This window comes from Sulfitobacter sabulilitoris, assembly GCF_005887615.1.
GTDB lineage: Bacteria > Pseudomonadota > Alphaproteobacteria > Rhodobacterales > Rhodobacteraceae > Sulfitobacter_E > Sulfitobacter_E sabulilitoris.
This window is the reverse complement of record NZ_VANS01000002.1, coordinates 113181-166599: the sequence shown is the minus strand read 5'-3', so window position 1 is coordinate 166599 and position 53419 is coordinate 113181. Positions and strand designations below refer to the sequence as shown.

The following is a 53419-nucleotide window of genomic DNA, read 5'->3' as shown; positions in this document are numbered from 1 at the left end:
CCGGAGAGGTCGAGGCGATGCTTGTGGCGACCGGCGATATCGGGCGCACACCCATCGTCGCGGCGGCGCAGGATTTCTCCTTTATGGCCGGGTCCATGGGCATGTACGTGGGCAATGCGATCGTGGCCGCGGCACAGGAGGCGGTCAAACTCAAGCGCCCGCTGATCCTGTTTTCCGCAGCTGGCGGCGCGCGCATGCAAGAGGGGATCCTGTCGCTGATGCAGATGCCCCGCACCACCGTCGCGGTGCAGATGCTGAAAGAGGCGGGGCTGCCTTACATCGTGGTTCTGACGCATCCCACCACCGGCGGTGTCACGGCCAGCTATGCGATGCTGGGCGACGTGCATATCGCCGAGCCGAACGCGCTGATCTGCTTTGCCGGGCCGCGTGTCATCGAGCAGACCATTCGCGAAAAGCTGCCCGATGGGTTTCAGCGTGCCGAATACCTGCTGGACCACGGGATGCTGGACCGGGTGACGCCCCGGACGGAACTGCGCGCTGAACTGATCACGATCACCCGCATGCTGATGGGCCTGACGCCCGCGGTGAAAGGCGAGTTGCCTGCACCCGAACAGCCGGCGGAACTGCCACATGCGCTGACGCCTGACGACGAAAAGCCGCAGGCGGATTCCGGCAAGAAATGAGCGCGCAGACATCGGACGTCATCCTTGCGAGGATGATGGCGTTGCATCCCAAGGTCATTGATCTGACGCTCGATCGGGTCTGGCGTCTGCTGGACGCGCTGGGCAACCCCCAGAACGATCTGCCGCCGGTGATCCACATCGCGGGCACCAACGGCAAGGGATCGACGCTGGCGATGACCCGCGCGGGGCTGGAGGCCGACGGCAAGGTGGTGCACGCCTATACCTCGCCGCACCTGGCGCGGTTTCACGAGCGGATCCGCGTCGCCGGGCAACTGATATCCGAGCCGGATCTGACGGCGGTGCTGGATGAATGCTATGCGGCCAACGATGGCCACCCGATCACCTATTTCGAGATCACGACCGTCGCCGCGATGCTTGCCTTTGCGCGCACCCGCGCCGATTTCACCCTGCTGGAAGTCGGGCTTGGCGGGCGTCTGGACGCGACGAATGTGATCGCGCGGCCGGCGCTGACGGTGATCACGCCGGTCTCGATCGACCATGAGCAGTTTCTGGGAAACACCCTATCGGCCATCGCGGGCGAAAAGGCCGGAATCATCAAGCGCGGTGTGCCCTGTGTCGTGGGCCCGCAAGAGGGCGACGCGCTCGAGGTCATCGAGGCGGTGGCGGCGCGCCATCATGCGCCCCTGTTGGCCTATGGGCAGCACTGGCACGCCTTTGCCGACCGCGACCGCATGACCTATCAGGACGACACCGGCCTTCTGGACCTGCCGCGCCCGGTCCTGCCCGGTGCGCACCAGATCCAGAACGCCGGCACGGCGCTGGCGGCCTTGCGGCATCTCGGGATCGGCGCAGAGGCCTGCGAGGCAGCAGTGACCAAGGCGCATTGGCCCGCGCGGATGCAGCGGCTGAAATCCGGCCCCCTGGTCGATATCGCGGGCCGGGCAGAACTTTGGCTGGATGGCGGGCACAACCCGGCGGCGGGCAAGGCCCTGGCCGACGTCCTGGCAGGGCTGCGCGACCGGCCCACCCACCTGATCTGCGGGATGCTCAACACCAAGGACGTGCGCGGATACCTTGCGCCGCTGGCCGGGCAGGCGGCCAGCCTCACGGCGGTGTCGATCCCCGGCGAGGCCAACACGCTGCCCGCGCAAACCACGGCAGACGCGGCCCGCGACGTGGGGCTGCCTGCCAGTACCGCGGACACCGTGGCGGTCGCGCTGCAGGCCATCGTCGCAAAGGATCCCGATGCGCGGGTGCTGATCTGCGGATCGCTTTATCTCGCGGGCGGCGTGCTGCGCGAAAACGCCTAGCCGCCCCAGCCCTCGGCCTGCATTTCGCGCAACCGGCTGGCGGTGCGCTCGAACTCGAAACTGCCTTCGCCTTCGAGGTACAGCATTTCGGGCTGCGCCGCGGCAGAGCACACCAGCCGCACCCTGGCCTCGTAAAGCGCATCGATCAGCGTGACGAAGCGCTTTGCCTCGTTGAAATTGCTGCGCCCCAGCGTGGGCACATTGTCAAGCAGCAGCACACGCGCCGCCTTGGCCAGCGCCAGGTAATCCGCCGCACCCAGGGGCCGGCCGCACAGATCGTGAAACCGCGCGCGCGCGACGCCGTTGCGAAACTCCGGGATCTCGACCTCGCGACCGTTGACATGCAGCGTCAGTGGTTCGCCCGGCCCGCCGGCAAGGTCGGTCCAGACCTCGGCCATCGCCGCGCGCGCCTCGGCGTTCGCGGGGCTGAAATAGACCGGTGTTCCGCCCAGCCGGTTTTGCCGGTAATCCGTCGGGCTGGTCAGTTCCCAGACGACCATCCGATCCTTGATCAGCTCGATGAAGGGCAGAAATATGTCCCTGTTCAGCCCGTCTTTGTACAGATCATCGGGGATCCGGTTCGACGTCGTGACCACGACGACCCCGGCGGCAAAAAGGGCCTGGAACAACCGCCCCACGATCATCGCGTCGGTGATGTCGGTGATCTGCATCTCGTCGAAGGCAAGCAGACGCACGTTGGCCACCACATCCGCCGCGACGGGGGCAATGGCGTCATCGACGCCGGTCTTTCGCGCCGCGTGCATGGCTGCGTGGATCTCCTGCATGAAAGCGTGGAAATGCACCCTTCGTGCGGGAATGTCGCCAAGGCTCTGCACGAAAAGATCCATCAGCATCGACTTGCCGCGCCCGACCCCGCCCCAAAGATACAGCCCCTTTGGGGGCTCCGGCGCTCGGCGGAAAAGCCCTTTTCTGACCGGCTGGTCCAATGCCGCGCGGATGCGTTCGAACTCGGGCAGGATGGCTTGCTGCGCGGGGTCGGGGTGCAGATCGCCGTCCGCGATCATCCGGTCGTAAAGCGTGGTCAGACTGGTCATGCCCTGCCATATCCCGCGCCGCGTTCCGTGAAAAGCCCACAGCGGGCCGCGCGATCCATCAAGAATTGTGAACCGAGGACAAAAACTACTGAATTGACCATGACCCCTGCGCCGTTGATGGTGCCGCAACCCTTTGATCGGAGTCCCGATGCAAGCCCGCGCCCCCCTGTTCACCCCCGTCCTGATCGTCAGCTGTGTCATCATCATGGTCAGCTTTGCGGTCCGCGCTTCCTTTGGCGTGTTCCAGATCCCGATCGCGGAGGATTTCGGCTGGCTGAGGAGCGAATTTTCACTGGCCATCGCAATCCAGAACCTCGCGTGGGGTATCGGGCAGCCGATTTTTGGCGCGCTCGCGGAAAAGATCGGCGACCGGCGGGCGATCATCCTGGGCGCGCTTGTCTATGCGCTGGGGCTGGTCCTGTCGGCGGATGCGGTGACGCCGATCGCGCATCAGACCTATGCCTGGCTGGTCGGCTTCGGAATCGCGGGCACCGGGTTCGGCGTCGTTCTGGCCGTCGTCGGGCGCGCCGCCTCGCCCGACAACCGGTCGATGGCGCTGGCGGTGGTCACGGCGGCGGGCAGCGCGGGCCAGGTGTTCGGCGCGCCGGTGGCGGAATGGATGCTGGGATTTTTGACCTGGCAGATGACCTTCGTCGCCTTCGCGGGCCTGATCCTGGCCACGCTGCTCTTGTTGCCGCTGATGCGCGCCCCGGTACAGGCGACCCGCACGGAGCTTGAGGAAACGCTGGGCGAGATTCTCGTCAAGGCGGCGCGCGACCCGTCGTTCACGCTCATTTTTCTGGGATTCTTCTCGTGCGGGTATCAGCTTGGCTTTATCACCGCGCATTTCCCTGCGTTCGTGACCGAACTCTGCGGTCCGATCCTGCCGGGCGGCGTGCTGCACAGCATCGGTATCACCAGCACATCGGCGCTTGGGGCGGTCGCGATTTCGCTGATCGGATTGGCCAATATCGTCGGCACGCTGACGGCGGGCTGGGCGGGCAAGCGGTTTTCCAAGAAATACCTGCTGGCTGGGATCTACACCGCCCGCACGGTGGTGGCGGGGGTGTTCATCCTGCTGCCGATCACGCCGGTGTCGGTGATCCTTTTTTCGGTGGCCATGGGGTCGCTGTGGCTGGCGACCGTGCCGCTGACCTCTGGGCTTGTCGCGCATATCTACGGGCTGCGGTACATGGGCACGCTTTATGGCATCGTGTTCTTCAGCCATCAGTTGGGCAGCTTTCTGGGCGTCTGGCTGGGCGGGCGGCTTTATGATGTCTACGGCGATTACACGCTGGTGTGGTGGATCGGCGTCGGCGTCGGCGCGTTCAGCGCCATCGTCCACCTGCCCATCCGCGAGGAACGGCTGCGCTGCCTTGCCACCGCCTAGTCGCGGTGCCGCAGGAAATCGCGCAGGATTGCCAGCACCTCGGGGCAGTGGGTATAGGTCAGGCCGTGGCCCGCGCCGTCGATCACGTCCTGACGGCTGTCGCGGCTCCACTCCGCCAGCTTGCCGACGGAGGACAGCGGTATCACGCTGTCCTCGCGGCCCCAGATGGCCAGCACCGGAATGCCGGAGCGATGGATCGTCTGGTGTTCGGCCTGCATCGGGTGTGACAGGATCCCCCGAAGGCTGGCCAGAACGGCCGGCACGAACCCTCGGTATTCAAGCTCGTTTTCCTGCAGCCGGGTGATATTTTCGACCGCGCTCGGCAGGTCCCGTTCCGCCCGCAGCCCCTTGCGCAGACGTGACGGGTAGAAGGCCAGCATAACCCAGTCGCCGATCACGGGTGTGTCGATGACGAACCGCATCAGCGGTGTCCTTGCCATACCCATGCCAGCGGGTGCGAGCAGCACAAGCTGGCGCAACCGCCCCGGCGCGTCGGCGGAAAACGCGGTGGCGATCGCCCCGCCCATCGAATAGCCGATCAGGGTGATGTCGTCCTCGACGCGTTCATGATGCAGCAGATCCTTGAGCTGACGCAGGAAAAACGCGGTGTCCTGCGGACCCCTGGGACGGTCGGAATAGCCGCGCCCGTAGAGGTCGTAGATCAGCACCCGGAACCCCAGCAGCGCCAGTCCGCGGGTCAGCCCGCCCCAGACAAAGCTTGGCGTCGTCAGCCCGTGCACGCAGACCACCACGGGTCCGCGCACGGGGCCCAGCCATTGGTAATGCGTGACGCCCTGACTGAGCGTGACAAAGCGGCCCGGCGCGCCGTGTCGCTGCGCTTCGTTCATCGGGGCGCGGTTCGTTTCGATGATGATCGGGATCACGATCAGCGCCCCGAGGATCACGACCCCCCAGATCACGACCGTGATTGCCATGCTGACAGGACATACCGCGCCGTCATCAGGTCCAGATGCGCGCCGCCGCCGTTCTTGAACAGGGTGATCGCGTCGTCCGAGGGGCGCCGGAACCGATCCAGATCGTAGTAATCGGCCACGATGTCGCCGCGGCTGATCGTGCCGGCCTCGATCGGGATCTTGATTTCTCCGATATGGCCGACGGTGGTGTCGAAACTGTCCACGAACAGCGTGGCACGGCGCAGGGCCGCGTCGTCGGCTTCGCGCATGTCAGGACGGTAGGCGCCGATCAGGTCGATATGCTGGCCGGGTTGAAGCCAGTCGCCCTTGATCAACGGGTCGGTGGACATCGTGGCGCTGGTGACGATGTCGGCGGCACGCACGGCCGCCTCGAGGTCATCGGTCGCCGTCAGGTTCGGCAAGGCCTGCGCCATGTCGCGTGCCGCGGAATGGGTGCGGTTCCACACGGTGAACCGCGCGTCCGGGAACGCGGCGGAATAGGCCGCGTGAAGCGATCGGCCCACGGTTCCCGCGCCCACGATCAGGATGCGGCGGCTGTCGGGCCGGGCCAGCCGGCGCGCGGCGAGCAGGCTGTCGCCGGCGGTTTTCCATTTCGTGACGAGGTGGAAATCGACCAGCGCCTCGAGCGTGCCGTCCGTGTCGGAATAGAGCGTCACGCCGCCGTTGACCATCGGCACTTCGCGTGCGGGGTTGGCGGGATAGATCGTGGCGGATTTCACCGCGATGCCCAGGCCGTCGATCCAGGCCGCGCGATTGAGCAAGGTATCGTCGCCGCGATAGAGAAAGGTATCGCCGATTTGGGCGCGCGGCATGTCGTGGCCCCGGGCCAGCGCGTCGGTAAGCGCGATCCAGTCCAGCAACGGCTCGCCCTGCTCGAAGGGAATGAAGGGAACGGTCATTGTGCGTCGTCCTCGCTCAGCAAGCCTTCGGCGACCAGACGACCGGCCCAGCCATCGGGGCCGTCAAAGTGATGGGTCTGCCAGCCGCGTGCGGCGGCGGCGGCGATGTTGTCGGCGCGGTCGTCGGCAAAGAGCAGGTCAGCGCCGCCCAGCCCGGTTTGGTGTTCGACCTGCGCATAGATATTCGGGTCGGGTTTGATCACGCCCATATGCCCGGAGATGAAATCGCGGTCGAATTCGCGCAGAAAGGGATAGTGCGTGGCGGCCAGGTCATAGCTTTGGATGCCGAAGTTGGTCAGGGAAAAGACCGGCGTGCCGCGTTTTTGCAGCGCGCGCATCAGACGTACGGAGCGGTCGATTGCCGGGCTTGCCATTTCGATCCAGCGGTCGTGCCACATGCGGATTTCGTCGCGCCAGTCGGGATAGTCCTCTGCAGTGGCATAGACCGTGTCGGTGAAATGCCCGCCGCTGTCGACGCGGTCGTTCATGCCATGCAGATCGACGGCGTCGAACATCGCGCGGCGGCGGTCGGGGCCGATTTCACGGTCGTAGAACCGTTCGGGCTGCCATTCGATCAGCACGTTCCCTATGTCGAAGATCACCGCCTTGGGTTTCATGTCCCGCCCTTCGTGCCTGTTGCCGGAATCGTCGACAATTCCGGTCTGTTTTCTATTGTGAAAACCGCTACTTCGCTGACCGCGCCGCCCTTAGGACACGTTCCAGTGCCTCCAGGAAACGGGAGCGGTCGGCCTTTGTAAAGCCTTTGCCACCACCTTGGCGAAATGGATCGGCGGCGCGCAGATCCGCCATCAGGTCGCGCGTGGCCAGCACGTTGCCGATATTTGCCGCCGTCAGCGCCTCGCCGTTGTGTTTGAGCACCTGCGCGCCAGCCGCAACGCATTTGGCGGCCAGCGGAATATCTCCGGTCACGACGACATCGCCGGGCCCCGCGCGCTCGGCGATCCAGATGTCCGCCACGTCCGGTCCGTCGGGCACGATCACCGTCTCGACCAGCGGATTGGCCGAGGGGCGCAGCCCGCCGTTGGATACCACGTACATCGTGACCCCGTGCCGGGTGGCGACCCGCTCCGCTTCGGTTTTGACCGGACAGGCGTCAGCGTCGATGTAGAGCGCGGTCATGCGTAAAGCGCGTCGGCGTGAAATGCCACGTGCTCCTCCATGAAGGTCGAGACGAAGAAATAGCTGTGATCGTACCCCGGTTGCAGACGCATCGTGGCAGGCTGGCGACGCTTGGCGATGGCGGCTGCCAGCGCTTCGGGCTGCAGCAGGTCGAGGAACTGGTCGTCCGCGCCCTGATCGATCAGCACCGGCCCATCAAAGCCGCGTGACTGCATCAGCAGCGTGGCGTCGTGCGGCGCCCATGCGGATTCGTCCTTGCCCAGGTAGCCGCCAAGCTGCTTGCGGCCCCAATCGCTCGATGTCGGATGTGCGATGGGCGAGAAGGCCGAAACCGAACGAAACCGTCCCGGCAGCCCCATCGCCATCGTCAGCGCACCATGTCCGCCCATCGAATGCCCGGTGATCGACTGGCGGCTCATGTCGAGCGCGAAATGCGCGCCCAGAAGCTGGGGCAAGTCATCGGTCACGTAGTCCCACATCCGGAAATGCGGTGCCCAGGGGGCTTGAGTGGCATTGACGTAGAACCCTGCGCCCTGTCCCATGTCGAAATCGTCGTGGTCGGCCACCCCGTCTCCGCGCGGAGAGGTGTCGGGGAAGACCAGGGCGATGCCCTGTTCGGCCGCCCAGCCCTGCGCACCCGTCTTGGTCATCGCGTTTTCATGCGTGCAGGTCAGTCCCGACAGATACCACAGCACCGGCACGGGCCCGTCCGCGGCCTCGGACGGCATGAACAACCCGAAGGTCATGTCGCATCCGGTGGCCTTGGACGCGTGGGAATAGACGCCTTGCGTGCCGCCGAAGCAGGCGTTCTCGGAAAGGGTTTTCATCGGACACTCCTGTTGGGTGGGTTGGCTCTTGGCTATCTGCTGGGGGGGGCCGCGGCAAGGTGGGGAGCCTCCGGCGGGGATATTTTTGAACAAAAGAAGCCTAGAGCGCGCTGACCCATGCGATCACCAGGCTGACGGTGACGATGCTGATCGCGGTTGACACGAGGATCGCCGCCGATACCCGTTGCGGCGCCACACCGTAGTGTTGTGCAAGCATGTAGACGTTGCCCGCGACCGGCAGAGCGGCGGCGGCGATGATCACGGCCGCCGAAAAGGGATCGACGTTGAAGAGATAGAGTGCCGCGAAGGCGACGAAGGCGGGGTGCAGCACCAGCTTGCAGAAGGTGAGCCATCCTGCGACTTCGATCCGTTCTGCCGATTTGGTGGCGAGCGAGGCCCCGATCGCGAACAGCGCACCCGGCGTGGCCGCCCCGCCGAGGATGGCCAGGAAATCGTTCATCGGGACGGGGATCGGCACCTGAAGGCCAGACCACAGCAACCCAAGCGACATCGAAACGATCATCGGGTTTTTCACCAGCCCTGCGCCGACCGTGCGCAGCACCGAAAGCCGCATCCGCCCTTCGCGCGAGCCGGTGATCAGGATCACGATCAGGCTGGAGAAAACGATCAGGTCGATGGCGAGGGCCAGCATCACCGGTCCGATCGCCATCGGGCCGAGCAGCAGCGTCAGCATGGGCACGCCCAGGAACCCGGTATTGCCGATGACGGCGCATTGCGCCTCGATCGCGGCGGTGGGCACATCGAGGCGGCGCAGGAACCCAACGAAGGTCGCGATGCCATAGACGAAGGCCGTGCCCCACAGGTAGGCTGATACCAGCCTGATATCCCAGACCTCGGCCAGCGAGAGGTTGGCGGAAAACCGGAACAGCATCGCGGAGAGCGCGAAGTAGAACACGAACTTGGTCAGGTAGGCCGTCGCTTCGGCGCTGAAAAACCGTGTGCGTCCGGCCCAGTACCCCAGCCCGATCAGGGCAAAGAACGGCAGGGTTTTCAGAAAGATATCGATCATGGCACAGGGATAGCCGCAGGGGATGCGTCCCGCAAGCTAGCCCGATCCGATCAGCACCCCCGCCGCGAACACCAGCGCGCCGCCCAGAACGACCTGCAACGCGGCGCGCAGGAACGGCGTATCCATATAGCGGTTCTGAATCCAGGCAATCGCCCAAAGCTCGACGAAGACGACGATGCCCGCGATCACCGTTGCCGTCCAGAAATCGGTGATGAGATATGGCAGCGCATGCCCCAGGCCGCCCAGCGTCGTCATCACGCCGGAGGCAAAGCCGCGTTTCACCGGCGAGCCGCGGCCCGACAATTCGCCATCGTCCGACGCGGCTTCGGTAAAGCCCATCGAAATGCCGGCACCCACCGATGCGGCCAGTCCGACAAGAAAGGTCGTCCAGGTGTCTTGGGTGGCAAAGGCGGTGGCAAAGATCGGCGCCAGCGTCGAGACCGACCCGTCCATCAGGCCGGCAAGCCCCGGCTGAACCCATGTCAGCAGGAACTGGCGATGCGCCGTGTCATCCTCGCGCGTGCGGGCGGCTTCGCCCAGGTGGCGCTGGTTGAGGGCATCGGCGGTGTCCTGATGGCCCGCCTCTGCGGCGGCCAGATCGCCCAGCAGCTTGCGCGTTGCGCTGTCGGTGGTGCGCGCCGCCGCCTTGAGGTAGAAGTGCTCCGCCTCGCGCTCCATCGCTTCGGCTTCGGCGCGGATCTTTTCAAGGCCGAGGTTTTCGACCAGCCAGACCGGGCGGCGGTTGTAGTAGCCGGCCACATGTTCGCGCCGGATCAGTGGAATCACCGGGCCGAAGCGTTGCTCATGGAGGGCGATCAGCCGTTGGCGGTGCTGGTCCTCTTCGGCGGCCATGCCGTCGAACACGCGTGCGCTGTCGGGAAAGTCCTTGCGCAAACGCTCGGCATAGCCCCGGTAAATCCGGGCGTCATCCTCCTCGGAGGAGATCGCCAGCGCCAGTATTTCCTGCTCTGTCAGGTCGTTGAATCGTTTGCGGGAAAAGGAAAAACGCATCTGAAACCCCAAATCAGCTTAGAACAGTTCTAATCTAGGGTGTCGCGCCGGGCAATCCACATTCAGGGGAAATAGATGCGAATTTACGCCTTCGACAGGAAAAGCGCTTGGACCTGAACCGTTCGGTTTATACGTTGACGCGACAGCCGGAGACTTTGATGACCGCAACAGCCGACACCGTCCGCAAGGGCCGCAAGTATGACCAGGTGCTGCAGGGCGCGCGACACGTCTTCATGGCCGATGGGTTCGAGGGGGCCAGCGTCGACGATATTGCCCGGGCCGCCAAGGTGTCAAAGGCGACGCTGTACAGCTATTTCGCCGACAAGCGGCTGCTGTTTCTTGAGGTGGCGAATACCGAATGCCAGCGTCAGGCGCGTCTGGCGCTCGATAACATCGACATGACCGCCCCCCCGCGCGAGGTGCTGGACCAGACGGCGCGGCATTTCCTGAAATTCATCACCTCGACGTTGGGCCAGCAGATTTTTCGCATCTGTGTCGCGGAATCGGATCGGTTTCCGGAATTGGGTCAGCGGTTCTACAACTCTGGGCCGGCCGTGATGCGCGCGGAAATGGCCGCCTATTTCAAGCAGGCCGTGGCGCGCGGCGAATTGCACATGGATGACATGGTGTTCGCCGCCGATCAGTTTGGCGAATTGTGCAAGGCAGATCTGTGGCCGCGACTGATCTTTGGCATGACCAAGACGGTGACCGAGGACGAGATCGACCGCGTCGTCAAAGGTGCGGTCGAGATGTTCATGGCACGCTACGGCACCTGAGGGCGCGCTCGACTCTGGTGGCTGTTATGGGTAATTTGAAAAAGAACAAAGAGTGAACAACCGATTCCCCGATCTCAGGCGATGCTGCCCGCATGACCAACCGTCGTATCCTGTCCTTGTGGTTCCCGCGGCTGGGGGCCGACCGCCTTGTGCGCCGCGAACCGGTGCTGGGCGGGGTGCCGCTGGCCGTGGTGCAGGACCAGCAGAACATGCAGGTGATCACCTCGCTCAATGCGCTGGCGCAGCAGCATGGCCTGCGCGTCGGGCAGCCGGTGCGCGATGCCCATGCGATGTGCGAGGGGCTGATCACCCGCAGCCGCAGCCCGGCGGCAGAGGCGGCGTTTCTCGCCTCGCTGCGGCGCTGGGCGGGCAAGTTCAGCCCCTGGGTCGCGGATGAGGCCGAGGATGGGCTGGTCGTCGATCTGACCGGCTGTGCGCATCTTTTCGGGGGCGAGGAGCCGTTGGTGCAGGTGGTGCAGGAGGATTGCGCCGATCTGGGGCTGATGACGCATATCGGGCTGGCGGATACGCGGGGCGCTGCCTGGGCGCTGGCGCGGTTCGCGGGGCAGGTGGGCGTGTCGGACCGCAACGGCGATGCCATCGACCAGGAGGCGCGCGCGACCCGGTCGCGGGCGGGCAAGCGGCGGCATTGGACCCGCGGTGGGGCGGCGCCCGTCACCACGTTGGGCCGGACAGCGGGGGCGCACCGGATCGCTGCGCCGGGCCAGACTTACGGCGCACTCAGCCCGCTGCCCATCGCGGCGTTGCGGCTCGATGCGGAGACGACAGCGCAATTGGGGCGGCTGGGCCTGCGCAGGGTGGGCGATCTGCTGGGCCAGCCGCGTGCCAGCCTTGCGCGGCGTTTTGGCCGGGGGCTGGTGATGCGGATGGATCAGGCGATGGGCAGCGCGCCCGAACCCGTGTCACCCGCCAAACCGGCCGAGCATTTCGCCGTGCGGCTGACCCTGCCCGAGCCCATCGGGCTGGAGGATGACATTCTGGCGGGCATCGACCGGCTGTTGCCGCGCCTGTGCCAAAGCCTTGAGGCCAAGGGCCGTGGCGCGCGGCGGGTGCGGTTGCAGGCCTTTCGCAGCGACCATGACATTCAAGGGGTCGAGGTCGGTCTGGCGCGTCCCTCGCGCGATCCCGCGCGGATTCGTCCGCTGCTGGAGCTGAAGCTGGGCGAGATCGACGCCGGCTTTGGCATCGACATGCTGCGGCTTGAGGCGGTCCGGACCGAGCCCATTCACGACCGCCACGCGGTGGGCCACCTTGAGGCAGGGCGCGTGGTCAGCGCCCGGCTGGCGGGCAATACCGCGCTGGACGATCTGATCGGGCGCATCGGCGCGCGCGTGGGCCTTGAGGCGATCACGCGGCTGCACCCGGCATCGAGCCATGTCCCCGAGAAAACCAGCACCATCCAGGCCGCGGCATGGACGGCCCCGCACGATGGTGCCTGGCCCGCACCCGCCACGCCCCGTCCGCTGCTGCTATGGCGGCCCGAACCGGTCAGCGCCCCGGATGTGCCGCAGATGCCGCACGCCTTTCGCTGGCGTGGGCAAAACCTTGTGCGCCTGCGCGCCATCGGGCCGGAGCGGATCGCCCCCGAATGGTGGCTCGACGATCCCGACTGGCGCACGGGGGTCCGGGACTACTGGGTGACGCAGACCCAAGACGGACAGCGGTTGTGGTTGTTCTACGGGCATGGCGGCACGATGTCGTCGGGGTGGTTCTGTCAGGGCGCCTTTGCCTGATCTTGGGGTCAGCGCATGTCATCGAGCGGGGCCAGAAGCCCGGCAATCTGGCCCCGCAGCCACTGGTGCGCGGGCCAGCCTGACTGCCTGCGATGCCAGATCATCAAGATCTGCACCGGCACGATTGCCATCGGCGGGGCGTAGATACAGAGCCCGACACCGCCCGCGATATGCCGCGCCAGTTTCGTGGGCAAAAGCGCGATCAGGTCGGACCCGGCCACGGCACGGTAGACGCCCGAAAAGACCGGCATGGTCATCACCACGCGCCGTTCGCGACCGACCTTGGCCAATGCGGCGTCGCCCATCGCGCGCGCATTGCCTTCGGGCGAGAACAGGACATGCCCCAGATCGCAAAACAGATCCATAGGCATCATGTCGCCGGGCGCCAGACCCGCCTGCGCGATGCACGGATGATCCTGCCGCGCGATGACCGAAAAGGACGATCTGAACACCGGCTGCGCCTTGATCCGGTCGGGCAGGGCCAGCGCGGGCACCAACGCCAGATCGACTTCGTAGCGCTCCAGCGTGTCGATGTAATTGTCGGGCACCAGATCGACCAGATGCACCCGCATCCCCGGCGCGTGCCGCAACAACCGTTCGGCCAGTTCGGGCATCAGCAGTTCGGCAAAGAAATCGCTTCCCGATATCTTGAACCGGGCCGTCGATGTCGCAGGATCGAAGGGTCCGCCCCGGCTCAGCAAGATCTGGATGCCGTCCAGCAGATCGCGCAGCGGCGCCTCGAGCGAGAGGGCGAATTGCGTCGGTTCAAGCCCCTTGCCGCGCCGCAGGAACAGCTCGTCGTTCAGCCCGGCGCGCAACCGGCCAAGAGCGGCCGACACGGCAGGCTGCGACAGGCCAAGCCGTTGACCCGCGCGCACGGTCGATCCCTCGCGCAGCAGCGCGTCGAGCACCCGCAACAGGTTGAGGTCGAAGTTCATCAAATTCGCCATGCCTATAGATCATATACAATCTATCGATTTTTTGTATCGCGGAGTTTGCGGTATCCTGCCCCCACCGCCGAGGACGCACCGCGCGTCCATCAGGAGCGTGCAGGGGGGAGCGATGAGAGATCGTGATTTCGGGCCGGATGCGACCGGGCGGATGGGGGTCCGCCAGCGCATCATCGGGATCGGCACCAAAACCGCCGACATGCAGTCGATCACCGGCAGCGTGCCGCCCCCGCGCCTTGGCGGGCGTTTGGATATCACATAAAAAAGGAGAGGTTTTCATGCAATCCATATCGAAATTGTTCTTTGCCACCGCCGCGCTGTTCGCTCTGGCGGGCATGGTCTGGGGGATCCAGATGGCGGCCAGCAACGATCACACGTTGTCGCCCGCGCATGGGCACCTCAACCTGATCGGTTTTGTCGCGATGGCTGTCTTCGGGGCCTATTACGCGCTGACGCCGGGCGCCGCGCAGACGGCGATGGCGCAGGTGCACTACGTTCTCACGGCGGCGGCCGTGGTGGTTCTCGTGCCGGGAATCGTTTTCGCGATCACCGACCGGGGCGAGTCAGTGGCACAGATCGGCTCTGTCCTTGCTGTGCTGTCGATGGCGCTGTTTGGCTTTATGGTGCTGCGCCACGGGGTCGGTGCGGCGCAGCCAACGCTGTCGGGGCGCCAGGCGACGCACCCGGCGGAGTGATCTGCCGGATCGTGCCCCGCCTCAGGTCTTTGGACGCTTGTCCACGATCCTCACCGCCTTGCCCTCGGACCGGGCGACGCCGCCGACGTCAAAGACCTCGACGCTGATCGAAATTCCCACGGTCTGCTTGACCGAGGCGGCCAGTGCGCGGGCGGCGTCGCTGCGGGCTTGCGCGCCGATACCGGCCTCCGCCACCTCGCAGAACACGCGCATCTGGTCCATCCGGTCGGGTTTGCTCAGCTCGATCTGGAAATGCGGGGCAAGGCCGGGAATGGCCATCAGCGCCTCTTCGATCTGGGTGGGAAAGACGTTGACCCCGCGCAGGATGATCATGTCGTCGCTGCGCCCGGTGATCTTTTCCATCCGCCGCATGCTGCGCGCCGTGCCCGCCAGAAGCCGGGTCAGGTCGCGGGTGCGGTAGCGGATGATCGGAAACGCCTCCTTGGTCAGCGAGGTAAAGACCAGCTCGCCCTGTTCGCCGTCTTCGACCAGCGCGCCGGTCTCGGGGTTGATCACCTCGGGATAGAAATGATCCTCCCAGATGTGCAGGCCGTCCTTGGTCTCGACGCACTCGCAGGCGACGCCGGGGCCCATGACCTCGCTCAGGCCGTAGATATCGACCGCGTGCATGTCGAAGGCCTGCTCGATCTCGTGGCGCATGGCGTTGGTCCAGGGCTCGGCGCCGAAAATGCCGACATCCAGCGATGACGCGCGCGGATCGAGCCCCTGTCTGGCATATTCATCCAAGATGGACAGCGCATAGGATGGCGTGACTGTGATGCCATTGGGTCTGAAATCCTCGATCAGGCGAACCTGGCGGGGCGTCATGCCGCCTGAAATCGGCACCGTGGACAGCCCCAGCGCATCGGCACCCAGATGGATTCCCAAACCGCCGGTAAACAGGCCGTAGCCATAGGCGTTGTGCAACATATCCCCGGTTTTCAACCCCGACGCACGCAAGGACCGCGCGACGACGCTGCCCCAATGATCGAGATCGCGCTTGGTATAGCCCACGACGGTGGGCTGGCCCGTCGTGCCCGACGACGCATGGATGCGCGCCACCTGGTTGCGCGGCACGGCAAACATGCCGAACGGATAATTGTCGCGCAGATCGGTTTTGACGGTAAAGGGAAATTTCGCCAGATCCGACAGGCTGCGCAGATCGTCGGGGTGAATGCCGGCCGCGTCGAAACTGGTCTTGTAGAAAGGCACGTTGTCATAGGCGTGGCGCAGGGACCATTTCAGCCGGTCCAGTTGCAATGCCGAAATTTCGTCGCGGCTGGCGGTTTCGACCGCGTCGAGGGTGGATTTCGCGGGGGTGAGATCCTTCATGTGGCGGCTCCGTCTTCTGGGAAATGCTGACCTTTGATCGTGCGTGACAGCCCCCGGAACAACGCCAGCGTGCTGCCGTTGCCGGCGGTGACGGTGACATCGTATGTGCCCGACCGGCCGGTGCGCGCGACCTCGATCGCGGTCGCGGTCAGCGTATCGCCGGGGCGGCCCGGAGCGAGATAGGTGATCTGGTTCTGCTGCGCGACGGTCAGCTGGTTGTAAGTGTTGCACGCAAAGGCGAACGCGCTGTCGGCGAGGGTGAAGATGAAGCCGCCGTGGCAGATGCCGTGACCGTTGAGCATTTCGGGCTTGATCGTCATGCTCAGCGTCGCGGTGCCCGGCGCCACATGATCCAGCACCATGCCGAGGCCGCGGCTGGCGGCGTCCTGCTCCATCATGAGGGTGGCACAGGTCCGGGCGCGGGCGAGGGGGGTCATCTCAGCAGTCATTCATGTTTCCGTTTTCGCGATGTGCGCCCTGATCCGTAACATGTTCCTGGGCGCTTTGTATATCGTCACGTCTGGGGGCTTGATTTGGGCGCAGATCGGCGCAACTCTCAAGGGATGAATGTGCAGCCACCGCCACAAAATCCGTTTCGCGACCGGGGGCCGGAACAGGTGGCGTTTCATCGGACCGAACTGTCGGTGATCCTGTCGCTTTACGGCCGGATGGTGGCCGCGGGGGAATGGCGCGACTACGGGATTTCCTGTCTGCGCGAGGTGGCGGTGTTTTCCGTGTTCCGGCGGACCGCCGAACATCCGCTTTACCGTATCGAAAAGCGTCCGCGGCTGCGCGACAAGCAGGGCATGTACGCGGTCGTTGGCATGGACGGTCAGATCATGCGACGGGGGCACGATTTGAAAACCGTCCTGCGCGTGCTGGAGCGCAAGCTCATTCGCGCGGTGAAGTGATCCGGATCCAAGCAAATCGAGGCCCTGCGGGCCATTCCATTTTGTCATGTGCCTCCGGCGGAAGTATTTTCAGCCCAAAGAAGCCGCCAGGCGCTTGTGCGCCGTGACCGGGCCGCCGCCCTGGGCCATGATCCGTGCGATGGCATCCGCGATGGGCTCGTCGGCGACGGCCATGTGGCCCGCGTTGGCGTGGATGAGCGTCGTTTCATCGACCACGAGGGCGACGTGACCGCGCCAGAAGAGCAGATCGTTGCGGCGGACGGCGGATCCCTTTGGCAGGGGTGTGCCGAGCGCGGCCTGTTGCAGGTCGCTGTCGCCTGGGCAGGGGATTCCGCAGGCCAGCAATGCCGCCTGAACCAGGCCCGAGCAATCAATGCCTGCGCGGCTGTTGCCCCCCCAGAGGTACGGCGTGTGCAGCAAAAGCTGCGCACAGGCGGCGGGATCCGTGCCGGTCCGGTTCAGCGGAGCGACGTGTTGCAGGGGGACGTAGCCGTGCCGCGTGGCCAGAAACCCGCCGGTGGTGTCCGTTGCTGCCAGCAGGCTGCCGAAGCTGAGCGGGCTGCGGTCGGGCGACTTGATGTCGGGTGCGCGGTAGGCATGGCTGCCGGCGGCGAGAACGCGGTGAGTGGGCGTCTCCGCCTCGCCCAGGGTGACGGTGTGGACGAAGCCGCAGTAGTCGTCCTTGCGGGCCTGGACATAGCTCCATCCCTTTTCGGTCGCAAAGACGGTGACGGCATCGCCGAGAATGAGTTGCCTGTAGCGGGGGCCGTCGGGCGTGCGGCACAGATCGGTATGGCCGACCATGATTTGTGCATCGACGCGACCGGTGATGCGCGCGGGATCGGGCGTGAGGCGTGGATCGGTCATGCGTCCAGGATGTCGGGGAGGGCGGCAAGCAGGGCGCGTGTCGCTTGGCCCACGCCGCCCTTGGCGCGCGCCGGGGCGTCCAAAGGTTGCCATCCATAGATGTCGAAATGGGCATAGCGCGGCGTTTCGGTCACGAACCGGCGCAGGAACAGCGCCGCGGTGATCGCGCCGGCGAACCCGCCCTTGGGCGCATTGTCGAGATCGGCGATGCCCGGTTCGATCATCGCCTCGTAGGGGGTGTGGAAGGGCAACCGCCAGACCGGATCGTGTTCGGTCGCGGCCGCGTGTTCCAGCGCCGTGACGAACAGGCCATCATCGCAAAAGAAAGGCGCAAGGTCGGGGCCGACGGCAACGCGCGCCGCGCCGGTGAGGGTGGCCATCGAGACGATGAGGTCTGGCGCGCCTTCATCCGCCAGCGCGAGGGCATCGGCCAGAACCAGCCGCCCTTCGGCATCGGTATTGTTGATCTCGACGGTGAGACCCTTGCGCGAGGTCAGGATATCCTGTGGCCGGAAGGCATTGGACGACACCGCGTTTTCCACCGCCGGGATCAGCACCCGCAGTTGCAGCCTGGCGCCAGTCGCCATGATCATATGCGCAAGCCCCAGAACGGCGGCCGCCCCGCCCATGTCTTTCTTCATCAGCCCCATGGAGGACCCGGGCTTGAGGTTCAGACCGCCGGTGTCGAAGCACACACCCTTGCCGACCAGCGTCAGTTTTGGCCCCTCGTCGCCCCAGGTCATGTCGATCAGGCGCGGCGCGCGGTCGGCGGCGCGGCCTACGGCGTGGATCATCGGGAAATTCCGCTCCAGCAGGTCGTCACCGACGACAACGTCGATCGACGCGTCGAATCGCCCCGCCAGATCGCGGGCGGCCTGCTCCAGCTCCGGAGGGCCCATGTCCGACGCGGGTGTATTGATCAGATCGCGGGTCAGCATTTCGCCGGTCGCGATTGCGGTCACACGATCCGTGTCGATGTCCTCTGGCGCCACCAGCCGCGCGGCCATGGGTGTGGCGTCGTGATAGCGGTCAAAGCGGTAGCTCGCGAGCAGCCAGCCCAACGCCTCTACCGCCGCGTCCTCTGTCGGCAGCCCGCTGGCGATGCGGTAGTCGCCCTTGGGCAGCTTTGCCGCTGCCGCGGCAAGGTGAAACCGCGCCCGTGCCCGCGTCGCGGCTGTGCCATAGCCGGCAAGCGCCAGTTCGGGCGCGCCGCCCGGGCCCGGCACGACAAGCGCCTGACCCAGTGCGCCGGTAAAGCCGTTGGCGCCAACCCATGTCTTCACGCTGTCCGGTTGATCGGCGATCCAGCCATCGAAATCGGCTTCGGCGACGAGGTGAAGGGGCAGCGCGGCGTCGGATGGGGTAGCGAAGAGGTCGGACATGGAAAACGGGCCTTTCTGGGCGGGCAATTTCGCGCCAGCCTAGCCTGAAATCGGGGCGCCGCAAGCGATCAGATCGTGATGTCCTGAAGTTCCCACAGGTTGGTGAGGGAGTATTCGCCGATGCGCAGCAGCCGGGCCAGAGTGGCGCCAGTGGCGACAGGGTCACCACCCTCGGTGGACGTGGTGACGTCGGTCGCCACCCGCGCCAGGGCGGTCATGCCGATCTGGTCGGCGATCGCGATCAGCGACCGTGCGGTCTTGGCCAGAGCGTCCCAGTCGCGCTGCTGATAGAGCTGATTGCAAAGCGACATGCGCAGGGCCAGTTCCTCCATCGCGCGGCAAACGACATCTTCCGCCGCGGCATCGCCAAGTTCCGCGGCCAGCGCGCCAAGCCGATCCCGGTCCAAGCGCACGGTTTCGCTCAGCCTGATTGTCAGGACATCTTTCATTCTGCTCACCCTATTATGCCATACCCCCACGGTACGGCGCCATTCCTACGGCCCAAGCCGTTCCCAAAGCGTTGAGGCGTTTGTGTCTTTTCACTCGAATTCGCCAAGAATTCGGGGTAACTGACCATCAGTCAAATCACGGACGGGACCAAAAATGGATCAGGCCAAGCCGCTACCGAGTTATCTGTCGCAGCGTTATCACGGCTGGAAAGCGACGACATACGCCGAAAATCAGGCGTGGTACAAACGTCTGGCCAGCGATGGCCAGCATCCCCGTGCGATGGTGATTTCATGCTGTGACAGCCGGGTGCATGTCACGTCGATCTTCGGGGCGGATCAGGGCGAGTTCTTCATCCACCGCAACATTGCCAACCTTGTGCCGCCCTACGAGCCGGATGGCGACCACCACGGGACTTCCGCGGCGGTGGAATACGCGGTGAGCGTGCTGCATGTGGCGCATCTGATCGTGCTGGGCCATTCCAGTTGTGGCGGCGTTCAGGGGTGCATCGACATGTGCAACGGCCACGCGCCCGAGCTTGAGGAGAAAAGCAGTTTCGTGGGCCGCTGGATGGATATCCTCAAGCCCAAGTTCGAGTTGGTCGCGCAAGAGCAGGACCCGAAGGTTCAGGCGCAACAGCTTGAAAAGCACGCGGTGGTGGCCAGCCTCGAGAACCTGATGACCTTTCCGTTCGTCAAGTCGCGCGTCGATGACGGACTGTTGTCGCTGCACGGTTTGTGGACCGAAATCGGCGAAGGCGGGCTGGAGGCGTATCAGCCGCAGACGCACACGTTCGTGCCCGTATGACGCACCTGCCCACCGCGGCCAGCCAGCTTTGATCGGACCCCTTGGATGACCGAAATATTCGCTCTGGCCGGACAGAACCTGCTGTCGCCGATCATCCTGTCCTTCGCATTGGGTCTTGCGGCGGCGCTGGCCCGATCCGATCTGTCGGTGCCCGAAGCCGCGGCCAAGGCGCTGTCGATTTACCTGCTGTTTGCAATCGGGTTCAAGGGCGGTGTCGCCGTCGCGGCGCATGGCGTGGACCTGACGCTTGCGCTGTCGCTGCTGGCGGGCTTTGTCCTGTCGGCGTTGCTGCCGCTTGTGGCATTCGGGCTGCTGCGGGCCATGACCGGGCTGAGCGCGCTCGACGCGGCGGCGATCGCGGCGCACTACGGGTCGATTTCGATCGTGACATTCGTGGCGGCCTCCTCGGTGCTCGACAGCGGCGGGATCGGCTACGAGGGGTATATGGTCGCGGTCGCCGCCGCGATGGAGGCGCCCGCGATCCTTTCAGCGCTCTGGCTGATTTCACGCAGTGGCGGCAGCGACGGCGCGCGGCGCATGGACCGCGATCTGTGGCGCGAAATCCTGCTCAACGGCTCCATCGTGCTGCTGGTCGGCGCCTTTGCGATCGGATGGGCCACGGGAGAGGACGGGCTGGCCGAAATCTCGAGCTTCATCGTGTCGCCTTTCAAGGGGGTCTTGTGCCTCTTTCTGCTGGATATGGGGTTGGTCGCTGGGCGCGGTCTGCGCCAAAGCGCGGGGCTATTGCAGATGCGGGTGCTGGCCTTTGGCATCTTGATGCCGCTCGTGGGCTGTGTCTTCGGCCTTGCCGCGGGGATGCTCTTGGGGCTGAGTACGGGGGGCGTGGCGCTGCTGATGGTGTTGTCGGCGTCGGCGTCCTATATCGCGGTGCCCGCCGCCATGCGTGTGGCCCTGCCCGAGGCGAACCCGGCGCTGTCCCTGACATTGTCGCTGGGTGTGACCTTCCCTTTCAACCTGACGCTGGGCATCCCGCTTTACGTGGCCATGGCCCGCGCCGCGACCGGAGGATGACAGATGCAGACCCATAGTGCCAAACGTGTGGAAATCACCATCGAAGCGGTGATGCAATCGCGTCTGACCGACGCGCTCAAGCAGGCGGGCGTCAGCGGATACACCGTTCTGCCCGTGCTGGGCGGATCGGGGCGGTCCGGAGACTGGACCCGTGCGGGCGAGATCGGGCGGGCAAGCGGCATGGTCCAGGTGGTCTGCATCCTGCGCCCCGAACGATTGTCGGTCGTGCTGGAGCGTGCGTTCGCGGTGGTTGAAAAGCATATCGGCCTTGTCACGGTGAGCGATTGCGACGTGATCCGGGCCGAGCGGTTTTAACGCGGAATTAACCACGACGCGCGACAGTTCGCGGATGGTCATGCAAACCGTAGTCTTGAAATTGCCACCGGCGCTGTTGCGCGCGGCGCAAGTGCGCGCGGCGGAACGGGATCAGACCGTCGGACAGATCGTGCGCGATCTGCTGACCCGCGAAGTGCTGCAATCGGCGGCGGCGGCTCCGCGCCGGGCATCCCCGACCGACGATCGCCTGATCAATGCCTTGCAGGCGTATTTGGCGCTCGATCTCGCCGAAGCGACCGGATGGGGAGATCTGATGCGGCGTTTGTCGGTGCAGGGATATGCCCTGCGGTCCGCCGACGAGGGTCTGACGCTGCTGGATGCATCCACCGGGGAACGGCTGTGCAAAGCCTCCGAACTTGGCTTTGCCTATGGTGTGTTCGTGCGTCGCTTCGGCTGCGCGATGCCAGGCCATCCCGAACCGGACCCGATGCCGCACCCAAAGCGCGCCACATCCGGTCGATCGGTGATCGAGCCCGCATAGCCAGACCCGGCGGTGGGGTCAGGCGGCTTTCTTGTAGCTCAGTTCGACAGCGAAAAGGGCCTGCAATTCCTGTTTGCTGATGGGCTGTCGCCGGCTGGTCCGCTCTGCCGTTTCGGGCTGACGCGGTGCCTGCGGTGCGATCCGTGCTGCGGCCGTGCGGACGATGTGAAGTGCGGCTTTCATGGTCTGGTCTCCGTCTGGTACGCCCCCACGTACATCCACAGCCACGCAAGACAGCGCGACGAAGTTTCAAACCCGCGGACATTTTCGAGACGTTTCGCCTGCAGGGTCACCGCTTGGGATCACTTTTGCCGGGGTCACGACATGCGGGCGCCAGACCGGACAAAAAAATGGCCCGCGCCGGGGCGCAGGCCATTCACGTGCAAATTCTTCTGTCGATCCCGAAGATCAGCCCTTTTTCAGGACCCGGTTGCCGAGCAATTCCGCGATCTGAACCGCGTTCAATGCAGCGCCCTTGCGGAGGTTGTCGCTGACGCACCAGATGTTCAGGCCGTTGTCGATCGTGCTGTCCTGACGGATGCGACTGATGAAGGTCGCGAAATCGCCGACGCATTCGACCGGGGTGACATAGCCGCCGTCCTCACGCTTGTCGATCACCATCACGCCGGGCGCTTCGCGCAGGATCTCGCGCGCCTCATCCTCGTCCAGATGCTCTTCGAACTCAATGTTGATCGCCTCGGAGTGGCCGACGAACACTGGCACGCGCACGCAGGTCGCCGTGACCTTGATCGCCTTGTCCACGATCTTCTTGGTCTCCGCGACCATCTTCCATTCTTCCTTGGTCGATCCGTCTTCCATGAAGACATCGATATGCGGAATGACGTTGAACGCGATCTGCTTGGTGAATTTCCGGGCCGGCTTGTCATCGACGGGGTTGTAGATCGACTTGGTCTGATCCCACAACTCGTCGATGCCTTCCTTGCCCGCGCCCGACACCGATTGGTAGGTGCTGACCACGACGCGCTTGATCCGGGCGCGGTCGTGCAGCGGCTTCAGCGCCACGACCATCTGCGCGGTCGAACAGTTGGGATTGGCGATGATGTTCTTTTTCGCGTACCCCATGATCGCGTCGGCGTTCACTTCCGGCACGATCAGCGGCACATCCGAATCGTAGCGATAGAGCGACGAGTTGTCGATCACCACGCAGCCCGCCTTGGCGGCCTTGGGCGCGTAGATCTTCGTGGCCTCGGACCCCACGGCGAACAGCGCCATGTCCCAGCCCGTGAAATCGAACGTATCGAGGTCTTTGGTCTTGAGCGTCCTGTCGCCAAAGCTGACCTCGGATCCCATGGATTTGCGCGAGGCAAGCGCCACGATCTCATCCACCGGGAAGTGGCGTTCAGCCAGAATGTTCAGCATTTCGCGGCCCACATTGCCTGTGGCACCGGCTACGACGACGCGGTAACCCATCTGATCTCTCCAATACATATGCGTGTGATGGTGCGCGCGTCTTATACCGCTCCGCGGGCGGGGGAAAGGGGGGCTGTCAGGCCGTGCTGTCGCGGCTGAACAGATAGAACACCAGCCCGATCAGCAACGCGCCGCCAAAGAGCGCGAAGAGCACGGGGTAGGGCGCACCGCCACCGGCCACCACATCGGCATGCACCCGGCCCGACACGAACTGCATAACGCCGACGCCACCGATGCTGAACAGGTTAAGCAGCGTCACCCCCCGCCCGACAAGATGCGGCGGCAGAAAGCCGCGCCCGTGTGCGACCATCATCGGATAGGCCGCACCGAAAAACCCGACCCCCGCCAGCAGCCCGGTCGACAGGACCGGACCCAGTGCGGGCAGAAGGGTCAGCACGCCAAGGCAGGCGATGGTCATCACGCTGCCGCCGACGACGACCCATTTGCGCGAACCGAACACCCGGTCCAGCGGACCATAGGCCAGCGTGCCGAGGATCATCGCCAACCCCATCGCCAGGGTCGCCTGCCCGATCTGCTGTGTGGACAAGTCAAACGTATCTGCAAGGTAGGGCCCGATCCAAAGACCGCGCAGGGCCCCCGCCGGGGCGTAGTTGACGAACATCAGCGGCAGGATCAGCCAGAGCGCAGGCAGGCGCAGCAATTCGCGCAGCGACCCCTGCGCCTCGCCTTCGGGTTTGGGCGGATCGCGCACCAGCACCAGAATTCCCAGGGCGGTCAGTGCCGACAGTCCGGCCAGCCCAAACAGCGATGCGCGCCAGCCCAGCAGATCGGCGGACAGGGCCATCGGATAGGAGGCGATCAGATTGCCGACCGAACCCAGCCCCACCATCAGCGCGGCCAGGGTCGCAAATTGGCGGGCCGGAAACTGCCGCGCAAAGATGTAGTAGGACGCCATCAGCACCGGCGAACATCCAACGCCGATCAGCGCCATCGCAATCGCGATATGGCCAGGCATCGTGGCCAGCGCGAAGACCGACGCGCCGCCCGCGCCCCCCACCAGCAGCAATGCCGCCGCCGTGCGCCGCGGCCCCAGCGTATCCAGCGCCCAGCCCACGGGGATCTGCATGGCCGCAAAGCTCAGGAACCACATGCCGGACGCAAGGGCCAGCGCATCGGGGTCGGCCCCCAGATCGGTCTTGAGCACCGGGGCCAGCACGGCCAGGAACGCGCGAAAGAACTGGCTGAGCACATAGGCCAGCCCAAGGACGAACAAACCGGATGTCATTTCAGGCCATCGCGCCATTTTGACGCCGTGGTGCGCGCCGCCTGCGCCAGCATCACAACATCCAGCCCGACGGCGACGAACCGTGCGCCCGCGTCCAGCGACGCCCGCGTCATCGCGTCATCAGTGGACAGGATCCCCGCCGCCTTGCCGCTGGCGCTGATCCGTTGCAGCGCGTCCATGATGGTGGATTGCACCGTGTCGTGCATCATGTCGCCCAAGTGCCCAAGGCTGGCGGCCAGGTCGGCGGGGCCGATGAACACGCCATCCACGCCCTCGACCTGCAAGATTTCGTCCAGCGCGGCCAGCCCGGCGCGGTTTTCCACCTGGACCAGCAGGCAGATCTGCGCGTCGGCGGTCGGGCCATAGTTCGTCGTCTGCCCAAAGTTGGAGGCCCGCGCCATCGCGTAGCCGACGCCGCGGTCGCCCACCGGCGGAAACCGGCAGGCGCGGACCAGTTCGCGCGCCTGATCCGCGCTTTCGACCATCGGCACGAGCACGGTCTGCGCGCCCGCATCCAGCACCTGCTTGATGATCCACGTCTCGCCGATCGGCACGCGCACGATCGGGTGACTGTCGCTCGCGCTTACCACCTGCAACTGGTCGCGGATCGTCGGCAGATCGTTTGGCGAATGCTCTCCGTCGATCAGCAGCCAGTCGAACCCGGCGGTGCCCATGATCTCGGCGGTGTAGCCATTGGCAAGACCAAGCCAGCAGCCGAACAGGGTCTCGCCCTCGGACAGGGCCTTCTTGAAGGGATTGAGCGGCGCGGGCATGGTCGGATTTCCTTTTTGGGCCGGAGCATTGCCACGGACCCTAGACCCGCCGCGCCATCCATGACCAGAGCATAAAGCGCGCCCGTGGTCCTGCTTGGTCTGAATAGCGGCGGCGACCCGTCGCGCGACACAAGGCGTGTCCAGCACCCGCAGCGGGGCGCGCGGGCGTCACAGCACCTTGATCACATCCTTGTCGATGGCCAGCATATACCCGCGGCGCGCGATGTTCTTGACCAGCAATTCGGACACGATCTGGTTGCCTAAGGTATCGCGCAGACGCTTGATCCGGGTCGCGCCGGCGGCCTCGTCGCAATCGGCCGCACTGCGCCCGGAAATCATGCCTTCGATCTGGCTGCCCGACAGAACGTCGTCATCCATCCGCGCCTCGGCCAGGACGGCCATCGTCTCCATCGCCGCTTCGGTCAGTTTGAACCCGAGATTGTTGAGGTAGACGGTGTTTTCCTCGCGGCTGATCAGCAGGGAGTTGACCTGAATGCCGGCGCGTTCGATCTGGGCCACGCGGCGGTTGAAGCTGACGAGCATGACAAGGAACACCACCGCCGCGATCAGCAGGGCGGCGGCAAAGACAAGCAGCACGAAGATGATGAAACGGTAGCTGGCCAGCGTGTCGGAAAAGGCCGTGCCCGACTGCGCGAGAATTTCCAGAAGCTTGATTTCGGCCTGCGTCGTCAGATCGTCGTTTTCGATGAAAAGCTGTTCGACACGCGCGTTGAAGGCGTTGGCGTCGGGCAGCGCCCAGAACAGCACGACCGCCGCCGCCACCAACGTCAACCCGACCGCCGCCAGCCCGTAGGTGACGAATCGTCCGCCGGTGCGGCGCATATCAGAAGCGGAGGTAGTAGGGCCCTGCACTGTCTTTCCTTTCTGCCAAACCGGACGCGTCGAAGACGGACACGACATTCAACAGCGTCCAGCCCTGCGCCGCAAGGCGTTGCGAGAGGGCGCGGCGTGCCGCCGGTTTGGAGCATTCGCCCGTGATCTGGGCCACACCGTAATGCAGCCGCAGAGGGTTGTCCTGCTTGGCCTTGTAATCGGCATAGCAGTCGGCGGCTTGCGCAGGACCGGCAAGGGCCAGCGCCACCGCGAGGGAGAGCATGAGTGCGATATGTTTCATGCCACCACTGCTGCACCCGTGGGCCGGGATATTCAATATCAAAGCGGGATCATGCCGGTGGTTATCGGATAACAGCGCGGCGTTATTGCTTGGCCCGGCGGGGCGGGGCGATGGTGGCAGGGCAAGGTCGCCCCCCCAAGACACACCCAAACGCATATCGGGCCGGCCATTCCGACAACAGACGAGGACCAGACCCATGCACCGTAGTTTCATCGCTGCCATCGCGGCGCTTTCGATCATCATCACCGGGCTGAGTGCCGCACCGGCCCGGGCCGACAGCAACGACGACCTGTTGCGTGCCCTGGCCGCGATAGCAGGCATCGCGGTCATCGGCACGGCCATCAAGAAGCGCAACGACCGGCGCGAAGAGGCACGCCGCCGCGATCACGTCGGGCGCGGCTATCAATACCAGGACACCTACCGCGCGCCGCCGCCGAAGCTGGAGCCGCGCCCCTTGCCGCGGCGGGCGCAGCGCGATCTTTTGCCTGGCAATTGCCTGCGCAGTTTCGACACCCGCGACGGCCGGATCCGGATGTTTGGCGCGCGGTGCCTGCAACGCAATTATTCCTATACCGACCGTCTGCCGCAGCGGTGCTTTCGCGAGGTCCGAACCCGCGACGGCCGCCGCCGCGGATACGAGGCGCGGTGTCTGCGTGACCGCGGTTACCAATTGGCCCGCCGCTAAGGCGCGGTCAGAACCGGCGCGGCGGGTCCCTGCCGCGCCCAGACTTGGAGGAGGCGTTCGGGCGTCTCCTCCCTTTTTTGTGATTGCAGGAGGCGCTGACGCGCCACGACATGTCCAAAGGCTCCTGAAGGAGGAGCCTTTGTCGGCCTCCGGCGGGGATATTTTTCAAACAAGAGAAGCGAAAAGGGTTGATCCGGGATGTCATGCCGGGGAATGACGGGCGCATGGGACCGGATTATTCGTTTGAGCAGCAGGCGCACCTGCGGGGTTTTGCCCGCGTGGCCGGCGTCGATGAGGTCGGGCGCGGACCGCTGGCCGGGCCGGTGACGGCGGCGGCGGTGGTGCTGAACCCGGCACACATCCCGCCGGGATTGAACGATTCAAAGAAGCTGACGCACCGGATGCGCGCGCGCCTGGCCCAGGAATTGCACGCCTGCGCCGAGGTGTCGATCGGCCATGCCACCGTCGAAGAGATCGAGCAGATCAACATATTGCGCGCCAGTCACCTCGCCATGCGGCGGGCGGTTGCGGGCCTGCGCGTGCCGCCCGATCACCTGTTGATCGACGGGACGATGCTGCCGCGCGATCTGGACCTGTCGGCGCAGCCGGTGGTCGGCGGGGACGGGCGATCCGTATCGATCGCGGCGGCGTCAATCGTGGCCAAAATATGTCGCGATGCCATCATGGTGGATTTGGCGCAACAGCATCCCGGCTATGGCTGGGAAACCAACATGGGTTATGGATCGAAAAGCCACATGGCTGCGCTTCGAAATCTTGGTGTGACCCCACACCATAGACGAACCTTCAAACCTATCCACAATATGTTGTATCAAGAAAAAAACATAAGACCTTGATTCAAAAAAGAAATTGACCGCGAATCGTCTTTGACTCATCTTTGTCCACAACCAACGAGCACAAAAAGTGCCGGGGACAGAGGCAGTTATATGAAGACCAAGACCAAGAGCGCCGCGGCGCTTCCGCTCAACACGATTCTGGCTGGCGATTGCATCGAGGCAATGAACGCCCTCCCCGAGGCGTCGATCGATCTGATCTTTGCCGATCCGCCGTATAACTTGCAGTTGAAGGGCGAGTTGCACCGCCCCGACAACAGCCGCGTGGACGCGGTGGATGACGCCTGGGATCAGTTCGCAAGCTTCAAGGCCTACGACGATTTCACCCGCGCCTGGCTCAAGGCGGCGCGCCGTCTGCTCAAGCCCAATGGGGCGATCTGGGTCATCGGCAGTTATCACAACATTTTCCGCGTCGGCGCGGCGTTGCAGGATCAGGGGTTCTGGATCCTGAACGACGTGGTCTGGCGCAAATCGAACCCGATGCCGAATTTCCGCGGCAAGCGATTCACCAATGCCCACGAGACGATGATCTGGGCGGGCAAGGACGAGACCAGCAAGTACACCTTCAACTACGAAGCGCTGAAGGCGCTGAACGAGGGTATCCAGATGCGCAGCGATTGGGTGCTGCCGATTTGCACCGGGCACGAGCGGTTGAAGGACGAAGCGGGCGACAAGGCGCATCCCACGCAAAAGCCCGAGAGCCTGTTGCACCGTATCCTGGTGGGGTCGACCAATCCCGGCGATGTGATCCTTGATCCATTCTTTGGCACGGGCACCACCGGTGCGGTGGCCAAGATGCTGGGCCGTGATTTCATCGGCATCGAGCGCGAGGCCGCCTATCGCACGGTCGCTGAAAAGCGGATCGCCGCCGTGCGCAAGTTCGATCGCGAGGCGTTGGCGGTAAGCACGTCCAAGCGCGCCGAGCCGCGCGTGCCGTTCGGACAGTTGGTCGAACGCGGTATGCTGCGTCCGGGCGAAGAGCTGTATTCGATGAACAAGCGCTACAAGGCCAAGGTCCGTGCCGATGGCACGCTGATCGGTGGCGAGGTCAAGGGGTCGATCCACCAGGTTGGAGCCGCGTTCGAGAAAGCGCCAAGCTGCAACGGCTGGACCTACTGGTGCTTCAAGCGCGATGGCAAGCATGTGCCCATCGATCTTCTGCGTCAGCAGATCCGCTCTGAAATGGGCAACTGATCCACGTATTTCCGAACACCGCCGGTGCCCCGCTGCCTGAATGCACAGGCACGTCAGTAGGGCGCTCACCTTGGCCCCGCCTGTCTTGGCGGGGCTTTTTTATGGTATCCTAACCGGCATCTTGTGTGCGCTGTTTGCTGACGAGGGCCGATTGAACGATGGCCGGTCCGAATTCGGACTTGTCCACGATGTGCCGCACGCCGGCGGAGTGCGCTTTTTCCCACATGAAGGGCGAAGGCCAGTCGCTGACCATGACGATGGGTATCCGCGCCATGGTGGGATCCTGCGCGAGTTCCATCGCGAAGTTCGCACCCTTGCCATCGGGCAGGTTGTTGTCGAGCAGGATCAGCGACGTCTGGTGACGTTGCAGGTGGCGGCGCGCTTCGGCCAGGGTCGAGGCGACATCGATCCGAACATTGCGAAAGCTTTGCCGCATGATCCGGGTCATGCGCCTCTGGTCAAAGGCACTGTCTTCGACGATCAGGCAGATGCTGTCGTACGAGCGGGTAACGTGCTGATGCATGCGGCGGCTCCCCTCTGTGAGCGGTTGCGCACAGGTATCGCCGGAAAGGATTAAGAAACCGTGCCGAGCCTAGCGCGGCATCGGCAGACGGGACTTGGCATAGGGGGTCCAGTCGGTGATTTCCGGATAATACATCGCGCGCCATTTCCGGACACGCGGGTTCATGATGCGCCGCCACAGCGGCGGCACCATCGCGGCCATCGTCATCACCGGATAGCCATAGGGCAGTTGCGGCGCATCCGTATCGCGATAGGTTTGCAGCACCGGAAAGCGCCGATCGGGTTTGTAGTGGTGATCGGAGTGGCGTTGCAGGTTGATCAGCAGCCAGTTCGACGCGCGGTGCGCCGCGTTCCACGAATGGCGCGGCTGGACGATTTCGTATTTCCCCTCGCCCAGATGTTTGCGCGTCAGGCCGTAGTGTTCGATGTAATTGACCAGTTCAAGCTGCCAGATCGCGACGCCCGCCTGCAGCACGAAAAGCCCCAGGCCCGACCAGCCGCCAAGGATCGCCGCCAGCGCCAGCATCCCGCCCTGCAGCGCCCAATAACGGAAAAACGGATTGGACCGGTCATGCCAGGGCCGCTTTTTCCGGGCCAGCATGTCGCGTTCGGCGCCGAAGGCCGACACCAGCGATTGCCGCAACACACGCGGATAGAAGCGGTGGAACCCTTCGTTATAGCGCGCGGTAACCGGGTCGCGCGCCGTGCCGACATAGCGGTGATGCACCAGCAGGTGCTCGGACCGGAAATGCGAATACAGCACCATCGCCAGCAGGATGTCGGCGCACCACCGCTCAAGCCTGTTCTTTTGGTGCATCAGTTCATGACTGTAGTTGATGCCCACGGTGCCGGTTATGACGCCGACACCTAAAAACAGCATGATGCGTTCCAGCGTGCCAAGATGTGCAGCCTGCGGCACGTACCAGATCAGGCCGAACAGCGTGATGAATTGCAGCGGCGCCCAGATCAGCGTGACCGCGCGATACCAAAACAGGTCGGCCTCAGGAGTGTTCGGATCGGAATTCTCGGTATCCAGCCCGACGACCGCATCCAGGGCCGAGAAGAGATACCACGTCACGACAGGCAACAGGATCACCGTCCAACCGCCCCAGACCGCGCCGACCCAGGCCAGCGGCAACAGCCCCAGCGACAGCCAGAAGGGCAGGGCGCGGACCAGTGTCGCGGGATCCGCCGCGGCGATGAACGATCTTTGGGTGGTCATGATGCAAACCCTTGCAAACGGTGCACAAGACATACCCCACAACACCGGCCCGGACCAAGTGCAACGCGGTGCCCGCGCCGCTTTATCGCACCAGATCGAAGGCTTTGCGCATCACCGTGGGCAAGTCGGACGGACGAAATTCGTCTGGTTCGACGAAATGCCCGCGTTGCGGTCGGGTGCCTTCGGGCAGCGTGGCCACGCGCAGCGACAGGATCAGGTGGAAATGCGTGAAGGTGTGGCGGACCTCGCCCGCGTGCGGCTGCCAGTCGGCGGGATGGGGCGGGGCCTCGGTCTGCGGCCCGGCCTCGGTCCAGTCGGTTCCGGGCCAGCCCAGCATACCACCCAGCAACCCTTTTTCGGGCCGGGTTTCAAGCAGCCATGCACCATCGCTCCGCCGGCCCAGATAGACGATGCCGCGCCGCACGGGTTTGGGCTTTTTCGGCGTCTTTCTGGGCAGGTCCGCGGCGGTTCCCGCAAGGCGGGCCGCGCAGGGATCGCGCCAGGGGCAGATGCCGCAGGCGGGCGACTTGGGTGTGCAGATCGTCGCCCCGAGGTCCATCACGGCCTGTGCGTAATCACCGGGGCGTTCGCTTGGGGTCAGTGCCTCCGCCCTGGCCATCAGGTGCGGTTTGGCCTCTGGCAGGGGCGTGTGGATGTCATGCAGGCGCGCCATGACGCGCTCAACGTTGCCATCGAGCACCGCATGGGGCAGGTCGAACGCGATCGAGGAGATCGCCGCCGCCGTGTAAGGCCCGATGCCCGGAAGCGTCAGAAGCGCGGCATGATCGGCGGGAAAGGCGCCGCCGTGGTCGCGCGCCACAATGCGGGCGCATTTCAGCAGGTTGCGCGCCCGCGCATAGTACCCCAGGCCGGCCCATTCGCCCATCACGTCGGCATCCGCGGCGGCGGCCAGATCGCCCACCGTGGGCCAACGCGCGGTGAAACGGTGGAAGTAGTCGCGCACCGCGGCCACCGTGGTCTGTTGCAGCATCACCTCGGACAGCCAGACGCGGTAGGGATCGGGCGCCACGCCCGCGCGCCGGTCCGCGGGCGGCACCCGCCACGGCATCGCGCGGGCATGCGCGTCGTACCAGTCCAGCAAGGTCTGGGGCAGGTCGGGCGCGGTTTGCTGGTCACGCAATCTTTATGCCTCCGGTCGGTCGGTCGGGCTGGCGAAACGGCCATCAGCCGCTATGCTGCCCGTGGATCAACGGGACCATAATCATGGCAGCGCGACGCGCCAGCACAAAAGGCTTCAAACGCACCTCCAGCCTGCTGACGGGCCGGATCAGGGCAGCCAGCGAAAAGCGCGGCTTTGCCCAGAGCCGCCTGTTGACCCACTGGTCCGAAATCGCCGGCGAAGACACCGCCGCCATCGCACGACCCGTCGAGGTCAGCTATGGCCGGGGCGGAATGGGCGCGACGCTGACCCTGCTGACGACCGGCGCGAACGCGCCGATGCTCGAGATGCAAAAAGAGCAGCTTCGCGCGCGTGTGAATGCGGTTTACGGCTATAATGCCATCGCCCGTGTGCGCATCACCCAGACCGCCGCCACCGGTTTTGCCGAAGGGCAGGTGGACTTTGCCCACCGCAGGCCCGATATGGGGGGCAAGGCACCCGACCCCTTGGTGCAGCAAAAAGCGGCAGAGACCGTGCGCCCGGTGGGCGACGACGGTTTGCGCGATGCGCTGGCACGGTTGGGCGAGAATATCTTGAACAAAGCGAAACGCTGAAAGGAAGATCCTGTTATGTCGCGTATGATCGCAATTCTGGCCGCGCTGGTCGTTGTTGGCTTTGGCGCCTTTTATGTTCTGGGCAGCGGCGGCACGACCACCCCCGCCGACCCGCTGGGCGCCGCCAATGCCCAGACCGCCGAGGCGGATGTCGACACTTCCGTCATTCCCGACATGACGCTGGGCAATGCGGACGCGCCGGTGACGGTGATCGAATACGCCAGCTTCACCTGCCCGCACTGCGCCACATTCCACGCCGGCCCCTACAAGCAGCTCAAGACCGACTACATCGATACGGGCAAGATCAACTTCGTCTATCGCGAAGTCTATTTCGACCGCTACGGCCTGTGGGCGTCGATGATCGCGCGGTGCGCGGGGCCGGACCGGTTCTTTGGCGTGGCCGACCTGATCTACTCCGGTCAGTCGGAATGGTCGCGCGCCGGAGAGCCGGCCGCCATCGTCGAGGAATTGCGCAAGATCGGACGGCTTGCCGGGCTTGATGGCGATACGCTCGAATCCTGCCTGCAGGACGCCGACAAGGCCCGCACGCTGGTCGCGTGGTATCAGGAAAACGCCGAGGCGGACGGGATCGAAAGCACCCCGAGCTTCGTGATCAACGGCACCAAGTATTCCAACATGGCCTATGACGAAATGGCGGCCATCATCGACGCGGCGGCGGAATGATGTCGGCACCTCTGGCCGGACTGAAGGTCGTCGAACTGGCGCGCGTGCTGGCGGGCCCCTGGGCCGGTCAGACGCTGTCGGATCTGGGGTGCGAGGTGATCAAGGTCGAAAGCCCGGCGGGTGATGATACCCGCCAGTGGGGCCCGCCCTTCGTCACCCGTGACGACGACGTGTCGGCCGCCTATTTCCATTCCACCAACCGCGGCAAGAAATCGGTCACCATCGATTTCCGCACGCCCGAGGGGCAGGCGCAGCTCAAGGCGCTGATCGGCGAGGCCGACATCCTGATCGAGAATTTCAAGACCGGGGGCCTCGCGAAATACGGGCTGGACTTTGACAGTCTGCACGCCGAGTTTCCCGAACTGATCTATTGCTCGATCACCGGCTTTGGCCAGACGGGCCCCTATGCGCACCGCGCAGGTTATGATTTCATCATACAGGGCATGTCGGGCCTGATGTCGATCACCGGCGAACCCGATGGCCAGCCGCAGAAATCCGGCGTCGCAATCACGGATATTTTCACCGGGGTTTATGCGTCCACCGCGATTCTGGCCGCGCTGCACCAGCGCCACGCCACGGGCAGGGGGCAGCACATCGACATGGCGTTGCTGGACGTGGCCGTTGCCGTCACCGCCAACCAGGCGATGAACTACCTGACCACTGGCAAAGCGCCTCGGCGTATGGGCAACGGGCATGTGAACCTGACGCCCTACCAGGCGTTCGACACGAGCGACGGGCATATCATCATCGCGACGGGCAACGACGGGCAATACCAGCGCCTGTGCAAATTGCTCGGATTGGACGAGATGGCGACCGCGCCGGAATTCCTGAAGAACGCCGACCGGCTGGCCAACCGGGCCGAGATGATCCGCCGCCTCAACGATGCGACCCGCCAGCGTACCCGCGACGATCTGCTGGCCGCCTGCGAGTCCGAAGGGGTGCCCGCGGGGCCGATCAACGATCTTTCGGACGTGATGGCCGATCCGCAGGTCAAGGCGCGCAAGATGCAGATTGAACTGGGCGGCGTTCCGGGCATCCGCGCGCCCTTCACCTTTTCGGACGCGGAGCTTGCATTGCATCGCCCCTCGCCGAAACTGGGCGAGGACAACTGACACCCGTCGCCGTTTTCTTTCAAAGAAAACCGACGGTGATTTTCGAAAATTCCGTGCGCTTACGGGACAGGCAGCGCATCGAGCGCCGCGTAAAGCGCGTTGCCGTCGGGCAGGCAGAGCCGCACCGGCAGGGTGATGACCTTGGACCGGAACGCGGCGGGCAGACGCACGGCATCCTTTTCGGTGGTGACCAGTTGCGCCCCGCGCAGGCGCGCATCCGCTTCCAGCCGGGTCATCAGGGTCTGCGACAGCGGCTGATGATCGCTCAGTGCCTCGGCGTGGATCACCTCCGCGCCCAGCCCCCTCAGCGTGGCAAAGAACTTCGCCGGATGGCCGATCCCGGCAAAGGCAAGCGCGCGCGTGTCGGACCAGTCCATGCCGGTCTGCAACGGTGCCAGTTCGGCCCGGACATGCGGCAACGCGTCGGGCAGCGGCGTCTCGTCGAACCGCGCCTGCGCCGCCGCATCGCCGATCGACAGCAGCAGGTCGGCGCGCGTCAGCCCCGCCTCAACCGGTTCGCGCAGCGGCCCGGCCGGCAGGCACAATCCGTTGCCAAAGCCACGCGCGGCATCGACCACCACGATGGACAGATCATAATGCAGCGCGGGGTTTTGAAACCCGTCATCCAGCACGATCACGTTGGCCCCGGCCTGCGCCGCCGCGCGCGCGCCCGCGGCACGATCCTCGGCGACCCAAACCTCGGCAAAGGCTGCCAGAAGCAGCGGCTCATCGCCCACCTGCGCCGCGCTGTGCCGGCCGGGGATCACGCGCACCGGACCCTTCAGCGTACCGCCGTAGCCACGACTGACCACATGCGGCGTGTGATACCGCCCGCGCAAATGCTCCAGCACCGCAATCACCGTCGGGGTCTTGCCGGTGCCGCCGGCATTGATGTTTCCCACGCAGACCACCGGCACATCGAGCCGCGCGCGTGCGCCCCGTGCCAGCCTGCGGGCCGTCGCAGCGGCATAAAGCGCGCCCAAAGGCTGCAACAGTCGCGCGCGCAGGGCAGGCTGATCGGGTGCCGTGTTCCAGAAGTCAGGCGCGCGCATCCAGCCCCTCCTGCACCAGGTCGATGACGGTATCGGTCAGAGCGGCGCCCTGGCTGATCACGTCCCAACCCGCATGCGCCATCGTGGCCGCCTGATCGGGCGCGATCAGGCGCGTGACCGCAGTGCCGAGCGCATGCGAATCGTTCACGATCCGCGCCGCACCGGCCTGTGCAAGCCGCGTGTAGAATGGCATGTAGCGGCGCACATTGGGGCCATACAGCACCGCAGAGCCGAGCGCTGCCGCTTCGAACGGATCGCACCCGCCGTGGCCCGGACTGAGCGAGCTGCCCAGGAATGCCACCGGCGCCACACGGTAGAACAGACCCAGGTCGCGCGGATCGTCGGCCAGCAGGATCTGCGTGGAATCGTCGGGGTAACTGCCGCTGTCCCAGTTAAGGGTCCGGAACCCCTGCTTGTTGGCCGCGCCCGCGATTTCATCGAGATTGCACCCCGGCGCCGGATGCAGGATCAGCAGCAGCCGGTGCGACAGGCGCAGAGCGGTGCGATGGGCCGACAGAACGGTCGGAACCTCGGCCATCTGAACCGCATTGGCCAGCCACACGGGCCGCCCGGCCAGAGCCGAGGACAGATCGGTCACATCCGCATCGTCGCAGGGCAGCGCCTGCCCGCCCGCCTGCAACGGTGGCGTGACCTGAATGCTCGCGCGGTCCAGCCCCAATTGCTCAAGTCGCCGCGCGGCCGGTGTGGATCGGGCCAGAACCGAGCTGAATTTCGACAGGATGCTGCGCGCGACGTCGGGCAGCCAGCGGTCGCGCCGGCCATCGAACCCGCCGGTGTCGGCGTCGATCAGAACCATGGCACACCCTTGATCCAGTGCCGCCTGAATCAGGTTTGGTCGCAGCCCGCCCCAGGACCAGATCCCCATATCCGGGGCCCAATGGGTGACAAAGGCCTTGGCGCACTCGGGGTGTTCGCTGGGAGCGCGGTCGATGATGATCCGTTTGTCGAGAGCGCTTCGGCGGGTGGTTGCATCGGCCAGATCGGGGTTGGTCAGCGTGATCAGCACGCTCAGGTCATAGCGCGCGGCACACAGGCGCTGGGCCAGATCGTGGATCGCCAGAAGGTTGCCCGGCTCGGGTGCGTGCAGCCACACCATTTCACCGGCGGGGCGCGCGGTGCAGGCCCGGAATTCGGGATCGTCGGCCCGGCGCGTCCACGCGCGATAGGCCGCCAACCCTGGCGAGCGGCCCATCTGCACCTAGCCCAGTTCTTCGGTCGGCGACGCAGGTGTTTCTTCGTCGCGCAGGCGGTGCAGGTGGGCGATGAAATACCGCATATGGGCATTGTCCACGGTGCGCTGCGCCTCGGTTTTCCAGGCGTTGTAAGCCGTGGCGTAGTCCGGAAAGATCCCCACGATATGCAGGTCCGCGACGTTCTTGAACACATTGTCGCTGGGATTGACGAGTTCCCCGCCAAAAACGAGATGCAAGCGTTGGGTCATTTGATCGATCCTTGGGTGATAAAGTGTGCCGTCATGGTCAGAGCGGGCAAGAGTTGAGGCAAAGCGTCGCGTATCTCCGCTCAGGCGTCAAGCGCACCCAATACATCGCCATGCAGCGCGGCGCCACCGGCGATCACGCCATTCAGCGTGGGATGGGGGTTGTTGAACATCAGCGGCCGCCCGGCCTTGTCGGTGCAGGTGCCGCCCGCTTCCGTCACGATCAGCGCCCCCGCGGCGATATCCCATTCCCAGCTGGGCCGGAATGTCAGCATCGCGTCAAAGCGCCCTTCGGCCACCAGCGCCAGTCGGTAGGCCAGCGAGGGACGATGCGCCCGGTCAAAGCCGGGTACGCCGCGTGGCCAGAATTTCGGGTCCATGTTGGGCTTGGTCGCCAGCACCGCCGCGTCATCGAGAGCGGTCACGCCCGATACGGTAATCGGCACACCGTTCAGGAACGCCCCCCGTCCCTGCGCTGCGGTATAAAGGCGGTCGCGCATCGGCAGATACACGGCGGCGGCGGTAATCTGGCCGCGATGGGCAATTCCAATGCTGTGTGCCCAGGTGCGCGACCCTTCGACAAAGCTGCGGGTGCCGTCGATGGGGTCGATGATGAACACGGTCTCGTTCGACAGCCGGGCCTCTGAATCCTCGGTTTCCTCCGACAGCCAGCCATATTCGGGGCGCGCATTGCGCAGCACGCTTTCCAGCAGGCTGTTCACCGCCATATCGGCCTCGGTGACCGGCCCTGCACCCGCCGGTTTGTCCCAGCGTTGCGCGGTCTTGCCGACAAAGCTGGTGGCGACACGGCCCGCCATGCGGATGGCGTCGGTGATCAGGGCAAGGTCATGCGCCTGCAATGGACATTCCCGGCACCAGAAGCGACGGCACGACCCGGCTGAGGTGTGTGCGTGCGTCGTTCGCGGGCACAATGCTGCGCAGCATGTCGCGCAGGTTGCCCGCGATGGTGCATTCGTTCACCGGGTGCATGATCTCGCCATTCTCGACCCAAAGCCCGGCGGCGCCGCGCGAATAATCGCCCGTGTTGGGATTGATCGTGGACCCGATCATCGACGTCACCAAAAGCCCCGTTCCCATATCGCGGATCAGGTCGTCGCGGCTGGCCTCGCCCTGGGTCAGCGCCACGTTCCATGTGGCGGGCGAGGGGCCCGACGACGTGCCGCGCGCGGCGTTGCCCGTCGGGCTCACACCCAGTTGACGCGCAGTCGCCAGATCGACGGTCCAGCCCTGAAGCACGCCGCCGATCACGATATCGCGCGGTCGGGTGGGAAGCCCTTCGGCGTCAAAGGGGCGCGACCCCGAGGCGCGCGTGCGGTGCGGATCTTCGCGCAGCGACAGGGCCGCCGGCAAGATCTCCTGTCCCAATGCATCACGCAGCCAGGATGCGCCGCGCGCCACCGAAGATCCGTTGACCGCGGCCAGAAGGTGCCCGATCAGCGTGGACGACACCCGTTCGTCGAACAGAACCGGATAGGTGCCGGTCCGCGGCTTGCGCGCGCCCATCCGTTCGACGGCGCGCATCGCGGTGCGGGTGCCGATGTCTTCGGGGCTGCGCAGATCGGCGCCGAAGATGCGGCTGTCGCCGTCATAGTCGCGCTCCATCCCGGTGCCGCTGCCCGAAATGGCGACGCAGGACAGCCCGGTGTCGGTGCGCGCGTAGCCGCCGGAAAAGCCGTTCGTTGCCGCCAGATGCACCTGCCGCGCGCTGTATCCGGCGCTGGCGGACTGAACCTGCGTCACGCCGTCGACCGCAAGGGCCGCGGCCTCGGCACGGGCAGCCATCGCGTGCAGGTCCTCGGGGTCCGGTTCCGGCGCGGGGTCACACATCTGCAACGCGTCGCTGTCCCAACCGTCCGCCAATTGCCCAGCGTGCGCCAGACCTGCATGGGGGTCTTCCGGGGCCTCGCGCGCCATCGCGACGGCCCGCTGGGCCATTTCGTCGATGGTGCGTTGCGACAGGTCGGAGGCCGAGACGGTCGCCGTCCGCTGGCCCACGAACACGCGCAGCCCGATGTCCACGCCCTCGGCGCGTTCCGCCTGCTCCAGTGTTGTGCCGCGGACATCGACGGACAGGGAAGTGCCCCGCACGCCCATTGCATCGGCGGCGTCGGCACCGGCGCGCCTGGCCGCCTGCAAAAGCTGTTCGGTAAGGGCCTCAAGGGGCTGCGTCATACATCGGGCTCCGTAAATACTGCACTTCAGGTAGAGCCGCCGAGGTCCGACCGCAAGGGCGCGGGGCAAAAAGGGGTCCACGGCTTTTGCCGGAAAGCCGCACCGGTGCGGACCGGCCCGGCACGTGGCGCTGCGTGGCTCCGACCGGCGAGGGCAGTGCCGCGGCGGCCGGTAGCAGGCCGCGCGTGGTGCGGTGTTTCGACCGGGTTGGCAAAAGCGCCGGGCAGGCAGACCGTCCGGGGCCGCCCGGCGCGGTGAGGCGCGTCCTACCCCCGCAGACGCGCCAACCCGCGCAATACCTGTCGTCGGGGGTTACTGGATGCGCTGACCGTTGGCCAGTACGTGCCCTTCCTCGTTGATCTCGATCGTCGAGGTCACTGTGTCCGGCGCCTCGCCCGGCACGGCGAAAAGCCCCATCATCATCCGCGCGCCCATCGCCTGGTCCTGCGGCAGCAGCCCCATTGCGACCAGCGTGTCGATCAGTGCGTTTGCGCCGCTCAACTTGAAATTCGCGGCCCCTGTCGGCTTGGGCATTCCGCCCGTCGGGCGCGCGTTGTCAAACGTAAAGCCCCCCGCGCCGGTCAGTTCCGCCCCGGCTGCCGTCACCTGCAGCTTGTTGATGTTGAGCACCTCAAGCTCGCCCGGCAGGCCGTCGTCGGCCTGCATCCGGGCGGCATTCGCGGGGTCCAAAAGATCCATCAGGATCTTGGCCTTGCCGGTCAGGTCCAGCGCGATGGTCGCGGGGTCGCGGGGCAGTTGCGCGGCCGGATCGAAGATGCCCCATATCAGCTCGGACAAGGTGAAATCGCCAAGCGTGAAGCCAAAGGCGAAATCCTGCGCCTCTTCGGATTTGCGCAGCGGCGCGGAGATGTTGAAACGGGCATCGGCAACTTCGAACGCGATGGGCAGCGGCGCGGCGGCAGAGGTCAGGTTCACCGCGAGGCCGGTCTGCGCGACGTCATAGGCGATCCCTTCCTGCGACATGGCGATTTGCAGCGATCCGCCCTGCGAGGTCGTCGTGCCCGCAACCGGACCGTCGGGGCTGGTGGCCGCGATGTTGGAATTGCCCGCGCCATAGGTGAAGGTCCCGTCAAAGCGGAAACCGGCGGCCAGCATGGCGGCCATGTCATCGGCCTGAACCACCTGCAACGGTATTTCACCCGCGCCGGTAAAGGCCAGTGCCTCGCTGCCGCCGCTGATCCTGGCCGATCCTTCGCCCTTCGGGTCGGTAAAGGCCATGCCGTATCGCAGGCTTTCAGCGGTCATCGATTGCTCGTAGGCACGCAGGGCGCCAAGCGTCATCTGCGTGCGCCCCGCCACGCCGGACAGGGTCATGTTGGCGGCTGTGTCGTCGGGGTTCATCACCTCGCCGTCGGCGATGATTTCGCGCAGGGCCAGCTCCAGCCTGTCGGCGCTGTAGACATATTGCATGTCGCTGGGCGTGCCCGACGCCGTCATGGCGAAACCCGTCTGACCGTAGTCCATGGTGATCGTGACCGGATCCTCGTTTGGCGGGGTCATGTTGACCACGATCGGCATCCGGTCCGGCAGGGCTATCGACACGGTGCCATCGCCGTTTTCGGTGAACTGCACCGTGCCAAGGTCCATCGCCGCGGTGCCTGCGCCCTCTTCCATCTTCATGTCGATGCGCAGATTGGAGACGGTCAGCGTTTGCCCCTCCATCGCGGTATCGGCGCTCACGTCATAGGCCATACCCGAGATGTAGCTGCGCCAGTCCTCCCAGACGTCCATCGCCGTGACATCGGCGAATGCAGGCTGGGCCAGGGTCAAAAGACCCATCAGGCCGGTGGCATGCGCGGTCGGAATAAGGGGCAGTCGGGCCATCTGGCGTCTCCTTGTCAACGATCTTGCGCGCATCGTCTGCGCTTGCCGCTGCCGGGTCAAGGGCCGGGCGGGCTGGACGCTGCATCCGCGGCGGATTACCACGGAGGGGACGCCCATCCAGGCCTTCAGATCGCAGGAGACAGCACAATGGACATGACAGGCAAAACCGTAATGATCACCGGGGCCAGCCGCGGCATCGGTGCCGAGACCGCGCGCGTCTTTGCCGCCGCGGGCGCGAATGTGGCGCTGCTGGCGCGCGGCCAGGAGGCGATTGCCGACCTGGCCGGCGAGATCGGCAAGACAGCCATCGCCATCCCCTGCAACGTTGCGCGCCATGCCGAGATGTCGGCGGCGGTCGCGACCACGCTTCAGGCCTTTGGCGGTCTGGACGTCCTGATCAACAACGCCGGCGTGATCGAGCCGATCAGCCATCTGGCCGACGCCGACCCGGACGCCTGGGGGCAGGTCATCGACATCAACCTCAAGGGGGTGTTCAACGGTATGCATGCGGCCCTTCCGGCGATGAAATCCGCTGGTGGCGGGTCGGTCCTGACCATCAGTTCGGGGGCGGCCCACGGCCCCGTCGAAGCCTGGAGCCACTATTGCGCGTCCAAGGCGGCGGTGGCGATGCTGACCCGCTGTGTCGATCTGGAAGAGGCGGAGCACGGTATCCGCGCCATCGGGCTGAGCCCCGGCACCGTGGCCACCCGGATGCAGCGCGAGATCAAGGCCAGTGGCGTAAACCCGGTGAGCAAGCTGGACTGGGAGGACCATATTCCCGCCGACTGGCCCGCGCGCGCGCTGCTGTGGATGTGCAGCGCCGAGGCGGACGCGTGGTGCGGCAAGGAGATTTCGCTGCGCGACGAGGATATCCGTCGCAAGGTTGGCCTGACATGATCGAGGTCGATCGCGGCGGCGACATCTGGACGGTCACGATCAACCGCCCTGACAAGGCCAATTCCCTGACCCACGCCATGCTGATCGAACTGGCAGAGGTCATGGAAGCCGCACAGGCCGCGCGGGCCGTGATCCTGACCGGGCGGGGGGGCGTGTTCAGCGCGGGCGCCGACCTCGAGGCCGCGCGCGCGGGGCTGGCGACATCGGATGTGTGGGAGCGTCTGTCCGGGGCCATCGCCGCATTGCCGGGGCTGAGCGTGGCCGCGTTGAACGGCACGCTGGCGGGGGGCGCGATGGGTATGGCGCTGGCCTGTGACCTGCGCATTGCCGTGCCGGGCGCGAAGTTCTTTTACCCGGTGATGAAATTGGGATTTCTGCCGCAACCCAGCGATCCTGCGCGCATGGCGGCGCTGATCGGGCCCGCGCGCACCAAGCTGATCCTGATGGGCGGGCAGAAGATCGAGGCCGAAGAGGCGCTGCGGTTTGGCCTGATCGACCGGATCGTGCAGGCCGGCGCGCTGATGGATCATGCGCGTGATCTGGTCGCCGACACGGTCACGGCCAAACCCGAGGTTGCCGGAGAAATCAAGGCGATGTGCCGCTGATCGGCAGCTGTCGGACGCTCCGCGGGGAGTATTTCAGACCCAAAGAAGAGCCTAGCGTTTGCGCATGCGGCCGGGGATCTTCGACTGGAACCCCGGTGGACGCCTGGCGACCCAGGCGATGAATTTGGCCAGCCGCGGGTGGGCGCGCAGCGCCTCGGGTGTGGCAAAGTCGCGTGCCAGTTCGGCTTCGGTCAGGGTGGCGTGAATCTCGCGGTGGCAGATGTGATGCAGCAGGACCGTTGGACCGCCCTTGCCGCCTTTGAGCTTGGGGACGAGGTGGTGCACGCTTTGCTTGACGTCGTGCGGGATGGGGCGGTGGCACAGGGGGCAAATCGGGTCTGGCATGGTTGGTGCTTGATCCTGCTGAGGCGGGCAGGCAAGAGGATGGGGCGGATTTTCGTGCTGACAAGAAAGACGTGACCCAGGTGACAGACCCGAGCCCAGACATCCCTCCCTCCCGTGCGGCCGTGATCGGCGCGGGCCCGGCCGGATTGATGGCGGCGGAGGAGTTGGCGCGTGCGGGGCTTTCGGTGGATGTCTACGACGCCAAGCCGTCGGTCGGACGCAAATTCCTGATGGCGGGCAAATCGGGCCTGAACCTGACCAAGGACGAGACGCTTGGCGACATGTTGCCGCAGTATGCCGAGGCCGCGGCCGTATTGCGCCCCGCCCTCGAGTCGTTCGACGCGGTCGCGGTTCAGGATTGGGCGGGCGCCTTGGGGCAGGCGGTGTTCACCGGCTCCACCGGGCGGGTGTTCCCGCGCGCGATGAAGGCTTCGCCGCTGTTGCGCGCGTGGCTGCGGCGGTTGGAGCACGCGGGGGTGCGGATGCACACGCGCTGGCGGTGGTGCGGGTGGGCGGAAGATGGCGCGCTGCGGTTCGACACCCCGCGGGGCGCGCAGGTCGTGGCGGCGGACGTGGTGATCCTGGCACTGGGCGGCGCAAGCTGGGCGCGGTTGGGGTCGGATGGCGAATGGGCGGCGCTGTTGGGGGCGCGTGGCATCGACCTGGCGCCCTTTGCCCCGGCGAACGTTGGCGCGACGGTCGCGTGGTCATCGCACATGGAACGCTTCTTGGGTGTGGCGCTCAAGAGTATCGCGCTGAAGTCGGGCGCCTTTCGGTCGCGCGGCGAGGCGGTGATTTCGCGCTCCGGTCTGGAGGGTGGCGGCATTTACGAGGTCAGCCGGGGCCTGCGCGAGGGCAGCGGGCTGCGGATCGACCTGCTGCCGGATTGGACGGTCGACCAGGTGGCGGAAAAGATCGCGCGGCCGCGGGGCAAGGCGAGCCTGTCCAACCATCTGCGCAAGGTGTTGAAGCTGGAGCCGGCCCGCATCGCGCTTGCGCAGGAGTGCGCGCGGCCCCTTGCCACCGATCCCAAGGCGCTGGCGCGCACGCTGAAATCCCTGTCGGTGCCTGTCACCGGGCTGCGCCCGATGGACGAGGCGATCTCCACCGCAGGCGGCGTGCCTTTTGCGGCGCTGGACGCGGGGCTGATGCTGCGCGCAGCGCCGGGGGTGTTCTGTGCCGGCGAAATGCTGGACTGGGAGGCGCCCACCGGCGGCTACCTGATCACCGGGTGCCTGGCGACGGGGCGCTGGGCGGGACGGGCCGCGGCGACATGGGCGGCGGCCCCGCACTAGCCACCGTTCACCGCGCGGCGGCGGCCTGAAACGCGGGCCGTTCGCGCAGCGATTGGGCATAGGCGAACAGCTTGTCGTCGACGCGGGGAAACTTGGCGCCCATCGCCCAATTCAGGCAATGCACCGCCAGGATGTCGGGGATCGTGATCTTGTCGCCCATCAGGAAATCGCCCTCGAGCCGGTTGGACAACTGTTTGGCCGAGCGTTCGAATTCGTATTTCAGCGTGTCCTTGATCGTCAGGTTGCGGTGCTCTTCGGGCAGCACGAAGCTATGCTTGGCCGCGGCCCAGAGCACGGCGTCGAATTCGTCGATCAGCCATAGGGTCATCGCGTCCTGCCGGGCCCGCGCGACAGTGCCCGCCGCCGCCGTCAACCCACCGTGCTTGTCCGCGAGATAGGTCATGATCGCCACCGAATCGGTCAGCACCGCGTCGTTGTCGACAAGCGCCGGGATCTTGCCGGACGGGTTGTAGGTCTTGGCCTCTTCGCTGCGCGGGCCCGCGTCGATCACGTCATAGGGCTGCCCCAGTTCCTCCAGCGCCCACATAACGCGAAAGGCGCGGGATTTGCCGGTTCCGATCACTTTGTACATCGTCGTCTCCATCCAAAAAATTCTGTCTATCGTGCGCCAAGCATCGCAAGGCGGATGAACGCGCGTTCCACCAGCGCCATCGCCGGCGCGTGCTGCCCCGCGGAGCGCAGCGCGAGATCGGTGTCGGTCAGCACCGTCAGCGCGGTTTCCAGCCGCGCCGGACCCCAGCGCCGGGACTGGGCCAGCATCTTGTCGCGATTGGGGCCAAAGATCGTGGGTCGCCCGGTGGTGTCGCAGGCGGCGCGGTGCAGACTGCGGAAATGCCGCATCGCACCGATGCACAGGGATACCGGCGTGACCCCCTGCGCCATCAGCTTTTGCATCACCGGGCCGATGTCATGGGCGCGCGCATCCGCCACGACCATCAGCACATCATCGACTGCCGCTTCGGTCGAGGTGGGCGCGCAGGCCAGGATATCGGTCTCGGTCAGGGGGGTGTCATCGCCCAGTTTGTACAGCGTGATCTTCTCGACCGTCTGGCGAAAGTCACCGGGGTCCAGTGCCTGTGCCAGATCGCTGAGAACGGCCATCACGGCGCCTTGCGGCAGCGGCATGCCCGCGGCGCGCAAGGTTTGTTCGATTTCGGCGCGCGTGGGCGGGTCGTCGTAAATCCCGGCGGCATAGGCGTTGGGATGCGTTTCGAAGGCTTTGCGCAGTTTCGAGGTCGGTTTCAGCGCGCCGGCCGTGACGATCACCTGCGCATCGCCGGGCTGCCACTCGGACAGTGCGGACAGGATGACGGGCGTCACCGTATCGTTCGCTTCCTCGACAAAGGCGGCACGGGGGCCGGGGAAGAACCCCGTCGCTTTCAGCGCATCGAGCAGCATCGCGGGGTCCTTGCGCAGGGCCGCGCCGGTCATGCGGGCAAGGCGCATCTCCTCTTCGGCGGCCGGGCCAAGAAGTGCGGCAAGCACCTCTTGCCGCTTGAGCGCCACGCGCATCGCATCGGCGCCCCAGATCAGCAGCCCGGTCTTGCCCGGATCCGGCTTGGCGAAATATCCGGTGGCATCACGGGGCGATAGTTTCATGTCAGGTCGGCGCTGCCCAGAAGCCGCGCAATGATCTGATCTGCCAGTATGGTCATCAGCCGTTCCTGTGCATCGCGTGCGGCGGCCAGTGTTGCAACCGTGCTGCCGGTCGCGGAATAGCCGGTGAAGTTGTCTACCGTCCCGGACATCACGGTCTGCCCGGTGCCGGTGTCGCGAAGCGCGAATTGTGCCTGACCGAGCAGGTTGTATCGCGTGATATTGCCTTGCGAATCGACGGCAAGACCCTGTTCGGAAGAGGTGACCGACAGATCGAGCGCATAGCGCGCGGCGCTGCCCGCGCGGCCGAGGCGCTCCTCGACGCGGCGCGTGACCAAAAAGGCATCGCGCGTCTCGGGGGCCTGCACCACCACGGCGTTCTGCAGTTGGGTGCCTGCGCCCCCGGGGCCGTACACCGGCGCAAACCCGCAGGCCGTCAGCGCCAAAAGCGCAAGGGCTGCAAGAAACGCGCGAGGGTCAAACAACGACATTCACGATCCGTCCGGGGACAACGATGATCTTTTTCGGGGCGGCGCCGTCAAGGCTCCGGATCACAGCCTGATCCGCGAGCGCGAGTTTTTCAACCTCTTCCTTGCTCATGTCGGCGGGCACCGAAATCTCGGAGCGGCGCTTGCCGTTGATCTGGATTGGCAGGGTCACCGTGTCATCGACCAGCATCGTGTCATCCGCCGTGGGCCAGGGCGCGGAGACGATCAGGCCGTCCTGCCCGTGTCGCGACCAGATGTCTTCGGACAGGTGCGGTGTCATCGGTGACATCAGCTGCGCCAGACGCAGGATCGCCTCGCGCTGGGCGGCGACGCCCGCCTTGGATTTCTGCAAGGTCGCCGTGAATGCGTAGAGCTTGGCGATGGCCGCGTTGAACCCGAAGGATTCGATCCCGAGGGTCACATCGTTGATGGTGCGGTGCATCGCGCGCAGCAGATCCTCGTCGCCTTCGCCCGCCGTGCTCTCGTCCATCTCCGCGATCCGCTCGGAGATGGCCCAGACGCGGCTCAGGTGCTTGAACGCCGCCTCGGCGCCCGAGGCCGTCCATTCCACGTCCCGTTCGGGCGGGCTGTCGCTCAGGACGAACCAGCGCGCGGTATCGGCGCCATAGGCGCCGATGATGTCCGCCGGATCCACGACGTTCTTCTTCGACTTCGACATCTTGGCGGAGGGGATGACCTCTACCGGGGTGCCATCTGCCAGCTTTCCGTCGGTCACCTCTTCGGGCAGGTGATAGACCGGGCGGCCGTTGGCGTCGCGCGTCAGATAGATCTCATGCGTGACCATGCCCTGGGTGAACAGCGCGTCGAAGGGTTCGATCGCCTTTGCCGGCAGGTGCCCCGTGATATGCATCGCCCGCGCGAAAAACCGCGAATAGAGCAGGTGCAGGATCGCGTGCTCGATGCCGCCGATATACTGGTCCACGTTCATCCAGTAGTCCGCATCCTCCATCACCGTGGGCGTGTCGGCGCGGGGCGAGGTGAACCGCGCGAAGTACCACGACGAATCGACGAAGGTGTCCATCGTGTCGGTTTCGCGCTGGGCGGGCTTGCCGCAGGCGGGGCAGGGCGTGTCGCGCCACGTCGGGTGACGGTTCAGCGGATTGCCCGGCGTGTCGAAGGTCACGTCATAGGGCAGTTCGATGGGCAGATTTTCCTTTTTCTCGGGCACCACGCCGCAGGCGTCGCAATGCACCACCGGAATGGGCGCGCCCCAGTAGCGCTGGCGCGACAGACCCCAGTCGCGCAGGCGGTACTTGGTCACGCCCTGGCCGACGCCGTTCTGCTCGCAAAAGGCGATTGCGGCGTCGATCGCCTCGATCCCGGTCTGATGCGCCTCGCCGGCGAAGCCGCGGTTGTAATAGACGGTTTCGGTCTTGGCGGGCACATAGGCCTGCGCCAGATCCTCGCTGCTGTCCTCGGATGGCAGGTAGGTCGCGATGATCGGCAACCCGTATTTGGTGGCGAAATCGAAATCGCGCTGGTCATGCGCGGGGCAGCCAAAAATCGCGCCGGTGCCGTAATCCATCAGGATGAAGTTGGCGATATAGACCGGTAGTTCGTGCGCGGTGTCGAAGGGATGGCGCACCCGGATGCCGGTGTCGAAACCCATCTTTTCAGCGGTCTCGATCGCTTCTTCGGTGGTGCCGCCCCTGCGGCATTCCGCGTTGAAGGCGGCCACGTCCTCGCGCTCCCGCTCAAGCGCTTTGGCCAGCGGATGATCGGGCGAGATTCCGACAAAGGAGGCCCCCATGAGCGTGTCCGGCCGGGTGGTATAGACTTCGATCCGGTCGTGGCCTTCGGGGGCATCGACGGTCGAGAAGGCGAATTGCAGACCGCGCGACTTGCCGATCCAGTTTTCCTGCATCAGGCGCACCTTGGCGGGCCAGTTCTCCAACCCGTCCAGCGCGTCCAGCAGGTCCTCGGCCATGTCGGAGATCTTGAAGAACCACTGCGTCAGTTCGCGCCGCTCCACCAGCGCGCCCGACCGCCAGCCGCGCCCGGCCTCGACCTGTTCATTCGCCAAAACGGTCATATCGACCGGATCCCAGTTCACCACCGCGTTCTTGCGATACACCAGCCCCGCGTCGAGCATGTCGAGGAACAGCGCCTGCTGCTGGCCGTAATATTCCGGGTCGCAGGTGGCGAATTCGCGCGACCAGTCGATCGACAGGCCCAGCGGCTTCATCTGGTCGCGCATGTCCGCGATGTTGCCATAGGTCCAGTCCTTGGGGTGGCCGCCGATCGCCATCGCGGCGTTTTCGGCGGGCATGCCGAAGGCGTCCCATCCCATCGGGTGCAGCACGTTGTGGCCCGTGGCGATCTTGTAGCGCGCGATCACGTCGCCCATCGTGTAGTTGCGCACATGCCCCATATGGATGCGCCCCGACGGATAGGGAAACATCTCGAGCACGTAATACTTCGGCTTGGCGGCGTCGCGCACGGCCTTGAAGGTTTCGGTCTTTTCCCAGGCGGCCTGCCAGCGGGCTTCGATCTCGGCGGGGGTGTAACGCGACATGATGGCGTCCTTTTCAACGGATGAGCGCCGGGGCCGTGAATGACACGGGCAGCCCGGCGCTGTCTGGTAGAGCGGTGTATATAGGGCTTAAAGCTTGTTGTCGGCGATCCGTAGCTGCCGCGCCCGGCTGAGGATCGCATCCTCGACCGCGCGCACGGTGGCCGCGTTGGCCGGGCCGCTTTGGGTCAGCAGGGCGACATTGAGCGAGCGCGCGTCGAGCGCCGGATCGTCGATCAGGATCGTCGCTCGGTACGCACGCCCCCCGCCCGGCGGGGTGCCGTAACCGGTGACGATCACGCCGGTAAAGGGATCGACCGACTGCACGGGCAGGAAATTCAGCACCTCGAGCGAAGCGCTCCAGAGATACTTGTTCACCGCGACATTTGTTTCCGTGTTCCGCGGGCGGAAGATGTCCCAGATCGTGCTTTCGCCTTCGGTCCGGGATCCGATGTTCGGGCTGCTGGTTTCCGGGCGGTCGGTGGCGGGCTGCAAGAGCCCGCGCCCGGACCCGCAGGCCCCCAGCGCGACCAGTGCCGATACCGCGAAAACGGTTTTCAAAACGGAGAGACGCCCCATCACAGCTATCCTTTGCCTGTTTGGCTTCTGGTCTACCCAAGTGGCGGGACGCGGGCAAGGTCTATGTCGGGTGGCCCCCGCGCCCGCCCCTCCGCTGTCGGGGTGTTGCTATATATATATGTCCGTACTGGCTGTGGCCGGGCGGATGCGCACGGACATGAACGGGGTGCCGCGCCGGCAGGTGTGGCAAAGCTGCACCATCCGGCGCCACTTTGCGGCTGGCCCGTGTCCAATCCTTGCCAAAATCGGGGGGACAAGCGAAACAGCCTTCATACCCTCACCGGATTCCCCGGTTTGGGCGTATGAATATAAAACCGAGGGAAAACTCATGAAAAAAGTTCTCTTCGCTACAACGGCTCTGGTTGCGACCGCCGGCGTTGCAGCAGCAGACGTTACATTTGGCGGCTACGGCCGTTTTGGTGTGATCTACCGTGACACGGCAGCAGGCGACTCCACAGACGTCACCAGCCGTTTCCGTCTCCAGATCGACGCGACAGCAGAATCCGACGCAGGCGTGACTTTCGGTGCCCGTGCTCGTATCCAGCAGAACAACACCGATGACCGTATCGGCGGCAACGTAACACGTGGCGACGGCGCAGACGCAGCAGCGTTCACCGCGGACGACACCTTCACGGTTGATGGCGCTGGCCCTGCTGGCACAGGCATCAACGGTGTGCGCTTCTTCGCTCGCTCCGGTGGCTTTGAAGTCGGCGTTGGCAACATCTTCGGCGCTCTGGAATTCATGCCCGGTCAGTACCCCATCGACCTCGGCTTGACCGGTCTGGGCTATGACTACACCGCGTACAACTTCCGCGGCGACGCATACTCCTCCGGCGGCAATGGCGCTGCTGGCCAGAACGGCGTGGAAGTCCTGTACTCCATGGGTGACTTCTCCGCGCACATCTCCGCGTCGGACACCAATGACCGCGTTGCAGCCTATGTCGCTTACACGTTCTCGGGCTTCACCTTCGCTCTGGGTGGCCAGGACAGCAACGACGCATCCGACACCGAGTTCACAGCTTCGGTTGGCGGTTCGGTTGGTCCGGCAGACGTCACGCTGGCATTTGCCGACAACGGCACCGGCGGCGACCAGGTCGTTCTGGCGGCACGCTTTGACGTTGGCGCAGCCACAAACGTGGAACTCTATGTCGCTGACCGTACAGACGCCACAGACGGTTCCGTCAACGACACCGGCTACGGCATCGACTTCAACCACGACCTGGGCGGTGGTACATCCATCCGCGGCGGTGTGGCTGAGCTGATCTCCGGCGAGACACGCGCTGACCTGGGTGTTCGCTTCAACTTCTAAGTTGAACTGAATAACCGGAATTTGGGGCAGGCCTTCGGGTCTGCCCCTTTTCATTTCCAAGACCATGTTATCTTGTGCCCTCCAAAGCCGGACGAGAGGGAGCACATCATCATGGGTCTGACCGACATCAAGCATCGCATCGCCAGGGCCGAAGCCGAGGCCGGCCGCGCGCCCGGATCCGTCACCCTGATCGCGGTCAGCAAGGTGCAGCCGCTGGCGCGTGTCGAAGCGGTTCTGCGCGACGGTCACCGCTGTTTCGGTGAGAACCGTGTGCAGGAAGCGCAGGGCAAATGGCCCGCCTTTCGCGAAACCTATGATGATATCGACCTGCATCTGATCGGCCCGCTGCAAAGCAACAAGGCGCGCGCCGCGTTCGAACTGTTTCAAAGCATTCACACGCTGGACCGGCCCAAGCTGGCGAAAAGTTTTGCCCGGTTCGCGCAGGAGATGGGCCAGTGTCCGGACGTGTTCATCCAGGTGAATACCGGTGAAGAGGATCAGAAGGCGGGTGTATCCCCCGCCGAGGCCGACGGTTTTGTGGCCGACTGCCGCGCGCTGGACCTGCCGGTCGCCGGTCTGATGTGCATTCCACCCGTGAACGAGGAACCATCGCTGCATTTCGCGCTTCTGGCCAAGATCGCCGCCCGCAACGGCCTGAGCGGGCTCAGCATGGGAATGAGCGGGGATTTCGAGCGCGCGATCGCATTGGGCGCCACCCATGTCCGGGTCGGATCGGCGATCTTCGGAGAGCGTGTGCCGGAGGCGACCTGAGCGCGGAAGAGCTTTCTTGCCTCCGGCGGGGATACTTGGAAACAAGAGAAGACTAAGGAACGATCAGCCGGGTCTTGTAGCCTATGCGAGGCGCGAGGCTGAGCAGGTGATCGCGGCGCAGGGCGATGCAGCCTTCGGTCGGATAGCCGGGGCGGCGAAATTGGTGGAGGAAGATCGCCGACCCGCGCCCCTTGACCGCGTAGGGCCAGTTCCAGTCGGTCAGGATCACCAGATCATAGAGCGGATCGGCGCGGCGCAGCCGTTCGTGGCTATGCGGATAGGGCGCGCGGACCATCATGTTGTACTCTTCGTGTCGTGGATCGTCGGACCACAGATCGCCGGGATGGATGGGCTTGGCCCATGCTGCCGGTCGGGCGATGCGGTCGGGACGATAGAGCATGCCCACGATTCCGTGCACCCCGCGCGGCGTGGCGCCGTCGCCTTCGCGCTTGTGCCCGGTGCATCCGCCCTTGCCGATGGTGCAGGGATAGGTACGGCCCTGAAACCGCAGGCCGCGCGGCGTCAGCACCAGATCGTCGGCTGTCACAGCAGGTGCCCGGATTTCGCGGCCTTGGTGGCCAGATAGACGGTATTGTGGCGGTTCTCGCCCACTTTCAGGGGCACGCGTTCGGTCACCTCGACGCCGCTCGATCGCATCATGTCGACCTTTCTGGGGTTGTTCGTCAGCAGCCGGACCGACGTGAACCCCATGGCCTTCAGGATATCGGCCCCGAGCCGAAAGTCGCGTTCGTCATCCTCGAATCCCAGCCGGTGGTTGGCCTCGACGGTGTCAAAGCCCTGATCCTGAAGCGAATAGGCGCGCATCTTGTTGGCCAGCCCGATGCCGCGTCCTTCCTGGTTCATGTAGAGCAATATGCCGCTGCCTTCGGTGCCCATCTGGGCCAGGGCGGCGCGCAGTTGCGGGCCGCAATCGCATTTCAGGCTGCCCATCAAATCGCCGGTGAAACAGGCGGAATGAAGCCGCGCCAGAACAGGCGCGCTGCGGGGCGGGCGACCGATTTCGATGGCGTAATGTTCCTCGCCGCCATCCTCGGGCCGGAAGATATGCAGGCGCCCGGCCTCGGATACCTCCATCGGGAGGCGGGCGCTGATCACCGGATGCAGGGCGCTGCGCTGTGCAAGGTGCGGCGTGACCTGATCCAGCGCGAGGCATGTCAGGCCGTGATCGGCGGCGAATTTCGCCCCGTCGGACACATCCAGAAGCACCGCCGCCGGCAGCAGCCGCGCCGATTTTACCAGATCCAGCGCGGCACGATGGGCGGTCACGTCGCCGCCCCGCGCACACAGGAGCGGCCCCTTCATCGGGGCGCGCAAATCATCGGCGGGGTCGGCCACGCTTTGAACCCAGGGCAGGGCGGCGTCATCGGGCAGGAGCACGCGCGCCAGATCGCCGTCATAGGCCCGCGCCTTGAGCGTCTGCGCCCGCCGCAGCGTGATCGCCAGCACAGGCGCGCCGCCAAGCGCCAAAAGATCGGTCAGCCGCTGCTGTGTCAGCGTCTCGGCCGCCAATACCAACGCTGGAACCGGCCCGTTCAGCACGATGGGCACGCCCATGCGCAGGTCGGCGCGGGCACGGGCCAGCCGTTCGGTGATATCGGGCTCGAAGCTCATGATGTTACAATGTCCTCAATCGGTGTGTCTGATCTAGGGCCTATGCGCCGAAATTGAAACATTTGCCCGTGATCCTACACGAGCCTGTGACAGATCGGCGTCAAACCTTGCCCAAGGCCGGTGGCAGGCACATTTCTATAAACATAAGGACGGAGGCAAGAATGGCACAATTAAAGAAAATTCTTCTGGTTGACGATGACGAAGACCTGCGCGAGGCGCTGAGCGAGCAGTTGATCAT

General features: G+C 65.2%; 61 protein-coding genes (2 of these 61 only partly in view). 24 read left to right on the top strand and 37 right to left on the bottom strand.

Annotated features, from left to right (window positions below; all coding sequences use genetic code 11):
- Window positions 1–644, top strand: partial view of an acetyl-CoA carboxylase, carboxyltransferase subunit beta gene (gene accD, locus FDT80_RS09190; protein ID WP_138661986.1) — the 3' portion only. 310 nt of this gene lie to the left of the window's left edge; only the last 644 of its 954 coding nucleotides appear in the window; the start codon falls outside the window, past its left edge; its stop codon occupies window positions 642–644.
- Window positions 641–1915, top strand: a complete 1275-nt coding sequence (locus FDT80_RS09185; RefSeq protein ID WP_138661985.1) for a bifunctional folylpolyglutamate synthase/dihydrofolate synthase — start codon at window positions 641–643, stop codon at window positions 1913–1915. The genes accD and FDT80_RS09185 overlap by 4 nt, the downstream gene beginning before the upstream one ends.
- Here FDT80_RS09185 and zapE read toward each other — a convergent pair.
- A complete protein-coding gene (zapE, locus tag FDT80_RS09180) occupies window positions 1912–2970 on the bottom strand; it encodes a cell division protein ZapE (protein ID WP_138661984.1) in 1059 nt (352 codons plus the stop codon). The genes FDT80_RS09185 and zapE overlap by 4 nt on opposite strands.
- Before the next feature lie 148 nt (window positions 2971–3118).
- Between zapE and FDT80_RS09175 the strand changes: the two genes are divergently transcribed.
- Window positions 3119–4360 (top strand): MFS transporter, encoded by a 1242-nt coding sequence (locus FDT80_RS09175; protein ID WP_138661983.1) that lies wholly within the window; start codon window positions 3119–3121, stop codon window positions 4358–4360.
- Here FDT80_RS09175 and FDT80_RS09170 read toward each other — a convergent pair.
- The 7 genes from FDT80_RS09170 to mbfA all read right to left on the bottom strand — a co-directional run bounded on the left by FDT80_RS09170 (window position 4357) and on the right by mbfA (window position 10202).
- Window positions 4357–5295: an alpha/beta fold hydrolase gene (locus tag FDT80_RS09170; protein WP_246039914.1), complete on the bottom strand. Its 939-nt coding sequence runs from the start codon at window positions 5293–5295 to the stop codon at window positions 4357–4359. The genes FDT80_RS09175 and FDT80_RS09170 overlap by 4 nt on opposite strands.
- A complete protein-coding gene (locus FDT80_RS09165) occupies window positions 5277–6194 on the bottom strand; it encodes an ornithine cyclodeaminase family protein (protein WP_138661982.1) in 918 nt (305 codons plus the stop codon). The genes FDT80_RS09170 and FDT80_RS09165 overlap by 19 nt, the downstream gene beginning before the upstream one ends.
- The gene (locus tag FDT80_RS09160; RefSeq protein WP_138661981.1) at window positions 6191–6811 is read right to left on the bottom strand and encodes an HAD family hydrolase; all 621 of its coding nucleotides are present in this window, start codon (window positions 6809–6811) and stop codon (window positions 6191–6193) included. The genes FDT80_RS09165 and FDT80_RS09160 overlap by 4 nt, the downstream gene beginning before the upstream one ends.
- A gap of 67 nt (window positions 6812–6878) precedes the next feature.
- Window positions 6879–7334: a YaiI/YqxD family protein gene (locus FDT80_RS09155; protein WP_138661980.1), complete on the bottom strand. Its 456-nt coding sequence runs from the start codon at window positions 7332–7334 to the stop codon at window positions 6879–6881.
- Window positions 7331–8161 carry an S-formylglutathione hydrolase gene (gene fghA / locus FDT80_RS09150; RefSeq protein ID WP_138661979.1) on the bottom strand — a complete coding sequence of 277 codons (831 nt, stop codon included), beginning with the start codon at window positions 8159–8161 and terminating at the stop codon, window positions 7331–7333. Before fghA ends, FDT80_RS09155 begins: the two co-directional genes overlap by 4 nt.
- A gap of 100 nt (window positions 8162–8261) precedes the next feature.
- The gene (locus FDT80_RS09145; protein WP_138661978.1) at window positions 8262–9191 is read right to left on the bottom strand and encodes an AEC family transporter; all 930 of its coding nucleotides are present in this window, start codon (window positions 9189–9191) and stop codon (window positions 8262–8264) included.
- Window positions 9192–9227: 36 nt separating this feature from the next.
- Window positions 9228–10202: an iron exporter MbfA gene (mbfA, locus tag FDT80_RS09140; protein WP_138661977.1), complete on the bottom strand. Its 975-nt coding sequence runs from the start codon at window positions 10200–10202 to the stop codon at window positions 9228–9230.
- 158 nt (window positions 10203–10360) lie between these two features.
- Here mbfA and FDT80_RS09135 point away from each other — a divergent pair, with 158 nt between their 5' ends.
- Both FDT80_RS09135 and FDT80_RS09130 read left to right on the top strand, forming a co-directional pair.
- A complete protein-coding gene (locus tag FDT80_RS09135; protein ID WP_138661976.1) occupies window positions 10361–10978 on the top strand; it encodes a TetR/AcrR family transcriptional regulator in 618 nt (205 codons plus the stop codon).
- Between the two features lie 92 nt (window positions 10979–11070).
- Window positions 11071–12732, top strand: coding sequence for a Y-family DNA polymerase (locus tag FDT80_RS09130; RefSeq protein ID WP_138661975.1), 1662 nt, complete (start codon window positions 11071–11073; stop codon window positions 12730–12732).
- An 8-nt stretch (window positions 12733–12740) separates the two neighbouring features.
- Here FDT80_RS09130 and FDT80_RS09125 read toward each other — a convergent pair whose 3' ends face one another.
- Window positions 12741–13670, bottom strand: a complete 930-nt coding sequence (locus FDT80_RS09125) for a LysR family transcriptional regulator (protein ID WP_246039913.1) — start codon at window positions 13668–13670, stop codon at window positions 12741–12743.
- Window positions 13671–13794: 124 nt separating this feature from the next.
- Here FDT80_RS09125 and FDT80_RS18875 point away from each other — a divergent pair, with 124 nt between their 5' ends.
- Window positions 13795–13944 carry a hypothetical protein gene (locus tag FDT80_RS18875; protein ID WP_170311835.1) on the top strand — a complete coding sequence of 50 codons (150 nt, stop codon included), beginning with the start codon at window positions 13795–13797 and terminating at the stop codon, window positions 13942–13944.
- A 16-nt stretch (window positions 13945–13960) separates the two neighbouring features.
- On the top strand, window positions 13961–14377 hold the full coding sequence (locus FDT80_RS09120) for a hypothetical protein (RefSeq protein ID WP_138661973.1): 417 nt from the start codon (window positions 13961–13963) through the stop codon (window positions 14375–14377).
- Between the two features lie 21 nt (window positions 14378–14398).
- Here FDT80_RS09120 and paaK read toward each other — a convergent pair whose 3' ends face one another.
- Together paaK and paaI are read right to left on the bottom strand one after the other, a co-directional pair.
- Window positions 14399–15709, bottom strand: coding sequence for a phenylacetate--CoA ligase PaaK (gene paaK / locus FDT80_RS09115; RefSeq protein WP_138661972.1), 1311 nt, complete (start codon window positions 15707–15709; stop codon window positions 14399–14401).
- Entirely contained in the window at window positions 15706–16146 is a 441-nt protein-coding gene (gene paaI, locus FDT80_RS09110) for a hydroxyphenylacetyl-CoA thioesterase PaaI (RefSeq protein ID WP_138662561.1), read from the bottom strand. The genes paaK and paaI overlap by 4 nt, the downstream gene beginning before the upstream one ends.
- A 126-nt stretch (window positions 16147–16272) precedes the next feature.
- Between paaI and FDT80_RS09105 the strand changes: the two genes are divergently transcribed.
- Window positions 16273–16620, top strand: coding sequence for a DUF2794 domain-containing protein (locus tag FDT80_RS09105; protein ID WP_138661971.1), 348 nt, complete (start codon window positions 16273–16275; stop codon window positions 16618–16620).
- Window positions 16621–16689: 69 nt separating this feature from the next.
- On the opposite strand, the gene FDT80_RS09100 is transcribed toward FDT80_RS09105, so the two are convergent.
- The 3 genes from FDT80_RS09100 to FDT80_RS09090 all read right to left on the bottom strand — a co-directional run bounded on the left by FDT80_RS09100 (window position 16690) and on the right by FDT80_RS09090 (window position 19318).
- Window positions 16690–17487, bottom strand: a complete 798-nt coding sequence (locus tag FDT80_RS09100) for a C40 family peptidase (RefSeq protein ID WP_138661970.1) — start codon at window positions 17485–17487, stop codon at window positions 16690–16692.
- On the bottom strand, window positions 17484–18869 hold the full coding sequence (locus FDT80_RS09095; RefSeq protein ID WP_138661969.1) for a leucyl aminopeptidase family protein: 1386 nt from the start codon (window positions 18867–18869) through the stop codon (window positions 17484–17486). Before FDT80_RS09095 ends, FDT80_RS09100 begins: the two co-directional genes overlap by 4 nt.
- Before the next feature lie 68 nt (window positions 18870–18937).
- On the bottom strand, window positions 18938–19318 hold the full coding sequence (locus tag FDT80_RS09090; RefSeq protein ID WP_170311834.1) for a hypothetical protein: 381 nt from the start codon (window positions 19316–19318) through the stop codon (window positions 18938–18940).
- Window positions 19319–19472: 154 nt separating this feature from the next.
- Here FDT80_RS09090 and FDT80_RS09085 point away from each other — a divergent pair, with 154 nt between their 5' ends.
- From FDT80_RS09085 to FDT80_RS09070, 4 genes are read left to right on the top strand one after another with little or no spacing between them, the layout of a single operon-like run.
- Window positions 19473–20123 (top strand): carbonic anhydrase, encoded by a 651-nt coding sequence (locus FDT80_RS09085; protein ID WP_138661967.1) that lies wholly within the window; start codon window positions 19473–19475, stop codon window positions 20121–20123.
- Between the two features lie 45 nt (window positions 20124–20168).
- Complete coding sequence (locus tag FDT80_RS09080) at window positions 20169–21155, top strand: sodium-dependent bicarbonate transport family permease (protein WP_138661966.1); 987 nt, start codon at window positions 20169–20171, stop codon at window positions 21153–21155.
- A 3-nt stretch (window positions 21156–21158) separates the two neighbouring features.
- On the top strand, window positions 21159–21470 hold the full coding sequence (locus FDT80_RS09075) for a P-II family nitrogen regulator (protein WP_138661965.1): 312 nt from the start codon (window positions 21159–21161) through the stop codon (window positions 21468–21470).
- A 40-nt stretch (window positions 21471–21510) separates the two neighbouring features.
- Complete coding sequence (locus FDT80_RS09070) at window positions 21511–21972, top strand: hypothetical protein (protein ID WP_138661964.1); 462 nt, start codon at window positions 21511–21513, stop codon at window positions 21970–21972.
- Between the two features lie 18 nt (window positions 21973–21990).
- Here FDT80_RS09070 and FDT80_RS18870 read toward each other — a convergent pair whose 3' ends face one another.
- The 6 genes from FDT80_RS18870 to FDT80_RS09045 all read right to left on the bottom strand — a co-directional run bounded on the left by FDT80_RS18870 (window position 21991) and on the right by FDT80_RS09045 (window position 26557).
- Window positions 21991–22155, bottom strand: a complete 165-nt coding sequence (locus FDT80_RS18870) for a hypothetical protein (RefSeq protein ID WP_170311833.1) — start codon at window positions 22153–22155, stop codon at window positions 21991–21993.
- Between the two features lie 225 nt (window positions 22156–22380).
- The gene (locus tag FDT80_RS09065; protein ID WP_138661963.1) at window positions 22381–23403 is read right to left on the bottom strand and encodes an aspartate-semialdehyde dehydrogenase; all 1023 of its coding nucleotides are present in this window, start codon (window positions 23401–23403) and stop codon (window positions 22381–22383) included.
- 76 nt (window positions 23404–23479) lie between these two features.
- Window positions 23480–24649: an MFS transporter gene (locus tag FDT80_RS09060; protein WP_138661962.1), complete on the bottom strand. Its 1170-nt coding sequence runs from the start codon at window positions 24647–24649 to the stop codon at window positions 23480–23482.
- Window positions 24646–25422 (bottom strand): aldolase/citrate lyase family protein, encoded by a 777-nt coding sequence (locus tag FDT80_RS09055; RefSeq protein ID WP_138661961.1) that lies wholly within the window; start codon window positions 25420–25422, stop codon window positions 24646–24648. The genes FDT80_RS09060 and FDT80_RS09055 overlap by 4 nt, the downstream gene beginning before the upstream one ends.
- Before the next feature lie 168 nt (window positions 25423–25590).
- Window positions 25591–26265: a winged helix-turn-helix domain-containing protein gene (locus FDT80_RS09050; RefSeq protein ID WP_138661960.1), complete on the bottom strand. Its 675-nt coding sequence runs from the start codon at window positions 26263–26265 to the stop codon at window positions 25591–25593.
- Window position 26266: 1 nt separating this feature from the next.
- Window positions 26267–26557, bottom strand: a complete 291-nt coding sequence (locus FDT80_RS09045; protein ID WP_138661959.1) for a hypothetical protein — start codon at window positions 26555–26557, stop codon at window positions 26267–26269.
- Between the two features lie 196 nt (window positions 26558–26753).
- On the opposite strand from FDT80_RS09045, the gene FDT80_RS09040 reads away from it, so the two are divergent.
- The 3 genes from FDT80_RS09040 (at window position 26754) to FDT80_RS09030 (ending at window position 29287) form a co-directional block, all read left to right on the top strand.
- Window positions 26754–27242 (top strand): hypothetical protein, encoded by a 489-nt coding sequence (locus FDT80_RS09040; protein ID WP_138661958.1) that lies wholly within the window; start codon window positions 26754–26756, stop codon window positions 27240–27242.
- A gap of 224 nt (window positions 27243–27466) precedes the next feature.
- Complete coding sequence (locus FDT80_RS09035; protein ID WP_138661957.1) at window positions 27467–28096, top strand: ribonuclease HII; 630 nt, start codon at window positions 27467–27469, stop codon at window positions 28094–28096.
- Between the two features lie 90 nt (window positions 28097–28186).
- A complete protein-coding gene (locus FDT80_RS09030; protein WP_138661956.1) occupies window positions 28187–29287 on the top strand; it encodes a site-specific DNA-methyltransferase in 1101 nt (366 codons plus the stop codon).
- A gap of 109 nt (window positions 29288–29396) precedes the next feature.
- On the opposite strand, the gene FDT80_RS09025 is transcribed toward FDT80_RS09030, so the two are convergent.
- From FDT80_RS09025 to mutY, 3 genes are all read right to left on the bottom strand, one after another.
- Window positions 29397–29810, bottom strand: coding sequence for a response regulator (locus FDT80_RS09025; protein WP_138661955.1), 414 nt, complete (start codon window positions 29808–29810; stop codon window positions 29397–29399).
- 69 nt (window positions 29811–29879) lie between these two features.
- Window positions 29880–31031 (bottom strand): alkane 1-monooxygenase, encoded by a 1152-nt coding sequence (locus FDT80_RS09020; protein WP_138661954.1) that lies wholly within the window; start codon window positions 31029–31031, stop codon window positions 29880–29882.
- An 82-nt stretch (window positions 31032–31113) separates the two neighbouring features.
- Window positions 31114–32172, bottom strand: coding sequence for an A/G-specific adenine glycosylase (gene mutY / locus FDT80_RS09015; RefSeq protein WP_138661953.1), 1059 nt, complete (start codon window positions 32170–32172; stop codon window positions 31114–31116).
- A gap of 83 nt (window positions 32173–32255) precedes the next feature.
- Here mutY and FDT80_RS09010 point away from each other — a divergent pair, with 83 nt between their 5' ends.
- From FDT80_RS09010 to FDT80_RS09000, 3 genes are read left to right on the top strand one after another with little or no spacing between them, the layout of a single operon-like run.
- Window positions 32256–32765, top strand: coding sequence for a DUF721 domain-containing protein (locus FDT80_RS09010; RefSeq protein WP_138661952.1), 510 nt, complete (start codon window positions 32256–32258; stop codon window positions 32763–32765).
- Window positions 32766–32780: 15 nt separating this feature from the next.
- The gene (locus FDT80_RS09005; RefSeq protein WP_138661951.1) at window positions 32781–33449 is read left to right on the top strand and encodes a DsbA family protein; all 669 of its coding nucleotides are present in this window, start codon (window positions 32781–32783) and stop codon (window positions 33447–33449) included.
- Window positions 33449–34561: a CaiB/BaiF CoA transferase family protein gene (locus FDT80_RS09000; RefSeq protein ID WP_138662560.1), complete on the top strand. Its 1113-nt coding sequence runs from the start codon at window positions 33449–33451 to the stop codon at window positions 34559–34561. The genes FDT80_RS09005 and FDT80_RS09000 overlap by 1 nt, the downstream gene beginning before the upstream one ends.
- Before the next feature lie 59 nt (window positions 34562–34620).
- On the opposite strand, the gene lpxK is transcribed toward FDT80_RS09000, so the two are convergent.
- The 6 genes from lpxK to FDT80_RS08970 all read right to left on the bottom strand — a co-directional run bounded on the left by lpxK (window position 34621) and on the right by FDT80_RS08970 (window position 41110).
- The gene (gene lpxK, locus FDT80_RS08995) at window positions 34621–35613 is read right to left on the bottom strand and encodes a tetraacyldisaccharide 4'-kinase (protein WP_138661950.1); all 993 of its coding nucleotides are present in this window, start codon (window positions 35611–35613) and stop codon (window positions 34621–34623) included.
- Window positions 35600–36826, bottom strand: a complete 1227-nt coding sequence (locus FDT80_RS08990) for a 3-deoxy-D-manno-octulosonic acid transferase (protein ID WP_138661949.1) — start codon at window positions 36824–36826, stop codon at window positions 35600–35602. The genes lpxK and FDT80_RS08990 overlap by 14 nt, the downstream gene beginning before the upstream one ends.
- Before the next feature lie 6 nt (window positions 36827–36832).
- Entirely contained in the window at window positions 36833–37075 is a 243-nt protein-coding gene (locus tag FDT80_RS08985) for a DUF4170 domain-containing protein (RefSeq protein ID WP_138661948.1), read from the bottom strand.
- A gap of 80 nt (window positions 37076–37155) precedes the next feature.
- A complete protein-coding gene (locus FDT80_RS08980; RefSeq protein ID WP_170311832.1) occupies window positions 37156–37932 on the bottom strand; it encodes an inositol monophosphatase family protein in 777 nt (258 codons plus the stop codon).
- On the bottom strand, window positions 37919–39265 hold the full coding sequence (locus tag FDT80_RS08975; protein WP_138661947.1) for a TldD/PmbA family protein: 1347 nt from the start codon (window positions 39263–39265) through the stop codon (window positions 37919–37921). The genes FDT80_RS08980 and FDT80_RS08975 overlap by 14 nt, the downstream gene beginning before the upstream one ends.
- Window positions 39266–39577: 312 nt before the next feature.
- Window positions 39578–41110 carry a DUF2125 domain-containing protein gene (locus tag FDT80_RS08970; RefSeq protein ID WP_138661946.1) on the bottom strand — a complete coding sequence of 511 codons (1533 nt, stop codon included), beginning with the start codon at window positions 41108–41110 and terminating at the stop codon, window positions 39578–39580.
- Window positions 41111–41257: 147 nt separating this feature from the next.
- Here FDT80_RS08970 and FDT80_RS08965 point away from each other — a divergent pair, with 147 nt between their 5' ends.
- Both FDT80_RS08965 and FDT80_RS08960 read left to right on the top strand, forming a co-directional pair.
- A complete protein-coding gene (locus tag FDT80_RS08965) occupies window positions 41258–42007 on the top strand; it encodes an SDR family oxidoreductase (protein ID WP_138661945.1) in 750 nt (249 codons plus the stop codon).
- Window positions 42004–42612, top strand: a complete 609-nt coding sequence (locus FDT80_RS08960) for an enoyl-CoA hydratase/isomerase family protein (protein ID WP_138661944.1) — start codon at window positions 42004–42006, stop codon at window positions 42610–42612. The genes FDT80_RS08965 and FDT80_RS08960 overlap by 4 nt, the downstream gene beginning before the upstream one ends.
- A 51-nt stretch (window positions 42613–42663) precedes the next feature.
- Here FDT80_RS08960 and FDT80_RS08955 read toward each other — a convergent pair whose 3' ends face one another.
- Entirely contained in the window at window positions 42664–42957 is a 294-nt protein-coding gene (locus FDT80_RS08955) for an HNH endonuclease family protein (RefSeq protein WP_138661943.1), read from the bottom strand.
- Between the two features lie 80 nt (window positions 42958–43037).
- Between FDT80_RS08955 and FDT80_RS08950 the strand changes: the two genes are divergently transcribed.
- Window positions 43038–44252: a TIGR03862 family flavoprotein gene (locus FDT80_RS08950; protein WP_281278393.1), complete on the top strand. Its 1215-nt coding sequence runs from the start codon at window positions 43038–43040 to the stop codon at window positions 44250–44252.
- A gap of 7 nt (window positions 44253–44259) precedes the next feature.
- Here FDT80_RS08950 and FDT80_RS08945 read toward each other — a convergent pair whose 3' ends face one another.
- The 5 genes from FDT80_RS08945 to FDT80_RS08925 all read right to left on the bottom strand — a co-directional run bounded on the left by FDT80_RS08945 (window position 44260) and on the right by FDT80_RS08925 (window position 49469).
- Window positions 44260–44844 carry a glutathione S-transferase family protein gene (locus FDT80_RS08945; protein ID WP_138662557.1) on the bottom strand — a complete coding sequence of 195 codons (585 nt, stop codon included), beginning with the start codon at window positions 44842–44844 and terminating at the stop codon, window positions 44260–44262.
- Window positions 44845–44870: 26 nt separating this feature from the next.
- Complete coding sequence (locus tag FDT80_RS08940) at window positions 44871–45872, bottom strand: DNA polymerase III subunit delta (RefSeq protein WP_138661942.1); 1002 nt, start codon at window positions 45870–45872, stop codon at window positions 44871–44873.
- A complete protein-coding gene (gene lptE, locus FDT80_RS08935) occupies window positions 45869–46360 on the bottom strand; it encodes an LPS assembly lipoprotein LptE (protein ID WP_138661941.1) in 492 nt (163 codons plus the stop codon). Before lptE ends, FDT80_RS08940 begins: the two co-directional genes overlap by 4 nt.
- Window positions 46347–48893: a leucine--tRNA ligase gene (leuS, locus tag FDT80_RS08930; RefSeq protein WP_138661940.1), complete on the bottom strand. Its 2547-nt coding sequence runs from the start codon at window positions 48891–48893 to the stop codon at window positions 46347–46349. The genes lptE and leuS overlap by 14 nt, the downstream gene beginning before the upstream one ends.
- 87 nt (window positions 48894–48980) lie before the next feature.
- Window positions 48981–49469 (bottom strand): DUF3576 domain-containing protein, encoded by a 489-nt coding sequence (locus FDT80_RS08925; RefSeq protein WP_138661939.1) that lies wholly within the window; start codon window positions 49467–49469, stop codon window positions 48981–48983.
- A gap of 328 nt (window positions 49470–49797) precedes the next feature.
- Between FDT80_RS08925 and FDT80_RS08920 the strand changes: the two genes are divergently transcribed.
- Complete coding sequence (locus FDT80_RS08920; protein WP_138661938.1) at window positions 49798–50778, top strand: porin; 981 nt, start codon at window positions 49798–49800, stop codon at window positions 50776–50778.
- A 111-nt stretch (window positions 50779–50889) separates the two neighbouring features.
- Window positions 50890–51549, top strand: coding sequence for a YggS family pyridoxal phosphate-dependent enzyme (locus FDT80_RS08915; RefSeq protein WP_170311831.1), 660 nt, complete (start codon window positions 50890–50892; stop codon window positions 51547–51549).
- Window positions 51550–51601: 52 nt separating this feature from the next.
- Here the strand turns inward: FDT80_RS08915 and FDT80_RS08910 are convergent, their stop codons facing one another.
- Together FDT80_RS08910 and ribA are read right to left on the bottom strand one after the other, a co-directional pair.
- Window positions 51602–52096 carry a L,D-transpeptidase family protein gene (locus tag FDT80_RS08910; RefSeq protein WP_138661937.1) on the bottom strand — a complete coding sequence of 165 codons (495 nt, stop codon included), beginning with the start codon at window positions 52094–52096 and terminating at the stop codon, window positions 51602–51604.
- Window positions 52093–53181, bottom strand: coding sequence for a GTP cyclohydrolase II (gene ribA, locus FDT80_RS08905; RefSeq protein ID WP_138661936.1), 1089 nt, complete (start codon window positions 53179–53181; stop codon window positions 52093–52095). Before ribA ends, FDT80_RS08910 begins: the two co-directional genes overlap by 4 nt.
- Before the next feature lie 161 nt (window positions 53182–53342).
- On the opposite strand from ribA, the gene FDT80_RS08900 reads away from it, so the two are divergent.
- Window positions 53343–53419 carry the start of a response regulator transcription factor gene (locus tag FDT80_RS08900; RefSeq protein WP_138661935.1) on the top strand. 610 nt of this gene lie beyond the right edge of the window, so only the first 77 of its 687 coding nucleotides appear in the window; its start codon is at window positions 53343–53345; the stop codon falls past the right edge of the window.

Excerpts from the sequence above, each read along its gene's own strand:
- FDT80_RS09145 (WP_138661978.1), bottom strand. The coding sequence starts at position 9,191 with ATGATCGATATCTTTCTGAAAACCCTGCCGTTCTTTGCCCTGATCGGG.
- FDT80_RS09055 (WP_138661961.1), bottom strand. The coding sequence starts at position 25,422 with ATGCCCGCGCCGCTCAATCCCTTCAAGAAGGCCCTGTCCGAGGGCGAG.
- FDT80_RS09100 (WP_138661970.1), bottom strand. The coding sequence starts at position 17,487 with ATGACCGATCCACGCCTCACGCCCGATCCCGCGCGCATCACCGGTCGC.
- FDT80_RS08920 (WP_138661938.1), top strand. The coding sequence starts at position 49,798 with ATGAAAAAAGTTCTCTTCGCTACAACGGCTCTGGTTGCGACCGCCGGC.
- FDT80_RS08985 (WP_138661948.1), bottom strand. The coding sequence starts at position 37,075 with ATGACCCAACGCTTGCATCTCGTTTTTGGCGGGGAACTCGTCAATCCC.
- FDT80_RS09025 (WP_138661955.1), bottom strand. The coding sequence starts at position 29,810 with ATGCATCAGCACGTTACCCGCTCGTACGACAGCATCTGCCTGATCGTC.
- FDT80_RS09170 (WP_246039914.1), bottom strand. The coding sequence starts at position 5,295 with ATGGCAATCACGGTCGTGATCTGGGGGGTCGTGATCCTCGGGGCGCTG.
- FDT80_RS09070 (WP_138661964.1), top strand. The coding sequence starts at position 21,511 with ATGCAAACCGTAGTCTTGAAATTGCCACCGGCGCTGTTGCGCGCGGCG.
- zapE (WP_138661984.1), bottom strand. The coding sequence starts at position 2,970 with ATGACCAGTCTGACCACGCTTTACGACCGGATGATCGCGGACGGCGAT.
- FDT80_RS08940 (WP_138661942.1), bottom strand. The coding sequence starts at position 45,872 with ATGAAACTATCGCCCCGTGATGCCACCGGATATTTCGCCAAGCCGGAT.
- FDT80_RS09065 (WP_138661963.1), bottom strand. The coding sequence starts at position 23,403 with ATGGGTTACCGCGTCGTCGTAGCCGGTGCCACAGGCAATGTGGGCCGC.
- FDT80_RS08975 (WP_138661947.1), bottom strand. The coding sequence starts at position 39,265 with ATGACGCAGCCCCTTGAGGCCCTTACCGAACAGCTTTTGCAGGCGGCC.
- FDT80_RS09020 (WP_138661954.1), bottom strand. The coding sequence starts at position 31,031 with ATGACCACCCAAAGATCGTTCATCGCCGCGGCGGATCCCGCGACACTG.
- FDT80_RS09050 (WP_138661960.1), bottom strand. The coding sequence starts at position 26,265 with ATGCGCCGCACCGGCGGACGATTCGTCACCTACGGGCTGGCGGCGGTC.
- FDT80_RS09105 (WP_138661971.1), top strand. The coding sequence starts at position 16,273 with ATGAATGTGCAGCCACCGCCACAAAATCCGTTTCGCGACCGGGGGCCG.
- FDT80_RS08990 (WP_138661949.1), bottom strand. The coding sequence starts at position 36,826 with ATGGGCCGCTCGCCAGGGTTGGCGGCCTATCGCGCGTGGACGCGCCGG.
- FDT80_RS18870 (WP_170311833.1), bottom strand. The coding sequence starts at position 22,155 with ATGAAAGCCGCACTTCACATCGTCCGCACGGCCGCAGCACGGATCGCA.
- FDT80_RS09185 (WP_138661985.1), top strand. The coding sequence starts at position 641 with ATGAGCGCGCAGACATCGGACGTCATCCTTGCGAGGATGATGGCGTTG.
- FDT80_RS09035 (WP_138661957.1), top strand. The coding sequence starts at position 27,467 with ATGGGACCGGATTATTCGTTTGAGCAGCAGGCGCACCTGCGGGGTTTT.
- FDT80_RS09030 (WP_138661956.1), top strand. The coding sequence starts at position 28,187 with ATGAAGACCAAGACCAAGAGCGCCGCGGCGCTTCCGCTCAACACGATT.
- FDT80_RS09075 (WP_138661965.1), top strand. The coding sequence starts at position 21,159 with ATGCAGACCCATAGTGCCAAACGTGTGGAAATCACCATCGAAGCGGTG.
- FDT80_RS09155 (WP_138661980.1), bottom strand. The coding sequence starts at position 7,334 with ATGACCGCGCTCTACATCGACGCTGACGCCTGTCCGGTCAAAACCGAA.
- FDT80_RS09060 (WP_138661962.1), bottom strand. The coding sequence starts at position 24,649 with ATGACATCCGGTTTGTTCGTCCTTGGGCTGGCCTATGTGCTCAGCCAG.
- ribA (WP_138661936.1), bottom strand. The coding sequence starts at position 53,181 with ATGAGCTTCGAGCCCGATATCACCGAACGGCTGGCCCGTGCCCGCGCC.
- FDT80_RS09175 (WP_138661983.1), top strand. The coding sequence starts at position 3,119 with ATGCAAGCCCGCGCCCCCCTGTTCACCCCCGTCCTGATCGTCAGCTGT.
- FDT80_RS09125 (WP_246039913.1), bottom strand. The coding sequence starts at position 13,670 with ATGAACTTCGACCTCAACCTGTTGCGGGTGCTCGACGCGCTGCTGCGC.
- FDT80_RS09085 (WP_138661967.1), top strand. The coding sequence starts at position 19,473 with ATGGATCAGGCCAAGCCGCTACCGAGTTATCTGTCGCAGCGTTATCAC.
- FDT80_RS09120 (WP_138661973.1), top strand. The coding sequence starts at position 13,961 with ATGCAATCCATATCGAAATTGTTCTTTGCCACCGCCGCGCTGTTCGCT.
- FDT80_RS08955 (WP_138661943.1), bottom strand. The coding sequence starts at position 42,957 with ATGCCAGACCCGATTTGCCCCCTGTGCCACCGCCCCATCCCGCACGAC.
- FDT80_RS08970 (WP_138661946.1), bottom strand. The coding sequence starts at position 41,110 with ATGGCCCGACTGCCCCTTATTCCGACCGCGCATGCCACCGGCCTGATG.
- FDT80_RS09040 (WP_138661958.1), top strand. The coding sequence starts at position 26,754 with ATGCACCGTAGTTTCATCGCTGCCATCGCGGCGCTTTCGATCATCATC.
- FDT80_RS08925 (WP_138661939.1), bottom strand. The coding sequence starts at position 49,469 with ATGGGGCGTCTCTCCGTTTTGAAAACCGTTTTCGCGGTATCGGCACTG.
- FDT80_RS09005 (WP_138661951.1), top strand. The coding sequence starts at position 32,781 with ATGTCGCGTATGATCGCAATTCTGGCCGCGCTGGTCGTTGTTGGCTTT.
- paaI (WP_138662561.1), bottom strand. The coding sequence starts at position 16,146 with ATGACCCCCCTCGCCCGCGCCCGGACCTGTGCCACCCTCATGATGGAG.
- FDT80_RS09090 (WP_170311834.1), bottom strand. The coding sequence starts at position 19,318 with ATGAAAGATGTCCTGACAATCAGGCTGAGCGAAACCGTGCGCTTGGAC.
- FDT80_RS09095 (WP_138661969.1), bottom strand. The coding sequence starts at position 18,869 with ATGTCCGACCTCTTCGCTACCCCATCCGACGCCGCGCTGCCCCTTCAC.
- FDT80_RS09135 (WP_138661976.1), top strand. The coding sequence starts at position 10,361 with ATGACCGCAACAGCCGACACCGTCCGCAAGGGCCGCAAGTATGACCAG.
- FDT80_RS08915 (WP_170311831.1), top strand. The coding sequence starts at position 50,890 with ATGGGTCTGACCGACATCAAGCATCGCATCGCCAGGGCCGAAGCCGAG.
- fghA (WP_138661979.1), bottom strand. The coding sequence starts at position 8,161 with ATGAAAACCCTTTCCGAGAACGCCTGCTTCGGCGGCACGCAAGGCGTC.
- FDT80_RS09000 (WP_138662560.1), top strand. The coding sequence starts at position 33,449 with ATGTCGGCACCTCTGGCCGGACTGAAGGTCGTCGAACTGGCGCGCGTG.
- paaK (WP_138661972.1), bottom strand. The coding sequence starts at position 15,709 with ATGAAGGATCTCACCCCCGCGAAATCCACCCTCGACGCGGTCGAAACC.
- lpxK (WP_138661950.1), bottom strand. The coding sequence starts at position 35,613 with ATGCGCGCGCCTGACTTCTGGAACACGGCACCCGATCAGCCTGCCCTG.
- FDT80_RS08965 (WP_138661945.1), top strand. The coding sequence starts at position 41,258 with ATGGACATGACAGGCAAAACCGTAATGATCACCGGGGCCAGCCGCGGC.
- FDT80_RS18875 (WP_170311835.1), top strand. The coding sequence starts at position 13,795 with ATGAGAGATCGTGATTTCGGGCCGGATGCGACCGGGCGGATGGGGGTC.
- FDT80_RS09160 (WP_138661981.1), bottom strand. The coding sequence starts at position 6,811 with ATGAAACCCAAGGCGGTGATCTTCGACATAGGGAACGTGCTGATCGAA.
- FDT80_RS09165 (WP_138661982.1), bottom strand. The coding sequence starts at position 6,194 with ATGACCGTTCCCTTCATTCCCTTCGAGCAGGGCGAGCCGTTGCTGGAC.
- mbfA (WP_138661977.1), bottom strand. The coding sequence starts at position 10,202 with ATGCGTTTTTCCTTTTCCCGCAAACGATTCAACGACCTGACAGAGCAG.
- leuS (WP_138661940.1), bottom strand. The coding sequence starts at position 48,893 with ATGTCGCGTTACACCCCCGCCGAGATCGAAGCCCGCTGGCAGGCCGCC.
- FDT80_RS09010 (WP_138661952.1), top strand. The coding sequence starts at position 32,256 with ATGGCAGCGCGACGCGCCAGCACAAAAGGCTTCAAACGCACCTCCAGC.
- FDT80_RS09045 (WP_138661959.1), bottom strand. The coding sequence starts at position 26,557 with ATGAAACATATCGCACTCATGCTCTCCCTCGCGGTGGCGCTGGCCCTT.
- FDT80_RS09130 (WP_138661975.1), top strand. The coding sequence starts at position 11,071 with ATGACCAACCGTCGTATCCTGTCCTTGTGGTTCCCGCGGCTGGGGGCC.
- lptE (WP_138661941.1), bottom strand. The coding sequence starts at position 46,360 with ATGTCGTTGTTTGACCCTCGCGCGTTTCTTGCAGCCCTTGCGCTTTTG.
- FDT80_RS08960 (WP_138661944.1), top strand. The coding sequence starts at position 42,004 with ATGATCGAGGTCGATCGCGGCGGCGACATCTGGACGGTCACGATCAAC.
- FDT80_RS08945 (WP_138662557.1), bottom strand. The coding sequence starts at position 44,844 with ATGTACAAAGTGATCGGAACCGGCAAATCCCGCGCCTTTCGCGTTATG.
- FDT80_RS09080 (WP_138661966.1), top strand. The coding sequence starts at position 20,169 with ATGACCGAAATATTCGCTCTGGCCGGACAGAACCTGCTGTCGCCGATC.